Annotated in this window: 47 protein-coding genes and 1 pseudogene (2 of these 48 cut by a window edge); 17 read left to right on the top strand and 31 right to left on the bottom strand. The window is 62.6% G+C overall.

Features of this window, described 5'->3' with window-relative positions:
* Positions 1-12,171, bottom strand: part of the annotated coding region (locus BM416_RS23790) for a non-ribosomal peptide synthetase (protein ID WP_092489662.1) (this coding region is incomplete at its 3' end). 311 nt of the annotated region lie to the left of the window's left edge; 12,171 of its 12,482 annotated nt are in view.
* A 210-nt stretch (positions 12,172-12,381) separates the two neighbouring features.
* On the opposite strand from BM416_RS23790, the gene BM416_RS23785 reads away from it, so the two are divergent.
* Together BM416_RS23785 and BM416_RS23780 are read left to right on the top strand one after the other, a co-directional pair.
* Entirely contained in the window at positions 12,382-12,633 is a 252-nt protein-coding gene (locus tag BM416_RS23785) for a type II toxin-antitoxin system HicA family toxin (protein ID WP_027607491.1), read from the top strand.
* A complete protein-coding gene (locus tag BM416_RS23780; RefSeq protein ID WP_092489661.1) occupies positions 12,630-12,995 on the top strand; it encodes a type II toxin-antitoxin system HicB family antitoxin in 366 nt (121 codons plus the stop codon). Before BM416_RS23785 ends, BM416_RS23780 begins: the two co-directional genes overlap by 4 nt.
* A 23-nt stretch (positions 12,996-13,018) precedes the next feature.
* Here the strand turns inward: BM416_RS23780 and BM416_RS23775 are convergent, their stop codons facing one another.
* Positions 13,019-14,191 (bottom strand): MFS transporter, encoded by a 1,173-nt coding sequence (locus tag BM416_RS23775; protein WP_092489660.1) that lies wholly within the window; start codon positions 14,189-14,191, stop codon positions 13,019-13,021.
* 141 nt (positions 14,192-14,332) lie between these two features.
* On the opposite strand from BM416_RS23775, the gene BM416_RS23770 reads away from it, so the two are divergent.
* Positions 14,333-14,920, top strand: coding sequence for a TetR/AcrR family transcriptional regulator (locus BM416_RS23770; RefSeq protein WP_092489659.1), 588 nt, complete (start codon positions 14,333-14,335; stop codon positions 14,918-14,920).
* On the opposite strand, the gene BM416_RS23765 is transcribed toward BM416_RS23770, so the two are convergent.
* Positions 14,904-16,259: an MATE family efflux transporter gene (locus BM416_RS23765; protein ID WP_092489658.1), complete on the bottom strand. Its 1,356-nt coding sequence runs from the start codon at positions 16,257-16,259 to the stop codon at positions 14,904-14,906. The genes BM416_RS23770 and BM416_RS23765 overlap by 17 nt on opposite strands.
* A 121-nt stretch (positions 16,260-16,380) precedes the next feature.
* On the opposite strand from BM416_RS23765, the pseudogene BM416_RS23760 reads away from it, so the two are divergent.
* A pseudogene (locus BM416_RS23760) lies at positions 16,381-16,668 on the top strand (ABC transporter substrate-binding protein); the annotation flags it as partial.
* A gap of 31 nt (positions 16,669-16,699) precedes the next feature.
* On the opposite strand, the gene nadE reads toward BM416_RS23760, so the two are convergent.
* From nadE to BM416_RS23745, 3 genes are read right to left on the bottom strand one after another with little or no spacing between them, the layout of a single operon-like run.
* On the bottom strand, positions 16,700-17,506 hold the full coding sequence (gene nadE, locus BM416_RS23755) for an ammonia-dependent NAD(+) synthetase (RefSeq protein WP_092489657.1): 807 nt from the start codon (positions 17,504-17,506) through the stop codon (positions 16,700-16,702).
* 1 nt (position 17,507) lies between these two features.
* Complete coding sequence (gene pncB / locus BM416_RS23750; RefSeq protein ID WP_092489656.1) at positions 17,508-18,725, bottom strand: nicotinate phosphoribosyltransferase; 1,218 nt, start codon at positions 18,723-18,725, stop codon at positions 17,508-17,510.
* A gap of 11 nt (positions 18,726-18,736) precedes the next feature.
* The gene (locus BM416_RS23745; protein ID WP_092489655.1) at positions 18,737-19,384 is read right to left on the bottom strand and encodes a nicotinamidase; all 648 of its coding nucleotides are present in this window, start codon (positions 19,382-19,384) and stop codon (positions 18,737-18,739) included.
* Between the two features lie 146 nt (positions 19,385-19,530).
* On the opposite strand from BM416_RS23745, the gene BM416_RS23740 reads away from it, so the two are divergent.
* Positions 19,531-20,223: an NUDIX hydrolase gene (locus tag BM416_RS23740; protein WP_092489654.1), complete on the top strand. Its 693-nt coding sequence runs from the start codon at positions 19,531-19,533 to the stop codon at positions 20,221-20,223.
* Positions 20,224-20,361: 138 nt separating this feature from the next.
* Here the strand turns inward: BM416_RS23740 and BM416_RS23735 are convergent, their stop codons facing one another.
* Together BM416_RS23735 and BM416_RS23730 are read right to left on the bottom strand one after the other, a co-directional pair.
* Entirely contained in the window at positions 20,362-21,135 is a 774-nt protein-coding gene (locus BM416_RS23735; RefSeq protein WP_092489653.1) for an L-iditol 2-dehydrogenase, read from the bottom strand.
* Positions 21,136-21,156: 21 nt separating this feature from the next.
* Complete coding sequence (locus BM416_RS23730) at positions 21,157-22,467, bottom strand: ABC transporter substrate-binding protein (RefSeq protein ID WP_092489652.1); 1,311 nt, start codon at positions 22,465-22,467, stop codon at positions 21,157-21,159.
* Positions 22,468-22,678: 211 nt separating this feature from the next.
* On the opposite strand from BM416_RS23730, the gene BM416_RS23725 reads away from it, so the two are divergent.
* The 3 genes from BM416_RS23725 to BM416_RS23715 all read left to right on the top strand — a co-directional run bounded on the left by BM416_RS23725 (position 22,679) and on the right by BM416_RS23715 (position 25,763).
* The gene (locus tag BM416_RS23725) at positions 22,679-23,617 is read left to right on the top strand and encodes an AraC family transcriptional regulator (protein ID WP_092489651.1); all 939 of its coding nucleotides are present in this window, start codon (positions 22,679-22,681) and stop codon (positions 23,615-23,617) included.
* 155 nt (positions 23,618-23,772) lie between these two features.
* Positions 23,773-24,720 (top strand): nucleoside-specific channel-forming protein Tsx, encoded by a 948-nt coding sequence (locus tag BM416_RS23720; RefSeq protein ID WP_092489650.1) that lies wholly within the window; start codon positions 23,773-23,775, stop codon positions 24,718-24,720.
* 14 nt (positions 24,721-24,734) lie between these two features.
* Positions 24,735-25,763, top strand: coding sequence for a purine-nucleoside phosphorylase (locus BM416_RS23715; RefSeq protein ID WP_092489649.1), 1,029 nt, complete (start codon positions 24,735-24,737; stop codon positions 25,761-25,763).
* A gap of 16 nt (positions 25,764-25,779) precedes the next feature.
* On the opposite strand, the gene BM416_RS23710 is transcribed toward BM416_RS23715, so the two are convergent.
* From BM416_RS23710 to BM416_RS23700, 3 genes are all read right to left on the bottom strand, one after another.
* Positions 25,780-26,739 (bottom strand): quinone oxidoreductase family protein, encoded by a 960-nt coding sequence (locus BM416_RS23710; RefSeq protein ID WP_092489648.1) that lies wholly within the window; start codon positions 26,737-26,739, stop codon positions 25,780-25,782.
* 30 nt (positions 26,740-26,769) lie between these two features.
* Positions 26,770-26,943, bottom strand: coding sequence for a DUF1427 family protein (locus BM416_RS23705; protein WP_081744482.1), 174 nt, complete (start codon positions 26,941-26,943; stop codon positions 26,770-26,772).
* A 69-nt stretch (positions 26,944-27,012) separates the two neighbouring features.
* Positions 27,013-27,786 carry an AraC family transcriptional regulator gene (locus tag BM416_RS23700; RefSeq protein WP_092489647.1) on the bottom strand — a complete coding sequence of 258 codons (774 nt, stop codon included), beginning with the start codon at positions 27,784-27,786 and terminating at the stop codon, positions 27,013-27,015.
* Positions 27,787-27,902: 116 nt separating this feature from the next.
* Between BM416_RS23700 and BM416_RS23695 the strand changes: the two genes are divergently transcribed.
* Both BM416_RS23695 and BM416_RS23690 read left to right on the top strand, forming a co-directional pair.
* On the top strand, positions 27,903-28,145 hold the full coding sequence (locus BM416_RS23695; RefSeq protein WP_092489646.1) for a DUF6555 family protein: 243 nt from the start codon (positions 27,903-27,905) through the stop codon (positions 28,143-28,145).
* A 16-nt stretch (positions 28,146-28,161) separates the two neighbouring features.
* Complete coding sequence (locus BM416_RS23690; RefSeq protein ID WP_092489645.1) at positions 28,162-28,425, top strand: hypothetical protein; 264 nt, start codon at positions 28,162-28,164, stop codon at positions 28,423-28,425.
* Between the two features lie 44 nt (positions 28,426-28,469).
* Here BM416_RS23690 and BM416_RS23685 read toward each other — a convergent pair whose 3' ends face one another.
* From BM416_RS23685 to BM416_RS23675, 3 genes are all read right to left on the bottom strand, one after another.
* A complete protein-coding gene (locus tag BM416_RS23685) occupies positions 28,470-28,640 on the bottom strand; it encodes a metallothionein (protein ID WP_074846300.1) in 171 nt (56 codons plus the stop codon).
* A gap of 88 nt (positions 28,641-28,728) precedes the next feature.
* Positions 28,729-29,181, bottom strand: coding sequence for a DMT family transporter (locus BM416_RS23680; RefSeq protein ID WP_092489644.1), 453 nt, complete (start codon positions 29,179-29,181; stop codon positions 28,729-28,731).
* A gap of 4 nt (positions 29,182-29,185) precedes the next feature.
* Positions 29,186-29,674 carry a DMT family transporter gene (locus BM416_RS23675; protein WP_092489643.1) on the bottom strand — a complete coding sequence of 163 codons (489 nt, stop codon included), beginning with the start codon at positions 29,672-29,674 and terminating at the stop codon, positions 29,186-29,188.
* A gap of 117 nt (positions 29,675-29,791) precedes the next feature.
* Between BM416_RS23675 and BM416_RS23670 the strand changes: the two genes are divergently transcribed.
* From BM416_RS23670 to BM416_RS23660, 3 genes are all read left to right on the top strand, one after another.
* Positions 29,792-30,724, top strand: coding sequence for a LysR family transcriptional regulator (locus BM416_RS23670; protein WP_092489665.1), 933 nt, complete (start codon positions 29,792-29,794; stop codon positions 30,722-30,724).
* Between the two features lie 116 nt (positions 30,725-30,840).
* The gene (locus tag BM416_RS23665; RefSeq protein WP_175539094.1) at positions 30,841-31,200 is read left to right on the top strand and encodes a type II toxin-antitoxin system Phd/YefM family antitoxin; all 360 of its coding nucleotides are present in this window, start codon (positions 30,841-30,843) and stop codon (positions 31,198-31,200) included.
* Positions 31,197-31,574 carry a type II toxin-antitoxin system VapC family toxin gene (locus BM416_RS23660; protein ID WP_092489642.1) on the top strand — a complete coding sequence of 126 codons (378 nt, stop codon included), beginning with the start codon at positions 31,197-31,199 and terminating at the stop codon, positions 31,572-31,574. Before BM416_RS23665 ends, BM416_RS23660 begins: the two co-directional genes overlap by 4 nt.
* 21 nt (positions 31,575-31,595) lie before the next feature.
* Here the strand turns inward: BM416_RS23660 and BM416_RS23655 are convergent, their stop codons facing one another.
* The 3 genes from BM416_RS23655 to BM416_RS23645 all read right to left on the bottom strand — a co-directional run bounded on the left by BM416_RS23655 (position 31,596) and on the right by BM416_RS23645 (position 35,386).
* Positions 31,596-32,915, bottom strand: coding sequence for an Nramp family divalent metal transporter (locus BM416_RS23655; protein WP_065939789.1), 1,320 nt, complete (start codon positions 32,913-32,915; stop codon positions 31,596-31,598).
* Between the two features lie 41 nt (positions 32,916-32,956).
* Positions 32,957-34,510, bottom strand: a complete 1,554-nt coding sequence (locus tag BM416_RS23650; protein WP_092489641.1) for a DUF726 domain-containing protein — start codon at positions 34,508-34,510, stop codon at positions 32,957-32,959.
* Between the two features lie 93 nt (positions 34,511-34,603).
* Positions 34,604-35,386, bottom strand: a complete 783-nt coding sequence (locus BM416_RS23645) for an AraC family transcriptional regulator (RefSeq protein WP_092489640.1) — start codon at positions 35,384-35,386, stop codon at positions 34,604-34,606.
* A gap of 103 nt (positions 35,387-35,489) precedes the next feature.
* Here BM416_RS23645 and BM416_RS23640 point away from each other — a divergent pair, with 103 nt between their 5' ends.
* From BM416_RS23640 to BM416_RS23630, 3 genes are all read left to right on the top strand, one after another.
* Positions 35,490-36,347 carry an EamA family transporter gene (locus tag BM416_RS23640; RefSeq protein WP_092489639.1) on the top strand — a complete coding sequence of 286 codons (858 nt, stop codon included), beginning with the start codon at positions 35,490-35,492 and terminating at the stop codon, positions 36,345-36,347.
* Positions 36,348-36,473: 126 nt separating this feature from the next.
* Complete coding sequence (locus BM416_RS23635; RefSeq protein WP_092489638.1) at positions 36,474-38,282, top strand: monovalent cation:proton antiporter-2 (CPA2) family protein; 1,809 nt, start codon at positions 36,474-36,476, stop codon at positions 38,280-38,282.
* A gap of 72 nt (positions 38,283-38,354) precedes the next feature.
* Positions 38,355-38,909, top strand: coding sequence for a DcrB/PsbP domain-containing protein (locus BM416_RS23630; RefSeq protein WP_092489637.1), 555 nt, complete (start codon positions 38,355-38,357; stop codon positions 38,907-38,909).
* Positions 38,910-38,978: 69 nt separating this feature from the next.
* Here BM416_RS23630 and BM416_RS23625 read toward each other — a convergent pair whose 3' ends face one another.
* Genes BM416_RS23625 through BM416_RS23615 form a run of 3 tightly spaced genes read right to left on the bottom strand, consistent with a single transcriptional unit; the run spans position 38,979 to position 41,065 of the window.
* Positions 38,979-39,698: an alpha/beta hydrolase gene (locus BM416_RS23625; protein WP_092489636.1), complete on the bottom strand. Its 720-nt coding sequence runs from the start codon at positions 39,696-39,698 to the stop codon at positions 38,979-38,981.
* An 11-nt stretch (positions 39,699-39,709) separates the two neighbouring features.
* Positions 39,710-40,465: a precorrin-6A synthase (deacetylating) gene (gene cobF / locus BM416_RS23620; RefSeq protein ID WP_092489635.1), complete on the bottom strand. Its 756-nt coding sequence runs from the start codon at positions 40,463-40,465 to the stop codon at positions 39,710-39,712.
* Between the two features lie 45 nt (positions 40,466-40,510).
* Entirely contained in the window at positions 40,511-41,065 is a 555-nt protein-coding gene (locus BM416_RS23615; protein WP_092489634.1) for a histidine phosphatase family protein, read from the bottom strand.
* A gap of 302 nt (positions 41,066-41,367) precedes the next feature.
* Between BM416_RS23615 and BM416_RS23610 the strand changes: the two genes are divergently transcribed.
* Positions 41,368-45,948, top strand: coding sequence for a dermonecrotic toxin domain-containing protein (locus BM416_RS23610; protein ID WP_139237771.1), 4,581 nt, complete (start codon positions 41,368-41,370; stop codon positions 45,946-45,948).
* 26 nt (positions 45,949-45,974) lie between these two features.
* On the opposite strand, the gene BM416_RS23605 is transcribed toward BM416_RS23610, so the two are convergent.
* From BM416_RS23605 to BM416_RS23555, 11 genes are all read right to left on the bottom strand, one after another.
* Complete coding sequence (locus BM416_RS23605) at positions 45,975-46,955, bottom strand: LysR family transcriptional regulator (RefSeq protein WP_092489632.1); 981 nt, start codon at positions 46,953-46,955, stop codon at positions 45,975-45,977.
* Positions 46,956-47,006: 51 nt separating this feature from the next.
* Complete coding sequence (locus tag BM416_RS23600; protein WP_092489631.1) at positions 47,007-47,948, bottom strand: peptidylprolyl isomerase; 942 nt, start codon at positions 47,946-47,948, stop codon at positions 47,007-47,009.
* The gene (locus BM416_RS23595) at positions 47,945-48,406 is read right to left on the bottom strand and encodes a YbjN domain-containing protein (RefSeq protein ID WP_065924373.1); all 462 of its coding nucleotides are present in this window, start codon (positions 48,404-48,406) and stop codon (positions 47,945-47,947) included. The genes BM416_RS23600 and BM416_RS23595 overlap by 4 nt, the downstream gene beginning before the upstream one ends.
* Positions 48,407-48,426: 20 nt before the next feature.
* On the bottom strand, positions 48,427-49,053 hold the full coding sequence (locus BM416_RS23590; RefSeq protein WP_027607530.1) for a hypothetical protein: 627 nt from the start codon (positions 49,051-49,053) through the stop codon (positions 48,427-48,429).
* 18 nt (positions 49,054-49,071) lie between these two features.
* Complete coding sequence (locus BM416_RS23585; protein ID WP_092489630.1) at positions 49,072-50,772, bottom strand: putative porin; 1,701 nt, start codon at positions 50,770-50,772, stop codon at positions 49,072-49,074.
* 47 nt (positions 50,773-50,819) lie between these two features.
* A complete protein-coding gene (locus BM416_RS23580) occupies positions 50,820-51,524 on the bottom strand; it encodes an energy transducer TonB family protein (RefSeq protein WP_092489629.1) in 705 nt (234 codons plus the stop codon).
* 3 nt (positions 51,525-51,527) lie between these two features.
* Positions 51,528-51,953 carry an ExbD/TolR family protein gene (locus tag BM416_RS23575; RefSeq protein WP_010211136.1) on the bottom strand — a complete coding sequence of 142 codons (426 nt, stop codon included), beginning with the start codon at positions 51,951-51,953 and terminating at the stop codon, positions 51,528-51,530.
* An 11-nt stretch (positions 51,954-51,964) separates the two neighbouring features.
* Entirely contained in the window at positions 51,965-53,764 is a 1,800-nt protein-coding gene (locus BM416_RS23570) for a DUF2341 domain-containing protein (protein WP_092489628.1), read from the bottom strand.
* Between the two features lie 24 nt (positions 53,765-53,788).
* Positions 53,789-55,378: a ShlB/FhaC/HecB family hemolysin secretion/activation protein gene (locus BM416_RS23565; protein WP_092489627.1), complete on the bottom strand. Its 1,590-nt coding sequence runs from the start codon at positions 55,376-55,378 to the stop codon at positions 53,789-53,791.
* 59 nt (positions 55,379-55,437) lie between these two features.
* Positions 55,438-56,031 (bottom strand): transposase, encoded by a 594-nt coding sequence (locus BM416_RS23560; RefSeq protein WP_065926276.1) that lies wholly within the window; start codon positions 56,029-56,031, stop codon positions 55,438-55,440.
* 488 nt (positions 56,032-56,519) lie between these two features.
* A protein-coding gene (locus tag BM416_RS23555) for a filamentous hemagglutinin family protein (RefSeq protein WP_092489626.1) crosses the window boundary here: on the bottom strand, positions 56,520-57,671 show its 3' end. Its footprint extends 11,097 nt past the window's final position; the window shows 1,152 of its 12,249 coding nt (coding positions 11,098-12,249); its start codon lies off the right edge, out of view; it ends in the stop codon at positions 56,520-56,522.

The following is a 57,671-nucleotide window of genomic DNA, read 5'->3' as shown; positions in this document are numbered from 1 at the left end:
CAGCTGCAGGATGTGTCGTTGCTCATCCTGGCCCAGCAGGTTGAGTTGACTGATGGATTGCTGTTGATCGGCAACCATCGCCTGCAACAGGTTTTGCCAGTGGCCGGCCATGCGCTCAATAGTGGCTGGGGCAAACAGATCGGTGGCGTAGCTCAGGGAGGCACGCAGGGTCGCCTGGCTTTCCTCCACATCCAGTGCCAGGTCGAACTGGACCACGCCTTCATCCCAGCTCAGCACTTCGACGTCCAGTTCGGTGAGGCGTTGCAGGTGATTGGCTGCCGAGGTCACGCGATGGTTGAACATCACCTGGAACAGTGGGCTCAGGCTCATGCTGCGCTCGGGCTGCAGCGCTTCGACCAGTTGCTCGAACGGCAGGTCCTGGTGGGCCTGGGCTTCGAGGGAACGTTGGCGTACCTGTTGCAGCAGTTGCACAACGCTCATCTGCCCGTGGATATCGGCCTTGAGCACCTGGGTATTGACGAAGAAACCGATCAGCCCCTCGGTTTCCAGGCGATTGCGGTTGGCAATCGGCACCCCGACACGCACGTCTTCCTGGCCGCTGTAGCGGTGCAGCAACGCCTGGTAGGACGCCAGCAGCACCATCGGCAACGTCACTCCGACGCTCTGCGCCAGGCGATGCAAACCGGCCAGCAGCTGCGGTTGCAACTCGATGCCCAGGCGAGCGCCGCGATGGCTTTGCACGGCCGGGCGCAGGTAGTCGAAAGGCAATTCCAGCACAGGCTGCACACCGCCCAACTGCTCACGCCAGTAGGCCAGTTGACGGGCCTTCTCTCCCGCCTCCATCCATTGGCGCTGCCACACGGCATAGTCGGCGTACTGGATCGGCAAGGCCGGCAGGGCTGGCGTCTGCCCGTAGCTGAAGGCGGCGTACAGTTGCACCAGCTCCTCGACCATCAGTTGCATCGACCAGCCATCGGAGACGATATGGTGCTGCACCAGCACCAGCACATGTTCGTCCTCGGCCAGGCGCAGCAACCGGGCCCGCAGCAACGGCCCGCGCAGCAGGTCGAATGGCTGCGCAACGACGTCAGCCACCCGTGCCTTGAGGCCGGCTTCATCGGTGTCGACCAAATCGATTTCAATCAGGCCCGAGTCTTCAATCACTTGGACCGTACCGGCGGCGTCCTGGCGCAAATGGGTGCGCAGGCTTTCATGGCGTGCCAGCAAGGTGTCGAAGCTGCGTTGCAGCGCCGCCAGGTCCAACGGGCCTGTCAAACGCAGGGCGCTGGGGATGTGGTACGCGGCGCTTTCGGGGTCGAGTTGCCAGAGGAACCATTGGCGTTCCTGGGCATACGACAGCGGCAACGGCTGGCTGCGATCGGCCTTGAGCAGCGCCGGCGCGACCACGCCCTCCTCACCCAGGGCCACCACGAAGTCACCCAGCAACGGGTGTTCGAACAGGGTCTTGAGCGCCACTTCCAGCGCCAGTGCCTGGCGCACCCGCGAGACCACCCGCGTGGCCAGCAGCGAATGCCCGCCCAGCTCGAAGAAATGGTCGTCAAGGCCGACCTGGGGCACGCCCAGCACCTCGGCCCAGATCGCCGCGACCTGTTGTTCGCGCGGGGTGACGGCGGCCACATGGCTTTTCAGCAACAGGCGGGTATCGACCTTGGGCAAGGCCTTGCGGTCGAGCTTGCCGTTGGGGGTCAAGGGCAGGCTGTCGAGGAACATCAGGTGCGCCGGCACCATGTAGTCCGGCAGGCGCTCACGCAATGCCGCTGTGTAGGCTTGCGCCGGCTGTGCCGCAGACGTCACCAGGTAGGCGATCAAGCGGTCGTTGTCGGCCAGCACCACGGCTTCGCGAACGCCTTCATGCTCGCGCAGGCAGGCTTCGATTTCGCCCAGTTCGATACGGAAACCGCGTACCTTGACCTGATGGTCGACCCGGCCGATGTACTCCACCACGCCGTCGGCACGGTAGCGTGCCAGGTCGCCGGTGCGGTACAGGCGCTCGCCCGGCGCGCCGTACGGGTTGGGCACGAAACGTTCGGCGGTGAGGGCTGGCCGCGCGTGGTAGCCGCGTGCCAGGCCGACGCCGCCGATCAGCAGTTCACCGGCCGCACCCACCGGGCATGGACTGAGCCCGGCATTGAGGATGAACAACGCGGTATTGGCGATCGGGCGCCCGACCAAAGGTTGCGCCTCCTGCAGGCGATGGGCCGCCGACCAAATGGTGGTTTCGGTGGGACCATAGAGGTTCCATACCGGGCCTTGCAGGTCGAGCATGCGCTGGGCCAGATCGGCCGGCAGCGCTTCGCCGCCGCACAGGCACTTGATGCCGCGCAGCAGGTCGGCACGTGGGCTTTCCAGCAGCATGCGCCAGGTGGACGGCGTGGCTTGCAGTACGCTGGCGGATTGGGCGGTGACCAGGTCGATTATCGCCTCCGGGTCGAGCGCCAGTTCCTGACCGCTCAGCAGCACCGTGGCGCCGACTGTCAGCGGCACGTACAGCTCCAGGGCAAAGATGTCGAACGAGAACGTCGTCAGCGACAGCACCCGCGCCTGCGCGCCGATGTCCAGGGTGCCGGCCATGCCGCAGGTAAAGCTGCACAGCGCCTGGTGCGGCACCATCACGCCCTTGGGCTTGCCGGTGGAGCCGGAGGTGTAGATCACATAGGCCAGGTGTTGCGGCGTGACGCTGACCTGCGGGTTGTGTTCGTCACCGCCGGCGTCCTCGATCAACAGCACCTGCAGGCCTTGCGGTTGCACCAGGCGCCCAATCAGCGGCGACTGAGTCAGCAGCACCTGGGCGCGGCTGTCTTCGAGCATGAAGGCCAGGCGCTCCGCCGGGAATTGCGGGTCCAGCGGCACATAGGCGCCACCGGCCTTGAGGGTCGCAAGCAGGCCGACCACCATGTGCAGGGAACGCTCCACATGCACCGCCACCCGCACATCCGGGCCAACGCCCGCCGCGATCAGGCGATGGGCCAGGCGGTTGGCGCGGCGGTTGAGTTCGCTGTAGCTCACGGCCTCGCCATTAAATTGCAGCGCGATGGCGTGCGGCTGTGTCAGGGCTTGTGCTTCGAACAACTGGTGGACACAGCGCTCGCGTGGGTAGTCGACGCTCGTGTGGTTCCAGTCTTCGACCATCTGCTGCCATTGCGATGGGCTGAGCATCGCCAGTTCGTCCAGGGCCTGGGAGGCATCGTTGACCACTGCGCGCAGCAGGTTCTGCCAGTGCACGGCCAGGCGCTCCAGGGTGGCGGCGTCGAACAGGTCGGTGGCGTAGGTCAGGGATGCCCAAAGGCCGTCGACGGACTCCTCGGTTTCCAGGTTGAGGTCGAACTGGGTCGTGTGACCGGTCCAATCCACCGGCTGCAGAGCCAGGCCAGGCAGTTGCACCGGGCCGGCGCGCAGGTTGTCCTGGTGATTGAACATCACCTGGAACAACGGGTTATGGCTGAGGCTGCGTTCCGGTTGCAGCGCTTCTACCAGTTGTTCGAACGGCAAGTCCTGATGGGCCTGGGCTTCCAGGGCACGTTGCTTGACCTGGGCCAGTAACTGGTCAAAGGCCATCTGCCCGTGCAGGTCGGCCTTGAGCACCTGGGTGTTGACGAAGAAGCCAACCAGACGCTCGGTTTCCAGGCGATTGCGGTTGGCGATCGGCACCCCGACACGGATCTCGGCCTGGCCGCTGTAGCGGTGCAGCAACGTCTGGAACGACGCCAGCAGGAGCATGAACAAAGTCACTTCCTGGCGCTGGGCGAGTGCCTTGAGCTCGGCCACCAGGGCGTTGTCCAGGTGTACCCGCCGACGCGCACCGCGATGGCTTTGCACCGCCGGGCGCGGGTGGTCCAGGGGCAGTTCCAGCACCGCGTGTTCGGTGCCCAGGCGTGCACGCCAGTAATCGAGTTGGCGTTGTTTCTCCCCGGCCGCCATCCAATCGCGCTGCCACACGGCATAGTCGGCGTACTGGATCGGTAAGGCCGGCAACGGCGCCTGGCCTTGATACAGCGCCAGCAGTTCGTCGACCATCACTTGCATCGACCAGCCGTCGGAGATGATGTGGTGCTGGGTGATCACCAGCACATGGTGCGCGGCCGTGATCTCCAGCAGCATGACGCGCATCAGCGGACCGTTGAGCAGGTCGAACGGGCGTTGGATCTCTTGCGCGACCGCCTGCTCGATGGCCGAGTCTTGCACCTGCTGGCGTTGGATCACCATCGCCAGGTTGGGCTGGATGACCTGCCAGGTGTGCTCAGCCTCTTCCACGAAGGTAGTACGCAGCGGTTCATGACGCTGCACCAGGGTCTGGAACGCGTGCTCCAGTGCCGGGATATCCAGCTCACCGCGCAGGTGCAATGCGGTCGGTACGTGGTAGGCGGCGCTGCAGGGATCCAGTTGCCAAAGGAACCATTGGCGTTCCTGGGCGAAGGACAGTGCCAACGGCCGGTCGCGCCCCAGCGCCACCATCGGGCTGGCAGTGCCGGCCTGCACCCCTGCGCAGGCCGCCGCGAACGCTTCCAGCGTCGGCTGCTCGAACAACGCTCGCAACGGCACGTCCAGCTTGAGGTCGTGACGCACGCGGGAGATCACCTGAGTGGCCAGCAACGAATGGCCACCGCGTTCGAAGAAATGGTCATCGAGCCCCACCTGCTCTACGTGCAACACCGTTTGCCAGATCGCCGCCAATTGCATGTGCAGCGGGCTTTGCGGAGCGCGGTAGGCGTGTCGCGCCTGGCTCAGGTCCGGCAGCGGCAGTGCGCGGCGGTCAAGCTTGCCGTTGTTGTTCAACGGCAGGGCATCGAGCACCAGCCAATGCCCCGGCACCATGTAATCCGGCAAGGACTGGCGCAAGACCGCCGCCAGCGCCTGGGTATCCAGGGGTTGGCCGTGGGCCGCGACCACGTACGCGACCAACTGCGTACCGGTGGCACTCGGCTGCGCAACGACGGCAGCTTCGCGCACCCACGGCAGGGCTTGCAGGCTGGCCTCGATTTCGCCCATTTCGATACGGAACCCGCGGATCTTCACTTGATGGTCGATACGCCCCACGTACTCCAAGGCGCCCGCCTCGTTGTAACGGGCCAGGTCGCCACTGCGGTAGAGTCGCGCACCGGGAACCGTCGAAAACGGATCCGGGAGGAAGCGCTCGGCGGTCAACGCCGGGCGGTCGAAGTAACGCTGGGCCAGGCCGAACTCGGCACCAATGCACAGCTCGCCGACGCCATCGGTGGCCAACAGCTCGAAACCGCTGTCGAGTACATACAGCGAGCGACCATCGCTCGCCCGGCCAATCGGCACACCGAACGCATCACTGGCATCCGCCAGTTGGCACTCATGCACGCTGGAAACCACGGTGGCCTCGGTCGGCCCGTAGGTGTTGACCAGGCGCACGCCGTCCAGGCCGGCCGCGTGCCAGGCGCGCAGCCCTTCCACCGACATGGCCTCGCCGCCCACATGCACCTGGCGCAGGTTACCCAGGGCGCGACCATCGGCCGCGCACTCCTTGGCCAACAGGTACCAGTAGGCCGCCGGCAAGTCAGCCAGGGTCACGCCCTGCTCGACGATTTCCCGTGCCAGTTGCCCGGCATCCCACAGTTCATCGCCACGCATGATCAGCGCGGCGCCCACACACAGCGGCGGGTAGCACTGTTCGACAAAGCCGTCGAAACTGAAGGTCGCGAACTGCAGCACGCGGTCCTCTGCACACAGTTGGCTGTAGACCTCGGCGCTGTCGCAGAATTGGCCGAGGGCCGCATGGTCGATGGCCACGCCCTTGGGTTGGCCAGTGGAGCCCGAGGTGTAGATTACGTACGCCAGATCGGCAGCGGCAGCGTGGGTGAGTGGGTTGCTGGCAGGGTAGCCGGCCAGCTCGGTACCGGAGGCGGTGAAATCCACGCGGGCCAGCCCTTGCGGCAGCGGCAGGTCGGCCAGCAACCCGGCTTCGCTGAGCAGCAGGTCCAGGCGGCTGTCCGCCAGCATGTAGGCCAGGCGGTCGGCGGGATAGTTCGGGTCCAGGGGCACATAGGCCGCGCCGCTTTTGAGCACGGCCAGCAGGCTGACGATCAGTTGCGGGCCGCGCCGCGACGCCAGGCCCACGCGCTGGCCCGGGCCCGCGCCCAGTTCCAGCAGACGATGGGAGAGCCGGTTGGCATGGGCATTGAGCTGGGCATAGCTCAAGCGCGCTTCGCCAGCTTGTACCGCCAGCGCGTCCGGTGTGGCAGCAGCCTGGGCCGCAATGCGTTCGTGCACGCGCAGCTGGCGTTGGGCAGCGCCCGGCGACTGGCTCAGGGCAAGCACGTCGCGTTGTGCGGTGGCGTCAAGCAATTGCAGGTTGCCAAGGGGCGCCTGGGCATCCGCGAGCAACTGCACCAGCAGATGGTGCAGGTTGGCGCTCAAGCGTGCGACCTGTTCAGCGCTGAACCGCGCCCGGTCGTAACTGAACTCCAGGCGCAGGCTGTCCCCCAACTCAATGCCCAAGGTCAAAGGGTAATGGGTGCGTTCATGGTTGTGAATATGGCCAAACGCCAGGCCTGCGGGTGCGCCCTGCTTCAGGGCCTCGGCCACAGGGAAGTTTTCGAACACCAGCAAAGTGTCGAACAATGCGCCCTGCTGGCCGGCCCAGCCTTGTATGTCGTACAGCGGCACATGCTCGTGGTCACGCAGGCTGAGATTCAGGGTTTGCAACTCGTTGAGCCATTGGGCGGCCGGTTGGGCTGGCGAAGGCGTACTGACGATAGGCAGCGTGTTGATGAACAGGCCCAGTTGCTGCTCGATCCCGGGCAGCGGTGCCGAACGCCCGGCGACAGTCGCGCCAAAGGCCACGCAATCCTGGCCGGTGTAGCGCTGCAGCAACAGGCTCCACGCTCCTTGCAGCACGGTATTGAGAGTGATTTTCTGGCGACGGGCGAACTCGCCGAGGGCCTGTGTGAACTCGCCCTCAAGGATCAATTGATGCTCAGCCGTGCCCAGGCCATCGACCGGCGCGCGCAGCGCTTGCGCGAGCAAGGTGGGTGTTTGCAACGGCGCCAGGGCGGCTTTCCAGAACGTCTCACCCGACGCTTGCTGTTGCAGCCAGCCGAGGTAATCGCGGAACTGCCCCAGCGGCGCGGGCAAGACCTGGCCGGCATAGTGGGCGATGACTTCACCCAGCAACTGGGCGTTACTCCAACCGTCCATGAGGATGTGGTGGCTGGTGAAGATCAGATGCCAGGTGTTACCGGCGCCCCGCACCAGCATCAGGCGAAACAGCGGCGCGGCATTAAGCGCGAAGCCCTTCTCGCGTTCAGCCTCGGCAAGCGCATCGAAGTCGGCATCGATGTCTTCGATCACGTGCAACTGCACGTCGACCTGACGCTGGATGACTTGATGGGCACTGTCCAGGCCCAGCCAGTGGAAGCTGCTGCGCAGAATGTCATGGCGGTCCAGTGCCGCCTGCCAGGCGCGGCCGAACGCCAGCAGGTCGAGGCCGTCGATATCCACGCGCAACTGGTTGATGTACGCCTGGGCTTCTGGCGCGTAGAGGGTATGGAACAACATGCCCTGCTGCATCGGCGACAGCGGATAAAGGTCGGCAATCGCCGGCCCCGCCACGGGCAACGCGTCCAGTTGCTGTTGGGTCAAGCGCGCCAGTGGGAAGTCCGAAGGGGTAACCTGCCCTGCCGGGGTGGCTCGGCAATGCTCGATCAAGGCCTTGAGCTCTGCCGCGTAGTCATCCGCCAACTGCTGCACCGTCGCCACCTCGAACATCTCGCGGCTGAACCCCCATTGCAGCGCCAGCTCACCGCCGTACACCTGCCCTTCCACGGTCAACCAGTTGGCCAGCGGCGCCTCGGCATCCTGGGCCTGGCCGCTGCCCTGGGTAGACGGTACAAACAACGCTGATTCGTTGAACTGGCGGTCGAACTGGCCCAGGTAGTTGAAGGTAATGCGTGGCGCGGCCAGGTTCGCCAGGGCTTCGCGGGCCGCAGGCGGGCCGAGGTAGCGCAGCAGACCGTAGCCGATGCCTTTGGCGGGCACGGCACGCAGTTGCTCCTTGACCGCCTTGATCGCAGCCGACAGCTCGCCGTCGGCTTGCAGGCGTACCGGGAACAGGCTGGTGAACCAGCCCACGGTGCGGGTCAGGTCGACATTGTCGAACAGGTCTTCGCGACCATGGCCTTCCAGCTGGATCAGTGCGGCGGGCTGGCCACTCCAACGGCTGACCACCCGCGCCAGGGCCGTCAGCAGCAGGTCATTGACCTGGGTGCGGTAGGCCGCTGGCGCGTCCTGGAGCAGTTGACGGGTGTGCTCGGCGTCAAGGCGGATTTCGAGCTTGCTGCCCAAGCGGTTTTGCAGGCCGCCCTGGGGGTTGTCGCACGGCAAGTCCGCGTCGGCCGACTGCGCCTGCCAGTACGCCAACTGGTGGTCCAGCGTAAGGGCATGGGCTTGCAACTGTTCGGCCCACAGTTGGTAGGCGCTGGTCTTGGCCGGCAACGATAGCTGGCGGTAAGCCTGTTGCAGGTCTTCCAGAACGATGCGCCAGGAGACGCCATCGACCGCCAGGTGATGGATCACCAGCAGCAGGCGCTGACTGCCATCGGCCAAGCTCACCAACGCGGCACGCAGCAGCGGACCTTGCGCCAGGTCGAGGCTGCGCTGGGTTTCATCGCACAGCGCCGCCAGTTCATCGTCGCTGCTGGCTTGTGCTTGCCACAGGCCCGGCTCGGTGACCGGCGCGGCATAGGCTTGCTGCCAACCGTCGGCCTGTTGCACAAAACGCAGGCGCAAGGCGTCGTGATGGTTGATCACCTGGATCAGGGCGGCTTCCAAGCGTGCCGGTTCCAAGCGCTCGCGCGGGGTCAACAACAACGATTGGTTCCAGTGGTGACGCGCAGGGATCGCCTGGGCGAAAAAGCCTTGCTGCACCGGGGTGAGGATCACCTCGCCGCGGGCGGGCCCCTGGTCAATCACGGTAGCGGGCTCGAAGCCGGCTACCAACGCCAGGCTGCGCACACTCTGGTACTGGAACAGGTCGCGCGGACTGAGGCGAATCCCCGCATGGCGCGCACTGCTGACCACCTGGATGGAGATGATCGAATCGCCGCCCAGCTCGAAAAAGTTGTCGTCCAGCCCCACCAGCTCGACGCCGAGCACATCGCTCCAGATCGCCGCCAGGGCTTTTTGCAGGTCGTCTTGCGGCGCGATATAGGCCTGTTGTGGCGTTGCATCCGGTAACGGCAGGGCCTTGCGGTCGAGCTTGCCGTTGGCGGTCACCGGCAGCTTGGCCAGGGGCACCATATGGGTCGGCACCATGTATTCCGGCAGGCTGCCGAGCAGCCAGGCCTTGAGGTCGGTGGGCGTCTCGCCCTCCAGCACCAGGTAGGCCACCAGTTGTTTGCCGCCGTGCACCAGCGCCACCGCCTCACGCACCGCCGGGTGCTGCATCAGGCGTGTCTCGATTTCACCCAATTCGATGCGCAAGCCGCGCAGCTTGACCTGGTGGTCGAGACGGCCAAGGTAGTCGATCACACCGTCGTCACGCTGGCGCACGCGGTCGCCGGTACGGTACAGGCGCGCGCCGTCACCGAAGGGGCTGGGCACAAAACGTTCGGCGGTCAGCGCCGGACGGCGGTGGTAGCTGCGCGCCAGGCCGGTGCCGCCGAGGTACAGCTCGCCGGCCACGCCGGCAGGCACCGGGTTGAGCTGCGCGTCGAGCACGTAGGTGCCGAGGTTGGCGATCGGACGGCCGATGGGCACGGCGTCACGGCCTTCGTCGATGCAGGTCCAGTGGGTCACGTCGATGGCCGCTTCGGTCGGGCCGTAGAGGTTGAACAAACCGGCCTGGGGCAGCTTGGCGAACACCTGCAGTTGCGCGTCCAGGGGCAAGGCTTCGCCGCTGCACACGATACGCTTGAGGCTGGCGCAGCGCGGCACGCCCGGCTCATGGATAAATGCCTGGAGCATGGACGGCACGAAGTGCAAGGTGGTGATCCCGTGCTCGCCGATGGTCTCGATCAGGCGCGCCGGCTCGCGGTGTTCGCCAGGAGCGGCGACCACCAGGCGGGCGCCGGTCATCAGCGGCCAGAAGAACTCCCACACCGATACGTCAAAGCTGAACGGGGTTTTCTGCAGCACCGCGTCACTGGCATCCAGGCCGTAGGCCTGCTGCATCCAGCACAGGCGGTTGACCAGTGCGCGATGGGTGTTGCCGGCGCCCTTGGGTTTGCCGGTGGAACCGGAGGTGTAGATCACATAGGCCAGGTTCAGCGCGTGGATGTCGACGGCGGGCGCTGCGACGCTGTAACCGTCGAGCCAGCCGGGCGCCTGGTCAAGGAGCATCACCCGAATGCCTTCGACAGGCAGCAGTGGCAGCAGGCTATGCTGGCTGAGCAGCAGCTGGATGCCGCTGTCTTCGATCATGTAGGCCAGGCGTTCCTGGGGATATTCGGGATCGAGGGGGACGTAGGCGCCACCGGCCTTGAGCACGGCCAGCAGGCCGATGACCATCTCGATGGAACGCTCAACGCAGATACCCACCAGCGCATCAGGACCGACCCCGTGGTCGCGCAAGGCATGGGCCAGTTGGTTGGCACGGGCGTCGAGTTGCGCGTAGGTCAGCGTGGTCGCGCCGAACACCAGCGCCGGCGCATCCGGCCTGCGCTGGACCTGGTCCTCGATCAGGTGATGAATGCCACGTTCGGTGGGATACGCTTGTGCGGTCTGGTTCCAGGCGTGCACCAGCCTCTGTTGCTCATCGACGGCCAGCATCGGCAACTCGCCGATGCGCTGTTCGCCATCGGCCACCATGGCCTGCAACAGGCTGATCCAGTGACGCGCCATCCGCGCGATGGACGGCGCGTCGAACAAGTCATTGGCGTAGGTCAGCGCGGCGTGCAGGGTGCCGGACTTTTCATAGGTGTCGAGGGTCAGGTCGAACTGGGTGGTGCGACCTTGCCACTCCACCAGGGCCAATTCCAGGCCGGAGGCGGTGCTGACCGAGGCGATGTCGGCCACCACCGGCTGATGGTTGTACATCACCTGGAACAGCGGCGTATGGCTGAGGCTGCGCTCGACTTTCAGGGCTTCCACCAGGCGCTCGAAGGGCAATTCCTGGTGCGCCTGGGCGCCAAGGGCGTGCTCCTTGATACCTTGCAGCAACTCGGCGACCCGGGTTTGCCCGCTCAGCTCAGTACGCAGGACTTGCGTGTTGACGAAGAAGCCGATCAGCCCCTCGACTTCCGTACGGTTGCGGTTGGCGATCGGCACGCCGACGCGGATATCGCCCTGGCCGGTGTAGCGATGCAGCAACACATTGAAGGCGCCGAGCAGCAGCATGAACAGGGTGACGTTGTGCTGTTGCGCGCAGGTGCGCAACTGCGCGGCCAGCGCCGGCTCAATCGCGAAGGTGTGGCGGGTGCCCTGATAGCTGGGCATGGCCGGGCGCGGGCGGTCCGTTGGCAGTTCCAGCACCGGATGCTCATCGCCCAGGCGCGCCTGCCAGTATTCCAATTGACGGGCCTGTTCCCCGGCTTCCAGCCAGCGGCGCTGCCACAGGGCGTAGTCGCTGTACTGGATCGGCAGCGCCGGCAATGGCGGCGCTTCGTTGCGCTCATGGGCGTCGTAGAAACGAATGAACTCGTCGATCAACACGTTCATCGACCAGCCATCGGAGACGATATGGTGCAGGGTCAGCAGCAGTACGTGTTCCTCGACATCGAGCCTGAGCAGTTGCACGCGCAGCAGCGGGCCGTGTTCCAGGTCGAACGGCAGCAGCGATTGGCGGGTGGCCGCATCGTTGACGGCGTGTTCGCGTTCGGCCGCGGCCAACGCCGTCAGGTCCAGTTGCTCAATGGCCAGCGACGGCGCTACGGCCACCTGCATCAGGTGCTCATCGACCTGGCGCTGGAACACCGTGCGCAGGGTTTCGTGCCGGTCCACCAGGCTGGCAAACGCCCGCTCCATGGCGCCCAGGTTCAGCGCCCCCTTGAGGCGCACCGCGCCCGGCAGGTTGTAGGCGCCGCTGCTCGGGTCCAGTTGCCAGAGAAACCACATGCGCTGTTGCGCATAGGACAGCGCCTGGCGGTCCTCTGCCTCCACGCCGGCCGGAATCGGAAACCGCGAAAAATCCACCCCTTCTTTCTGCAGTGCCTGCAGGAACAGCTGGCGTTTTTCCAGGGGCAACCCGATAAACCGGCGAGCAAGTTTCAAGGAGTCTTCAGCATTCATTTGTTGGAGTCCGGAGCAATAGGCAGGAAGCACAAAGGCACGTCGTCCCTATAAAACGAACCGGACAGGGAAAAATTAGCGGGGGATGGGAGGCTTAGAGCGAGCTGTCATCAAGGGTTACATCAATCCTCGGGAAAGACCCACGAACCCCAGCTAGCATTGACGAATACCACTTTTTGCAACTACATTTAGTTACACGCAGGGAACGCCGTGTCCAAAAATGAAAAGCTGCTCGCCAAATTGCTCAACGAGCAGATGGCATTTACCTGGCCAGAGCTCGTCACGCTGCTGCGTCGTCTCGGCTACACACAGATTGAGGGGGCTGGAAGCCGGGTCAAGTTCGACATCGGCGATCCGAGCGCAATGATCACCTTGCACAAGCCTCATCCCGGCAACGAACTGAAACACTACATTCGGCGCCAAATCATCGAACAATTGAAATCAGGAGAACTGATTCAGTGAACAACCAACTGAAACACAATGGCTACATCGGCTCTATCGAAGCCAGCCTCGAAGACAATTGCCTGTTCGGCAAGATCCTGTTCATCAAGGCACTGGTGAGTTACGAAGGCAAAACCGTCGCGGAACTGGACGCCGCGTTTCGCGAGGCGGTGGACGACTACCTCGCTACCTGCCTGGCCCTTGGGCAAACACCGGAGAAGCCGTGCAAAGGCTCTTTCAACGTGCGGGTCGGCCACGACCTTCATCTTGCCGCCGCCCTTGAAGCGACACGTAAAAAGGTGACCCTGAATGACCTGACGCGCCAGGCGCTGAACGAATTCCTGCAACACCACCGAGGGGATTCCTGCCCCGTGACTGGCTGACGTTTGATTGTGGGTTGTGATGCTCAACCCAACCGCCGATACCCCAACACCGCTGACCCCATCACCACCGCCCCCGCCGCCAACGCCACCCAGAACCCGCTGGCGGCGCCAAAATGGTCGATCATCCAGCCGGAGCTGGCGGCACCGATGGCCACGCCGATGCTCAGGCCGGTGATCAGCCAGGTCATGCCTTCGGTCAGGCGGCTCGCGGGCACGCTCTTTTCCACGAGGGCCATGGACACGATCAGGGTCGGGGCAAAGAACAGTCCGGAAATGAAGATGGCCACTGCCAGGCCCGGAATGTGGGTGACCAGCAGCAACGGCAAGGTGGTCAACGCCGTGGCCGCGCCGCAGAACAGGAACTGCCGGGGCAGCGGCGCCTTGAGTTTTAGGGTGCCAAAGGCCAACCCCGCCAGGCACGAGCCGATGGCGTACACCGAGAGCACGATGCTTGCCGCCGCCGGCTGGCCCTGGTGCTGGGCAAAGGCCACGCTGACCACATCCACCACACCCACGATCACCCCCATGGCCAGCAGCAGGATCATCAGGATCAGCACCGACGGTGAGGCGATCAGCCAGCCCTTATGGTGAGCGTGGTGTTCATGTACCGGAGGTTCGGTCGCGCGTTGCAGCACAAACGTGGTAACCCCAACCGCCAGCAGCAACGCGGCCACCAGCGGACCGGCTTCGGGGAACAGCACCACGCTCAAGCCCACCGAAATCGGTGGGCCGATGATGAAGCACACCTCATCCAGCACCGATTCCAGGGCAAAGGCGGTTTGCAGCCTGGGCTGGCCCCGGTACAGCTCGGTCCAGCGCGCCCGCACCATGGCCGACATATTCGGCATGCAACCCGCCAGGGCAGCAAACAGGAACAGCGTCCAGGTCGGCGCCTGCAACCGCGTGCACAGCAACAGCAGCAACAGCGCCCCGCCGCCGATCAAGGCGGCAATCGGCAGCACCCGGCCCTGGCTGTACCGGTCCACCAACCGTGACACCTGCGGCGCGCAAAACGCCGTGGCCAGGGCGAACACCGCCGCCACCGAACCGGCCAGGCCATAGCCGCCGTGCACCTGGGAAAGCATGGTGATCAAGCCAATACCGGCCATGGACACCGGCATGCGTGCCAGCATGCCGGCCAATACGAAGGCCCGCGAGCCGGGAACCTGGAACAACTCGGCGTAAGGGTTTGCCATCCTGCTCAACCTCTTCCTGGTGCCCTGGAACTTGCTATCCGCAGTGATCAAGGCAAAATACATACGGTGCGTATGTGGCGAATCATGCGTAACATACGCGGCGTATGTCAATCTTTCACTTGCCCATTGTGAGTCCTGCCCATGAGCCGAGCCCGTGCCGAAATGATCGAAGACACCCGCACCCGGCTGCTTGCCAGCGCACGGCAGGCCTTCGCCACGCAAGGCTATGCCAACACATCGATGGACGATTTCACGGCCCACGCCGGTCTGACACGCGGCGCGCTGTACCATCACTTTGGTGACAAGAAGGGGCTGCTGGCCGCCGTGGTTGCTCAACTCGATCGTGAGATGGACGCATGTTTGCAGCGTATCTCAGACGAAGCCCAAGACCCATGGAGCGGTTTTTGCGAACGCTGCCGCGCTTATTTGCGCATGGCCCAGGACGGCGAAATCCAACGCGTTGTGCTGCAGGATGCGCCGGCTGTATTGGGCGATACCGGCTCCCAGCAACACTGTGTCGAGTCGTTGCGCCAACTGCTGGAAGCCCTGATGCAGGCGGGCATCGTCCCTGACGCACCGAGCCTGGCGCTGGCGCAGTTGATCAATGGCAGCCTGGTCAACACCGCCCTGTGGATCGCCCGGTCAGAACATCCGGAGGAGCGTCTGGAGCAAGGTTTGCAGGGCCTGGAACTCCTGCTGCGCGGCCTGAAACTCACACCAACCGCTTGATCTGCTTATGCCGCCACACCAGCCGGTAGTACGCGGCCTGCAACCCCAGCATCGCCAGGTACGTCACCGGGAACGCCATCCAGACGCCTTCCAGGCCGAAGTGCGCATTCAGCAGGTACGCCATCGGTAGCTCGACACACAGCACACAGAAGATCGAGATCGCCACGGGCATCAGCACCACGCCGCTGGCGCGCATGATCCCGCCGATCACGGCCTGGAAGCCGAACACGAGGATGCTCCACAGCATGATGTGCAGCAGGTGCTCGGCATTCACGCGTGCGGCGTCATCGGTGATGAACAACCCGAGCAACCAGTGCGACAACAGATAGCCCAGCACGATCAGGCCACCGGTCAGGCAGGTATTGATCAACAGTCCGGTACGCAGGATCGGCCCGATACGCTCCAGCCGCCCTGCCCCAATCGCCTGGGCCCCGAGGATCGAAGCAGTGATGGCAATCGACAGGGCCGGAAACTGCACGTAGTTGACGATCTGCGTCACCGCCCCATAGGCCGCCGTGGCCTGGGACCCATGGCCATTGACCAAGGCAAGGATGACCAACTCCGACAGCGACAACACCACCATCTGCAAGCCTGTAGGCAAGCCGATGCGCAGGACTTTGCCGAGGATGACGCGGTCCAGGCGCAAGGCCGCGAGCAGTTCGCGGTCCGGCGCCATCACATGGTTTTTATGGCGCAGGCGCAGGATCAGAAACAGCATCGCCGAGGCATTCCCCACCAGGCCTGCGTACACCGCGCTCTGGATACCCAGGGGCGGCAGGCCGATCCAGCCGCGAATCAGCGCCGGGGTCAACAGCAGGCCGACCAGGGTCGAGACCATCAGCGCCAGCAGCGGCGAGATCGTGTCGCTGACCCCACGCAACAGCTGGGTATAGAGGATAAATACCAGCAACAGCGGCATGATCAGCATCATCATCTGGGCATAGCCCACGGCATCATCGAGTACATCGGTCGGCGTACCCAAGGCCTGCAACGCCGGGCGCGCAAACAGGCTGCCCAGCACCGCTGCGATCAGGCCCACCAGTGCACCGAGGGTCAGGGTGGCACCGGTAATCGCCTTGACCATCCTGGTTTCCTGGGCACCCCACGCCTGGCCGATCAGCACCGAAGCGCCCGCCCCCAGGCCGATCACCAGGGCAATGAAGAAGAACACGATGGGGAACATCCCCGACACCGCCGCCAGCGCCTGGGTACCGAGCATCTGCCCAACATAAATACCGTTGAGGGTGCCGGAAAAGCTTTGCAGGAAATTGGACAGCACCATCGGTGCCAGAAAGAACAGGTAGACCTGCCACAGCGGGCGTTGCAAAGGGCTTTGCATGAAAAACGGGGCCTCGGAAAACTAAAGCGTCCGAGGGTTATACCGTAATTGGATCCTATCTTCCTGTGCTTTGCAGGATGGATGGGTCGCCAACACTCGCTGGTTCCGATGCCCACATTGGATCTTCAGCGTCACCCCGACTCAGGTCGCCACTCAAAAACGGCTCGGCGTGCCGATGGAATATGCACAGTCCAAGGAAGGCGCGGTGCTGCTCAACGTGGCCGCACGCGTGGTCGCACGCAATGACCAGCCGGAACGGGCGCAGAAACTCAACGCCTTGTTTCTGACCGCCAAAGCCCAGGCACCGGCATTGGAAGAAGGCGACCAGATTCCGTCGAGCCCGACTACGCCGACCACCGACAAGACCCGAGCACGGGTGGACGCGATGCACGGTTACTTGCAGACGGCGAGTTGATCATTCCCACGCTACGTGGGAACGATCATGGGGCGATGGGTAACGCACGTTTGTGGGCGGTCTTCAGGTAGGCGCGTTCCACGATGTCCCTCACCCGCTCACTCACCGGCTCACCCATCAGGTACGCATCGATCTCTTCGTACGTGCAGCCATAGGCCTGTTCATCCAGCTTGCCCGGCGCCAGCTCTTCGAGGTCGGCCGTGGGCTGCTTGTGCACCAGGTTCGCCGGGGCGCCGAGGGCACTGGCCAGCAGGCGCACCTGGGTCTTGGTCAGGCCCGACAGCGGGGCCAGGTCGCAGGCGCCGTCGCCGAATTTGGTGAAGAAGCCCATCAATGCTTCGGCGCCATGGTCGGTGCCGACCACCAGGCCGTTGTGCAGGTTGGCCACGGCGTACTGGGCGATCATGCGGGTGCGGGCCTTGACGTTGCCCTTGATGAAATCCACCTGGGCGGCGCTGGCTTCGGTGGCGCTGAGGCTGGCCATCAGGCCGTCGACGCTGGCGGCGATGTTCAGGGTGTCGATGTGGTCCGGGGTGATGAAATCCAGCGAGGCCTGGGCATCGCTCTCATCGGCCTGGGTCTTGTAGGGCAGGCGCATGGCGATAAAGCGCGCGGCGTAGTCCTCGGCCCGCAGTTGCTCCACCGCCAGTTGGCACAGGCGCCCAGCGGTGAGGGAGTCGACACCACCGCTGATGCCCAGTACCAGGGCCTTGCAGCCTGACTGGCGCAAGGTGGTCTTGATGAAGTCGAGGCGCCGTTGGATTTCCTGGGCTTCACCGCCCTTCACCAATGTGCGATCGATGTTGAGTTCCTGCGCGATACGTTCCTGCATGTCACACCTCCACGTTGCCGACATTGAATACCTTCGCTGCGTACTGCAAAAACGAGGGGTCTTCGCAGACGTTCTTCACCGGGTCATCGGAGAACTTCACCACCGGCTCGCCGTGTACGCGCACCAACTTCATGACGATGCTCAGCGGCTCGACGCCTTCCACATCGCAAGCCAGGCTGGTGCCCATGCCGAAACCGAACCTGGCCTTGCCACGGATGTGCCGCAGGATCGGCAGGCACTTTTCGAAGTTCAGGCCGTCGGAGAACATCAGGTCCTTGGTCATCGGGTCGATACCCAGCTGTTTGTAGCGGGCCAGCACCTTGTCGGCCCAGGCGATGGGATCACCGGAGTCCTGGCGCAGGCCGTCATAGAGCTTGGCGAAGTACAGGTCGAAATCCTTGAGGAAAAAATCGGTGCTGATGGTGTCGGTCAAGGCAATGCCCAGGCGGCCGCGGTATTCACGCACCCAGTTTTCCAGGCCGGCGTTCTGGCTTTCGCGCAACCGCCCCAGTTGCTGATGCACCATCATCCACTGGTGAGCCATGGTGCCGATCAGCGGCAGGTCGAATTCGTAGGCCAGGTGCGCATTGCTGGTGCCGACGAACTGGCCGGGGAAGTCGCGGCGCATGATGTCCACCACTTCGCGCTGGGCCTTGAACGACAGGCGCCGGCGCGTGGAGAAATCGGAGACGCGCAGGTCGGCCAACTCGTCGCGGCTGAGGTTTTTCTCCAGCCAGTCGAACTTCTGGTAGAGCTTGCGGGTGACGTCTTCCAGGGTCACGTCGGCGTATTTGGCGCGGTTGCGCAGCTCGCTGACCAGCGCCAGCACCGGTTGTTCGAACATGATGCAGTGCAGCATCGGCCCGACCACGCGGATGTTCAGTTGGCCGTCGACTTCGCTGACGTGGATGTAGCGCAGGTTGAAGCGGAACAGGCCGAGGAAGCGTTCGTAGTCGGGGGTCAGGTATTCGCGAAAGCGTGGGTTGAACAGAAAGCGCAGCTCGCCCTCACGCATTTGCAGGCCGGCCATTTTTTCAAGCTCGGCGCGCAGTTGGGGGATCAGGTGGCCGAGTTTTTCCTTGGCGCGCACGATGAAGTTGTATTCCACATCGACATTCGGGTGCTGGTGCAACACCGCCTGCATCATGGTGAAGGTGTAGTAGTCGGTGTCGAGCAAGCCCTGGATCACCGGGGCTTCGTAGTCGTAGGCACTTTCCATGGTGTATCTCCTTAACGCGTGGCCATCGCGGCCAGTTCTTCGCGGGTGCTGCTGATGACAGCACCGGCCTTGAGCAACTCATTGACGGCCTGTACGCCGCCCTCCTCGCTGATCCCCCGGCACGCCGGCAGGTGCAGGACCACCTCCAGGCCGGCCTTGAGCAGTTGCAGGGCGGTGGTCTTGACGCAGTAGTCCAGGGCCAGGCCGCCGACGATCACGCGGCTGACGCCCTGGGCCTTGAGGTACTCGATCACGCCGGTGGAGAGTTTGTCGTGCAGGTCGTGGTAGCAGGCGCCATAGGGGTGCAGGTCGGGTTCGACGCCCTTCCAGATGAAGTAGTCGTAGTCATAGGGCGTGGGCAACTCGTCGAGCAAGGTAAAGCCTTCGGTGCCCGGCACGCAGTGGCTGACCCAGGTCACATCGGCGTGGGCCAGGCCAGTGGGCTGGAGCATCTCGCTGTGCTGGGCGACCACCCAGGGTGCATGCGGGGTGTGGGCGTCCTTGCTGCCAGCGCGGTGGCCGGCGAGGCTGGCCATGTAGTTGAGTTCGGCACCGATCCGGTCACCGCCGGCCACCGGCAACTCGTTGGGGCACAGCGGCGTGAAGCTCTTCTGCGCGTCGACGTCGAATGAAGCAATGGCAGTTTTCGCAAGGGTCATGGCGGTTCTCCTGTGGCCTGGAAACAAAAGTACACGTCATGTACTTTCATTGCAAGAAACATTTGTTTATCTATCCTGACGCAGGTACATGACATATCTGTTCGATCCGTTAGACTGTGCCCCACCGCTGTTCGGAAGGACGTCACATGCCCCTTAGCCCCTACCTCCATACCGTCGACCTGTGCGTGCTGTGCTACTGCCGCGCTGCCGGGGAACTCAAGCTGCTGTTGAACAAGCGCGAAGCCGAACCCTTCGCCGGGCATTGGGCGCTGCCGGGGGTGGTGGTGAATGGCGGCGTGCAAGATCTGAGCCTCCAGGATGCGGTGGAACGCTTGCGCGCCAGCAGCAAGGTCGGCCTGGAGCTGGCCTGGAGCGAGCAAGTGGGCACGGTGGGCGATGCGTTTCGCGATCCGCGTTGCTGGTCGTCGTCCACGTACTACCTGGCGATCGTCGCGGATGAGGTGGCGCCGAGTGAGCATCAAGGCTGGTTCGCGCTGCAGGCGGTGGCTGATGGCAGCATCAAGTTGCCGTTCGATCACAACAGCATCGTCGCGGCCGTGCAGGAACGGCTGTTTTCCAAGTCGCTGTACAGCAACTTGCCGCTGATGTTCCTGGGCAATGAGTTCAGCGCGCCGGAGGCGACCACGATCTTTTCCCTGGTGCTGGAACGGCCGGTGCTCAAGACCAGTATTCGCCAGCGCCTGTTGAAGCTGACGGAGGCGGGATATTTGCGCGAGACGGGGCGCAAGAAACAGGGTGAAGGCGGCAGGCCCCAGGCGACGGTGGAGAACCTGAAGCCCGGGGCGGTTTACTTCTTTGATCGCAGTTTTGCCGACTAGGCACCCTTTTCAAGAACGATGACCTTCAAATGTGGGAGGGGGCTTGCTCCCGATAGCGGTGTGACAGTCAGCAAATAGAGTGACTGATCCACCGCCATCGGGGGCAAGCCCCCTCCCACATTTTGAGCGGTGTATGGCTTAGTTCATCCAATTACCGCCATCCACGTTATAGGTTTGCGCCACTACGTAGTCAGCCTCTTTGGACGCCAGGAAAATCGCCATCCCGGTCAAATCCTGCGCCGTCCCCATCCGCCCAAACGGCACCTCGGCCCCCACCCGCCGCTTCTTCTCGCCAGGTGCCAGCCCTTCATGCCTGGCGAACAGTGCATCCACCCCGTCCCAATGCTCGCCATCCACCACACCCGGGGCGATGGCGTTGACGTTGATGCCCTGCTTGATCAGGTTGAGCCCCGCCGATTGCGTAAGACTGATCACTGCCGCCTTGGTCGCGCAGTAGATCGCCACCAATGGCTCGCCACGCCGCCCGGCCTGGCTGGCCATGTTGATGATCTTGCCGCCATGGCCCTGGCGGATCATCTGCCGGGCGGCGGCTTGCAGGGTGAACAGCGTGCCGGCGACGTTGATCGAGAACAGCCGATCAAAGCTGTCGCGGGTGATGTCGACGATGGGCGCCAGGTCGAACAGCGCCGCGTTGTTGACCAGGATGTCGAGCTTGCCGACCTGGGCGACCACGGCGGCAATTGCGCTGTCGATGGAGGCCTGGTCGGTGACGTCCATCGCCACCGCGTAGGCCTGCGGGCCAAGTTCGGCGGCGGTGGCCTGGGCCCGCTGCAGGTTGATGTCGGCGATGGCGACGGTCGCGCCTTCAGCGATATAGGCCTGGGCAAACGCGCGGCCAATCCCGCGCGCCGAGCCGGTGATCAGCGCGCTCTTACCTTCGAGTCGTTTCATAAGGCATATGTCCTTTGAACATTATTTGGGATAGCCGGCGCGTTTCATTTCGCGCTCGGTGGTGGACTGCGCCTGGAGCAACGCCTGCTCGACCGACATGCCCCCCGTCAGCGCCGCCGAGAACAGCTTGCCGACGGACGTGCCGATGGCCTGGAACTCGGGAATGGTCACGTACTGGATGCCCACGTACGGCACGGGTTTGGCCGACGGATGCGCGGGGTCGGCGTGCCGCATCATCTCCAGGGTCACCTGGGCAAACGGTGCGGCCTGGAGGTACGCCGCGTTGTAGGTGGACTGGCGGGTGCCAGGCGGTACGTTGGTGATGCCTTCTTTATCGGCGACCAGCTGGATGTAGTCCTTGGACGTGGCCCAGGCGATAAAAGCCTTGGCGGCGTCCTTGTGCTTGGACGTGGCCGGGATGGCCAGCGACCAGGCGTACAGCCAGGAGGAGCCTTTGTCGGTGACTTCGGTGGGAGCCGCGGCGAAGCCTACGCTGTCGGCGACTTTGCTCTGGCTCTTGTCGGTGGTGAAGGAGCCGGCGACGCTGGCATCGACCCAGATCGCGCACTTGCCGCTATTGAAGAGCGCCAGGGTTTCGTTGAAGCCGTTGCTGGACACGCCGGGCGGGCCGTATTGCTTGAGGGTGTTGACGTAGAAGTTGGCGGCGGCGGTCCATTCGGGACTGGTCAGCTCAGGCTTCCACTGCTCATCGAACCAGCGCGCACCGAACGCGTTGGCCATGGTGCTCAGCAGCGCGATGTTCTCGCCCCAACCGGCCTTGCCGCGCAGGCACATGCCGTACTGGCCTTTGTCCTTGGCGGTGAGCTGGGCGGCGAATTCACCGAGCTGGGTCCAGGTCGGGTGCGCAGGCATGCTCAGGCCGGCCTGCTTGAACAGGTCGGTGCGGTAGTAGGTGACGGTACTTTCCCCGTAGAACGGCAAGGCATACAGGGTGTCGTTGACCGACAGGCCCTGGCGGACCGAGGGGAAGATATCGTCGGCGTCGTAATCGGCCGGCAGTTGGGTCAGCGGTTCCAGCCAGTGCTTGGCGCCCCACAGCGGGGTTTCGTAGGTGCCGATGGTGAGCACATCGAACTGGCCGCCCTGGGTGGCGATATCGGTGGTGAGGCGCTGGCGCAGCACGTTTTCTTCCAGCACCACCCAGTTGAGCTGGATGTCCGGGTGCTGCTGCTCGAACACCTTGGAGAGGCGTTGCATGCGGATCATGTCGCTGTTATTGACCGTGGCGATGGTCACGGTATCGGCAGCCTGGCTCGGCATGGCCAAGGCCAGGCCGGAAAGCAGGAACAACGCTTGCGGAATCTTGGACATAGCGGTTTCCACCTGTTGTTTTTGTTGTTGAGGGCCGATTACAGCAGCTTGGGCCGGGCCCTCACAAACGCCTGGGGCATGCCTGGCTGATACTTTTTTAACCGCTGCATAGGGCGCAAAAAAGTATCAGTGCCGGGCGAAACCGGGGGTAGCGCAGGGATTGCCAACCCGCGTATTTTTAGGCGATTCCACAACTAAAAGAGGCATGACCATGCCCATCAGCCGCGCCAAGCTGTTCGAACATCGCCCTGCCGAACTCGAAGTGATCCTGCCCGAGCCGCAGCACTGCTTTCGCTGGTTCGAACATGACTACCCTTACGATCTGGCACGCTGGAATCACCATCCCGAATTTGAAATCCACCTGATCCGCCAAGGCAGCGGCAAGTTGGTGGCGGGCGACTATATCGGTGCGTTCAGTGCCGGGCATATCGCGCTGATCGGCCCCGACCTGCCCCATGACTGGATCGGCGAACTGGCCCCCGGCGAACACTTGAGCGGTCGCGACGTGGTGCTGCAATTCGACGGCGCCGCCCTCCTCGCCCTGCGCAACACCCTGCCGGAACTCGGCGACTTGCAGCCCTTGTTCGAACAGGCCCGGCGCGGCCTGGAGTTCAGCGGCGACACCGCCGTGCAGGCCGCACGCTTGATGGAGGCCATCGGCAACGCTCACGGCCTGCAACGGCTGATCCTGTTCCTGCAACTGCTCGACTGCCTGAAAAACGCCCCGGCCCAGCAAGTAAAGGCCCTGGCCAGCCCCTGTTACGCCCCGACCCTGGACGCCCGCAGCGCCGAGCGCATCAACAAGGCCTTCGACTACCTGATGCGCGAACTCACCGGCGACCTGCGCCTGTCAGTGATCGCCCAGCAGCTGGACATGAGCGAACCGGGCTTCTCGCGCTTCTTCAAGCGCAACACCGGCCATGGATTTATCGACCTGATGCGCAAATTCCGCGTGCAACGTGCCTGCCGGTTGTTGCTGCAAAGCGAGATGTCGGTGGCGGATATCTGTTTTGAAGTGGGCTACGCCAACCTGTCCAACTTCAACCGGCACTTCCGGATCGAGATGCACCAGACACCCAGCGAATATCGCCGCGAAACGACGATGCACCTGTTGAACCCCTTCGAAAAAATGACACCCAGTCATTCCTGATCAAAAGGTCGATTAATTTATATTTTTTCCATGACATTCAAGCCATTGGGAAAAGTTGGTACAGCCTGTGCAACCGTTTGCGGTACGAACTTGACCGCCAAGTTCACCACGACCCGATGAATCGGGTTCAAACCGCGTACGAATAGGGACTTTCAATGCTCTCCACCTCAAGGCCCCGTGCCTGCTTTGGTGTTTCCTTGCTACTGGCCGCCGTAACGGGAGTACTCAGCCCGCCCATTTTGGCGCAGGAAAAACCCGTGGATGACTCAGCACAGGGCGAAACCCTGAGCCCTGAAGCCAGCCCGGCAAAAAAAGGCGTCTATCTGTCGGAATGGTTCAACCAGGACCTGACGCTGATCGGCAGCAAAGACATCAGCTTCGGCCCCAAGCCCCAGGATGATGTCTACCTGGAATACGAGTACTTCGGCCGCAAGGGGCCCTTCGAGTTGTACGGCTACATCGACGTGCCGAAGATCCTCGGTATCGGCAACAGTAACGACAAAGGTGCTTGGGACCATGGCTCGCCGGTGTTCATGGAGCACGAGCCGCGTATCTCCATCGACTACCTGGCCGGACGCAGCCTCGCCATCGGTCCGTTCAAGGAATGGTATGTAGCGTTCGACTGGATCTACGACCACGGCAGCAATAAGGCCAACCGCGCCAACACCCTGTACAGCGGCCTCGGTACGGACATCGACACCCACTCGCGAGTCAATTTGTCGGCGAACTTCTACGGGCGTTACCAGTGGGAAAACTACGGCGCCAGCAATGAGTATTCCTGGGATGGCTACCGCGCACAGATGAAATACATCGTGCCCATCGGCAAGTTCGACAACGGTGCGTCGCTGACCTATATCGGTTTCACCAACTACGATTTCGGCTCGGACCTGCACAAGGACAACCCGGCGCGCACCGCCAACGCCCTGGTGGCGACCAACGTGCTGCTGTATTCCTTCACCCACCTGCGCTTCACCCTGGTCGGTCGTTATTTTCATAACGGCGGCAACTGGGAAGATGGCAGTGAGTTGAACTTCGGCGAGGGTAACTTCCGCGCCCGCTCCGACGGCTGGGGTTATTACGCAGGCGTGGGCTACCAATTCTGATCAAGGAGTATTAGATGAATATATTTACCCGTCTTTCGCTGGCCGTCGGCCTTGCCCTGCTGCCCCATGTAGTGCTGGCTGATTCTGCTGCCCCCATCAAGCCCAAGGTGATGCTGATCACCATGTTCGCCCCCGAGGCGCAAACCTGGATCGACCGCCTGGAACTCAAGCAGGAAGTGCGCGTGCCGGGCCTGTCCGCCGAATACCCGGTGATCCGCTGCAACACCCGGGACGTATGCCTGCTGGTGACCGGCATGGGCCAGACCAACGCCGCCGCGTCCACCCTGGCCCTGGCGTTGTCGCCCAAGTTCGACCTGCGCCAGAGCTATTTCCTGATCGCCGGGATTGCCGGGATCAGCCCGAAACACGGCACCATCGGCACGGCCGCCTGGGCCCACTACCTGGTGGAGTTCGGCACCCAGTGGGAGCTTGATTCGCGGGATGCACCCAAGGATTGGCCGACCGGCTACCTTGGCATCAACACCAAGGGGCCCAACGAAAAGCCGCCGCTGGACTACAAGACCGAAGTGTTTGAACTGAACCCCAAGCTGCAGGCCAAGGCGTTCGCCCTGTCGCACACAGTCGAACTTACGGAAAGCAAAGAGTCCGCCGCCTGGCGCAAACACTACCCCGCCGCGCCCGCCAACCAGCCGCCGCAAGTCACCCGCTGCGACACCCTGGCGGGCAATACCTGGTTCTCCGGTACGCGCCTGAGCGAACGCGCCGAGGTGTGGACCAAGTTGCTCACGGATAACAAAGGCGAATACTGCACCACCCAACAGGAGGACAACTCCACCTACGAAGCCCTGCTGCGCGCCAGCCGTGAAGGGTTGGTGGACATCCAGCGCCTGGCCGTCGTACGTGCCGGTTCGGACTTCGACCGCCCATACCCCGGCTACAGCGAAGTCGACAACCTACTCAAATACGCCGACCAGGGCGGGTTCGTACCGGCGCTGGAAAACCTGTACCGCACGGGGAACCCGCTGGTGCAGGCGATCCTCAACAACTGGTCGGCCTGGGAAAAAGGCGTTCCAGAAGCCTAGTGCAGCCCAAAAAGTGTCAAGGCAGGAAGATGATTTTGTCCGCACTGCCTTGGTTCACCTCCCCATAGCACTGCACCCCATCGGCCAGCGCCACCTCGCGCAGGCCGCTGGGCAGCGGCAACAAGCCCTCGTCGAAAAAACGTCCGAACTGCTCCAGCATCACCGCGCACTGCTCACAGTTGTAGAGCAATGAATTGATCCCCACCACCGAGCCGCCCTTGCGATACAGGGCCAGGGCCGGCAGTTGTACGTGACCGTCCACCGGCGCGGCAATGATCGCGATGCGACCGAACGGCGCCAGGCCTGCCACGGCCCCCGGCAGCCAGAAACCGGTGGTATCGAAGATCACATCGGCGCCACCCTTGAACACCGCATTGACCTGCGCGCCCAGCGCTTCGGGCTTGCCCAACGCAATCGCGTCGTACCCTTGCGCCTGTAATACCTCGACCTGGTCAGCCTTGCGCACCGCCGCCAACACCTGGGCACCCAGAACCCTCCCCAAGGCTAATGCCGCGCTGCCCACCGCCCCATTGGCGCCGATCACCAGCAAGCGCGTGCCTTTATCCACGCCACTGCGCTGCAGCGCATCCCAGGCCGTGGTGTAGGGCACTCCCAGGCTGGCGGCCTGGGCAAAACTCAGATGGACAGGTTTATGCGCCACGCCTTTGGCCGACACGGTGAGGTATTGGGCGTGGGAACCGTCGGCGAAAAAGCCCAGGTCGCGACCGGTGCCCCAGACATCCTGCCCCACCAGCGCCTGCGGACCTTGCACCACCACGCCGGCGAAGTCGCGGCCAGGTATGCGCGGCACGGTGGTGTAGGGGAAACGCCCGAGTACGTTCTTCACGTCGCTGGGGTTGAGGCCCGCCGCCTTGATCCGTACCAGCACTTCATCGGCGGCCGGCACCGGCGTGGCGACGTCGACGAAGCTCAGGGCGCTGAGGTCGCCAGTGGCGGAAAATTGCAGTGCTTTCATTGCCAGTATCCATCGAAGGGAGAAAAGGAATCAGGACCACCAACCGCTGAGCAACTGCCGCCCCATGGGCCAGAGTTTTTCGCCGAGCAGCATGCCCATCAGCCCTACCAGCGCAATGGCGGGCGGTGCGGGCGAGCGGAAGTCCAGGGCGCCGTAGATCACGCCGACAAAAAGGCCAATGCCAAGGGAGATCAGGTAACTCATGGGGGCGACGCCTGTTGGGTTGATGGGCTTAGTGTAGGGAGCCCATCCCGGCAGCATCGGCCAAGGGCTTCAGGATTTCGGCCAACTCACGTACTGGGAAGGCGCCATCCCCAGTTCGCGCCGGAACATGTCGCTGAAACTGCTCGGCGAATAACCCAGGGAACGCGCGACAGCACTGACCGACTGGCCCTGGATCAGCTCGGCCACCGCCGCCAATTGCACCTGGCGGCGCCATTCGGCAAAGCCCATGCCCAGGTGGTGCTGGAACAGTCGCGCCAAGGTGCGCACGCTGGCACCGGCTGCTTCGGCATGCTGCTCGAAAGGGATGTCCAACGAAGGCGCGGCCATCACCGCCTGGCAGGCGCTGATCAACCGGCGGTCAGCTTCCACCGGCATGGCGATACGAATCTGCGAGCGCCGCGCCCGTCGCAACTCCAGCAGGGCCAGGCCGACCAAGGCGGCGTAATACCCCGCGTCACCGCTGTCGCCCTGTTCCACCAGCGTGACGATCAATTCACGCAGCAGCCCACCGACTTCAATCACCTGCACCTGGCTGTCCAATGTCGCCGCCAAGGCTGGGCGCAAGTAGATATTGCGCATCTGCAAATCCGACACTACCCGGATGCCGTGCTCCACGCCCGGCGGCAGCCAGACCGCACGCTGGGGCGGTACCACCAGGGCTTCACGAGGCGTCTCGACCCACATCACGCCGCTCATGGCATAGAGCAATTGGCCCCAGTCGTGGCGATGGGGCTCCACGTACAGGCCACGCGGGTAGGTGCGCGCCAAGGGTTGCACGGGGACGGCGTGATCACTGAGGTCAGGGGGTGCAGCCAGGGCCATGGGGAGCACATCTATCGGGAGTCAGCCGCCATGGTAAAGACCACCGCCGGACAATCCGAGTGAATTTTTACCGCCGAGGGCGATCACTTGCTTACACCACCAGGGTTGAGGGGCCAATGAATAACGCAAAACTGTTTGTGATCGACTACACCCTCCATGGCGAAGCCAAGTCATTCATTATTCGTCTGGAAAGGCTCGATGCCGCCGAAGCCTGGCATTGGGCAAGCTGTGACGCCGGCGTGGGCCGTATCGGCCGGTTTGCCCGCGAGCGGGTGAAGAAAACCAGCCAGGAACAGGCGGAGAAATTCGGCATCACCCAGGTGCAATGGCGGCGCTCGGATGCGCGCGCCCAGGCTTGATCAAGGAGAAATGAGCATGGATTCAATCAACGGCAGGGCGCGCATCGATTACACCCGGGACACGTTGTTCGGGCCATTGGCCAAGCATGTCGAGTGTCAGGTGAGCGTGCAGCATAAGCCCGGCTGGCTGGTGCTGAAGGTGTTCCAGCCGCTGCCGGACGATTTGCATGATGCGCAGACCCTGGTGCTGGCCCTCGAAGGTCGACGAACCAGCGGCGTGGTAAAAGACAGCCGGCGCTTGTCCGACCACAGCCTGCGCCTGGAGCTGGAACCCCAGTAAGCGATACGCAGGGAGCCCGCTATCGACGCTCCCTGCGAACGTATTCAGCCTTTAGCCGACTTGGCGCACTCGCACCCCGTCGCCGCCGCACAAGGCTCGCCATGGGCATGGTGCTCGGCACAGCCCTGGCAGCAATAGCCCTTACCGTCCTTCATTACCGCATCGACGCCCAGCACACACTTGCAATGCGGGCAGGCACAGGTTTGATCAGGCATGGCCAGACTCCTTCTTCATGGTCGTCCGGTGCGGCGGTTGCCGGCACCTTAAGCAGTGACTGCCAGGCCTCGGCGATGGTTCAAACCATCAGTCGGTGCGCGTATTGCTGCGGTACATGAACACCAAGGCCAGAGCCAGGCACACCATCGCCAGGATGCGGCTGCTCGACAGTTCGACAGCCGGGTTGCCCAGCCACCCGAAGTTATCGATCAGCATGCCCATGCCCAATTGCCCGGTGATCACGGCCACGGTTGCCACTGCAGTACCGACCACCGGCACGGCCCCGACCATCACCATCATGTACACCACGCCGAACAATGCACCGGTCAGTTGCCATTTGGGCACGTCCAGCAGGCTGAGGGCCTGGGCCGGTTCGAAGAAGAAAATCAGCAGCGCGGTGGTCAGCGCGCCCACCGCAAACGTCAGCAGACTGCTGCGCAACACGCCCACCGCCTGGCCGAGGCGACCATTGATTGCCGCCTGCACACTCAGCACCGCACCGGCAGCAATCACCAGCACCAATAACAGAATCAGATTCATCGCCTTACCCTCGTGCAATCAGAACAAGTGCCGCCACAATCAACGCCAGGGCTATCCAGCGCTCACCATTGACCCGTTTGCGTGCAGTGCCGAACCAGCCGAAATGGTCGATCAGCACGCTCTTGCCCACCTGGCCGGACAAAATCGCGATCATGGTCATGGCAATACCGATGTGCGGCGTGGCCAGGGTCAGCACCACCACATACATCGGCCCCAGGAACCCACCGATCAGTTGCCAGCGCGGCAACTCGGACAACGCCGGGCCCTTTTGCGGGCCGCTGAACAGCTGCAGCAAAAACAGAATCGCCGAGCCGACGCCGAAGATGCTCAAGGTTGCCCATAAATGCCCGACCTGCACGCCCAATGGCCCGAGCAACCCGGCCTCCACCGACAGGCCCATGCCCGCCAGGATCACCAGCGGCAACAACAGCAACCGTAAAAGGCTGTTTTTTGGCCTGGCTTGCGCCACACCCTCGATAGAACTGGCCTGCATACATCACCTACGCGTCAATAAAGGAAACATGGCGCGCATTATCCGGTGGCCTGCCTGTGCGATAAATGGGAGTATGCCGACAACACCTTTGCGCAATACGCACAAACCGGAGGCCTGATGCAGGGCTTGAATGAATTGAGTTTCAAGGCACTGCGCCTGTTCGTCGCGGTGCTGGACCACGGCAGCTTTTCCGAAGTGGCTCGCCGCGAAGGCCTGGCGCCCTCTTCCATCTCCCGGCAGATCCAGCTGATGGAACAGGCCCTCGGCCAGCAGTTGCTCTACCGCCACACCCGCGCGGTGAGCCCCACCGAAGCCGGGCGCCTGCTGGGGCGACACGCGCGCTTGCTGCTCGAACAGCTGGAAGCCGCCGGCCAGGCCCTGCAGGAACAGGAAAGCGAACCCAGCGGCCTGGTGCGCATCAATGCGCCGATGGTGTTCGGCCAGCGTCACCTGTCACCGTGGCTGGGAGAGTTGTGCCGGCGCTACCCGAAGCTGCAATTGGACATCCAGCAAACCGATACATACGTCGACCCGCTGCAAGACGGCACCGACCTGCTGTTCCGTATCGGCGTGCTCAACGACTCCAGCATGCAGGCACGCATCTTCGCCCCCCAGCGCTTTCGCCTTGCCGCCAGCCCCGCCTACCTGGCCCGCCAGGGCACGCCCCAGCACCCCGAGGAACTGCTCCATCACCAGTGCCTGGCCTACAAGGGCATCACCGGCCAGCAACGCTGGTTCTTCCGCAAAGGCCAGGGCGACTGGACGCCCTACAGCGTCAAGGGCCCGATCACCGGTAACCACGCCGACACCCTCACCCACGCCGCCGAACAAGGCCTGGGCCTGGTGGTGTTTCCGTCCTGGCTGATCGGCGAAGGCCTGCGTGCTGGCACCCTGCAAGCGGTACTGACGGAATACGAAGTGGCGACCACGCTGGAGCCGCAGCAGATCGCTGCGTTATGGCCGGGGAGCCGCAGGCTGTCGCTGAAGGTGCGCACGGTGATCGATTATTTTGTGGAGTGTTTTGGGACGGTACCGTATTGGGATCGATGAGCGGTTGAGGAATTTTCCGAGTAGTAAAAGTAGGCTCGGTCTGATTTAACGGGCCACTCTATTTTGGACAGGGTGCATTGGGGCAGACTTTGGCGATGTCTTTTTGGAGAGATGCCATGGTTTTCATGTACCCAAAGCCGTCGCGCGCTGAACGTGCGGCGGCAACCAGCGGTCGGCTCGTCTTGGATAGCTCACCCAGTTTTGGCTATATTTGGCCAAAATACGCGGAGCACCTCATGATTACCGTACCCTTGGGCGAAGCAAAAAATAACCTGTCAAAACTGGTGGATGACGCCGCCGCCGGCAAAATTATCACCATTGCCAAGCATGGACGTGCGATGGCACAACTCGTTCCTGTGGGGAAATCCAACGGTCAGCGAATTGGCGCGATGAAAGGAAAGCTCGTTGTCCCCGAGGACTTTGATGCGCCCCTGCCAGGCGAGCTGCTGGATGCGTTTGAGGGCAGCCATCCATGAGGGTGCTGCTGGATACCCATGTTCTGCTCTGGGCACTGAGTGACGACCCGAAGCTATCCAGCAAAGCCCGACGACTGATCGAGAATGCCGCAGAGATCTACGTCAGCGCGGCAACCTTCTGGGAAATGGCGATCAAGGTCGGCCTTGGAAAACTCGATGCAGACTTGGACGAAATCCGGGGATATTGCCTTGAAAGCGGTTTCGTCGAACTGCCCATCACCTCGGAACAGGCGATTGCCGTAAAGGATCTTGAGCCTCATCACAAAGACCCTTTTGATCGGTTTATCGTAGCGACAGCCATCAGTGAACCGATGAGGCTATTGACCGCCGACACGCAGATTGCCCAGTACACATCCTTGGCAATCCTGGTATAGCCCGCCCCCACGGCCTGGAACTCAGAACACCCACTGCCCGATCAACCACGCATTGGCGCCACTGATCAGCGCAAACAGAAACCACGCCAGCACCCGGGTGTGCAGGCGATTGACGAACGGCCCCATCAGCTGCTTGTCGCCGGTCATGCGGATCAACGGGTACAAGGCAAACGGCAGTTGCAGGCTGAGCACCACCTGGCTGAGGATCAGCAGCTTGCCAATGGCCTGGTCGCCCATCAGCCACACCCCGAGAAACGCCGGGATCAGCGCCAGCCCACGGGTGATCAGGCGGCGTTGCCAGCAGGGAATGCGCAGGTTGAGATACCCCTCCATGATCACTTGCCCGGCGATGGTGCCGGTAAAGGTCGAGCTTTGCCCGGACGCCAGCAAGGCGATGCCGAACAGGATGCTGGCAAAGGCGCCGCCCACCAGCGGGTCGAGCAAGCGGTAGGCATCCTGGATCTCCACCACCTCAGTGTGCCCGGTCTTGTAGAAGGCGGAGGCCGCGAGTATCAGGATGGCGGCGTTGACCAGCAGTGCCAGGGCCAGGGAGCCAATGGTGTCGATCCGGGCCAGCTTGATCGCATCCTGTTTGCTGGCGAGGTCTTTGCCGATCAGACGGGTTTGCACGACCGAGCTGTGCAGGTAGAGGTTATGGGGCATCACCGTGGCGCCGAGAATACCGATGGCCAGGTACAACGGCGCGGCATCGCTGATGGCCGACAGTGATGGGGTAAAGCCGCTGAGCACATCCGGCCAATACGGTTTGATCAGCACCAGTTCAATAAAGAAACACACGCCGATGGTCGCCACCAGCGCCAGCATGATCGCTTCCAGGCGGCGAAAACCACGGTTCTGCAGGGCCAGGACCAACAGCGTATCGAAGGCGGTGATGACAATGCCGGTGGTCAGGGAAACGCCCAGCAGCAGGTGAAACGCCAGGGCGCAGCCGAGCACTTCGGCGAGGTCGGTGGCGATGATGGAGATTTCCGCCAGCACCCACTGGGTGCGTGCGGAGCGTTTGCTGTAGCGCTCACGGCACAGTTGCGCCAAGTCCTTGCCGGTAGCGATACCCAAGCGCGAGCACAGGCACTGCACCGCCATCCCCGCCAGACTGGCCAGCAGCACCACGAACAACAGGCTGTAGCCGTAGCGCGACCCGGCTTCGATGGCAGTGGCCCAGTTGCCCGGGTCCATGTAGCCGATGGAGATCAGCAGGCCGGGCCCGGCGAACATCAGGATGCGTTTGAAGAACGACGCCTTGGGGTCAACGGCAACGGAGCCGGCCACTTCCGGCGGGCAGAATGGAGCGGTAGCGATTTTCGGCAGGCTGAATTTCACGCGGTATCCCAGGCAAACACACTCGACAGGGGCTCAGCTTATCAGTCGGACGCAACCGTGCGCATCACCGTCTCCCGAGGCAGGTCAAACGCCTCCACGACCTGCACCACCAGGTCCACCTCCTGGTTCAAGGCTTCACGCTCCATGCGCTGGCGAATCACCCCGATCACCAGCACGGCCAGGGTGGTGATCGAGTAAGCCGGGCCGGAAAACGCCCGTACACCGCTCACCAGCAGCATCGCCGCCGCCAACGCCTGGCCGACCACCGGGATCGCGGAGGCCGCACCACGACGCAGGATAAACCCGGTCAACCCGGCCAGCGCCGTGCCGCTCAACGCCGTAGTGGCTGTTCGGCCGACATCGAAGCGGCTGAACAGACCCTGCTCCTTTTGCGCGGCCGCCTTGAGTTCAGCATCGAATACCTGGCGGTCGGCGTGGCTGAGTTTGTCCTTGTACTGCTCGAGCAGTTTTTCCGCGACCTGGGCTTCGAGGTCAGCCAGTGCCACGGTTCCTAAGGGCTCGGCAAACTTGATTCCCAGTCGCTGCGCCACCTCTTCGGCAATCTGCCGATAGTTCACGCCATGGCCACGGGCCAGGTTCATAAAGCTGTCGCCGCCCATGCGCTGCAACTCGATGGCCAGCTTGAGCGGCTCGCGCACCGTGGCGTCGATCGACGCACTGCGCTTTTGCGCCATCAATTCGGCCAGGAACGCCAGCTCCTCCGGCCGCGCCTGCACCAGGGCCGCCAACAAGTCGGTGTCCTCTTCGGCAAAGCGTACCTCGCTGCTGCGCTGGTCGGCGCGGATCAGGCCGCGCCGCTCCTGCAACAGGTCGGTGTACTGCACCACGGTCTGCAACTGCGGCCAATAAGCGGCGTGATCGAAGGTGGCCAGGTGCACATTGGTAACCTTGGCCTTGAGTGCCGGCGTCACCGGGATCGCATACCGGCCGATGCACCGCTCGGTGTCCGGCTTCATGGCCAGGGCCCAGTCCTTGCTGGAGTGGCAATTGATCACCCGCCCCTTGAGCGGCGCACACACCTCATCCCAAGGGCTGGACGTACAGATCGCCCCGCCCATCAACAGCAGGTTGTCCAACGGCAGTTCCCGTGCGGTATCCGGGCTGGCCAGCAGGCTCTTGACCAGAATCCGCGCCCCCAGGGAATGCCCGATCAGGTTGATACGCCGCACCTCCAGCGCCTCGCCATGCAGGTAGCTGGCCAGCTCCGGCAGCAAGCTCCTGGCCACTTCGTCCACCCGCGCCTCGACGCTTTTGTAGTGGTCGAGAAAATAGGCAATCGCCTTGCCCACGCCGACGGTCGCGGCACCGATGCTGCCGCCCCCCAGCATCGCGGCGATCACCTCCTTGAAGGGCGCAAACAGGTTTTCCAGGAAATGCCCCGCCGGCCAGAACAGCATCAGGTTGGTCGAACCCTCGATACCCGCCAGCTGTTGCTTGAAATTGCCCAGCTGTTGCCGGTTAAAGAACGCCGAGTAACCGTGAACATAGAGATTGAGCACATCGCCCTGAGGCTCGCCGCACAATACGAACGTGGGCTTGCGGGTGCGGTGCATTTCATCCCACTGGTGCTGCATGGGCCGGTGACTCCTGGTGACGAGGGACGGCGATAATAACAAAGGGAGGCCCGTAGAACGGTGAATCCTGACCGGCGTGGCGGTCGCGAAGGATCAGAACTGCGCCGCAGCCTTTGATCTGGCCAGGTAGCGCGCCGGCGAATCCCCCAGGTTGCGCCGGAACACGGAGGTGAATGCACTGGAACTGCTGAACCCCAATTCGAACGCGACATCGGTGATGGACGTGCCATGGCTTAGCCGTGCGGTGGCTTCCAATAGGCACACCTGTTGGCGCCAGGACACGAACGTCATCCCCGTGCCCTCGTAGAAATGGCGGGTGAAGGTGCGCCGGCTCATGTTCGACCAATCAGCCATCTCGTCGAGGGTGATTCTCTGCGTGGGCGCATCCAGGAAGCGCTGACACGCTCGCGCCAGCCGCGGCTCGCACGGCAATGGCGCGCTGAGTGGCAGCTCGGGCATGGCTGCGATTTCATCAATCAACAGCGTCAGCACGCAGTGATGCCTCACGCTGGGTAATGCCGAGGAGTCGATAGCCAGCGCCGCCTCCAGTAAATGCCTGAGCAGGGGCGACACTTCAAACACCTGGCAGCGCTCCTGCAACCGCGCCCGCTTAGCGGCATCGGCGTCCAGGTAGGTATTGAGCATCACCACATCCCCGCGCATATGCATTTCATGGGGCACACCACCCGGCACCCAGATCGCCCGTTGCGGCGGTACCACCCAGTTGCCGAGATCGGTGAACATTTTCAGCGCGCCGGTGGAGGCATAGGCGAACTGCCCACGTGAGTGCGTGTGCCGCTCAAAGACGGTGCCGCAAGGGTATTCGCGCAGTGTTACCACGGCTTCAGGGCTGGCGGAGTCAAAGGTCAGAATCATGGCCCGATTCTGTCAAAAGATGACCTTACATAGCAAGCGGGCCAGCCAACCACCCCCTAACATCCACGCCCTTGGATAACTGTAATGACCAAGGGAACATTCCATGCTGAAAAAACATCTGGCGCTCGCCGTGCTCGTCACCTTGGTATGGGGGGTGAATTTCCCCATTACCAAACTGGGCCTGCGCTCGGTCGACCCCTTCGTCCTCACGGGCATCCGCTTTGCCCTCGCCGCCCTGCCGCTGGTGTTCTTCATCAAGCGCCCCGCCGTCAAATTCAGCTACGTGGCCGCCTACGGCGTCATCTTCGGGCTGGGCATGTGGGGCGTGATCAACTATGGCATCGAGATGGGTGTGAGCCCCGGCATCGCGTCATTGATCATTCAACTCAGCGTATTTTTCACCATGGGCTGGGGTTGCGTGTTGTTCAGGGAAAAACTCCGCGGGACGCAAATGGCAGGTGCATTTCTGGCCCTGATCGGCCTGGCAGCTATCATCTCCACCCAGGAAGGCAGCCACGCAGTGCTGGGCGTGATGCTGATCGTATTCAGCGCGCTGGCCTGGAGCGTGGGCAACGTCATCATCAAAAAGTCGGGGGTCACTGAGGTCTTCTCGTTCATGGTGTGGGCCAGCCTGTTTCCGCCGATCCCGTTATTTCTCATGGCTTGGCTGATGCATGGCAGCGCGCCGTTCGAAGGCTTGCAGTCGAGCCTCGACATCATGGCGATCCTGTCCATTCTGTTTCAGGTGTACCTGGCGACGCACTTTGCCTACTGGGGCTGGAACTCGCTGCTCAAGCGGTACCCGGTGTCCACGGTGGCGCCACTGTCGTTGTTGATTCCGGTGTTCGGGATCAGCAGTTCGATGCTGCTGATTGGCGAGCGCGTTCCCGCGCCAGACCTGATCTCGATTGCGATCATCATCGTCGGCCTGGCCGTGGGTTTGTACCGCAAGCCGGCGTGAACCGCCCGCCGCCAGACACACACTGGCGTGTTGTCCCCTCAAACGCAGCAAAAACACAATTTTCGAAATGTAAAAAGCGCTCTAATACCCTCCTGTCGATTGGTTTTAAAGATCCTGGAGTTCGTAATGCCCCATGAAGGCAATCTGTTACAAGCAGCCGTGGTGTTCCTGCTCGCCGCTGTGCTGACCGTGCCCCTGGCCAAGCGCCTGCAATTGGGCGCGGTGCTGGGCTATCTGTTTGCCGGTGTGATCATCGGCCCGTCGGTATTGGGCCTGATCGGTAACCCGCAAAGCGTCGCGCAGTTCTCCGAACTGGGCGTGGTGTTGCTGCTGTTTATCATCGGCCTGGAGCTGTCGCCCAAGCGTTTATGGGTGATGCGCAAAGCGGTGTTCGGCGTCGGCCTGGCCCAGGTGCTGCTCACCGGCCTGGTCATGGGCGCGGTGGCGTTGTGGCTGTTTGGCCAGTCGTGGAACAGCGCAATCGTGCTCGGCCTTGGCCTGGCGCTGTCGTCCACCGCGTTCGGCCTGCAAAGCCTGGCCGAGCGCAAGGAGCTGAACCAGCCCCACGGGCGCCTGGCGTTTGCGATCCTGCTGTTCCAGGACATCGCCGCGATCCCGTTGATTGCCATGGTGCCGCTGCTGGCCGGCAGCGATCATCCGACCACCGAGGCCCAGGGCCTGCAACACGTCCTGCAGATCCTCGGCAGTATTGCCGTGGTGATCATCGGCGGGCGCTACCTGCTGCGACCGGTGTTTCGCATCGTCGCCAAGACCGGCCTGCGCGAAGTGTCCACCGCCACCGCCTTGTTGGTGGTGATCGGCACCGCCTGGCTGATGGAACTGGTAGGTGTGTCCATGGCCCTCGGCGCCTTCCTCGCCGGCCTGCTGCTGGCGGACTCGGAGTACCGCCACGAACTGGAATCCCAGATCGAACCGTTCAAGGGCCTGTTGCTGGGGCTGTTCTTTATCAGCGTGGGCATGGGCGCGAACCTCAGCCTGCTGCTCAGTTCGCCGCTGGTGGTGATCGGCCTGACCCTGCTGTTGATCGGTTTGAAGCTGCCGTTGCTGTACGCCGTGGGGCGTATGGTGGGTGATCTCAACCGCGAAAGCGCCCTGCGCCTGGGTGTGGTGCTGGCGGCGGGCGGTGAGTTCGCCTTTGTGGTGTTCAAGATCGGCCGCGACCAGGGCCTGTTCGAACCGCACCTCTACGACGTGCTGGTGCTGACCATCACCCTGTCCATGGCCGTCACCCCGCTGTTGCTGCTGGTCTGCCCCAAGCTGTTCAAGCCCAAGGTCAAGCCGGTGGAAGTGCCCGAGGAATACCGCGCCATCGAAAGCGATGCGCCGCGCGTGGTGATCGCCGGCATGGGCCGAATGGGCCAGATCGTCGCGCGTATCCTGCGCGCGCAGAACATCTCCTTCATCGCCCTCGACACCTCGGTGGAAACCATCGAGTTGACCCGCAGTTTCGGCGGCATGCCGGTGTTCTACGGTGATCCGCAACGTCCGGAGATCCTGCACGCCGCCAAGGTCGACCAGGCGGAGTTCTTCGTGATCGCCATGGACGACCCGGAGATCAATATCAAGACCGCCGAACTGGTGCGCAACCTCTACCCGCACATGCAGATCATCGCCCGTGCGCGTAACCGCCAGCACGTGCACCGCCTGGTGGACCTCGACGCCTCGCCGGTTCGCGAGACCTTCTACTCCAGCCTTGAAATGAGCCGTCGCACCCTGGTGGGCCTTGGGTTGACCCAGGCCCAGGCCGATGCCCGCATCACCCGCTTCAAGCACCACGACCTGCAAGTGCTCGCCGCCCAGCACGCGGTATACGACGATGCGGCCAAGGTGATGCAAACCGCCCAGGAAGCCCGGGCGGAACTGGCGCGACTGTTTGAGATGGATCGGCTTGAGGAAGAGTCCGACAAGGTGTGAGGCTAAGGATGAACGATATTGCGAATTTTCTGACAGAATGTGCCGCAATTTCGTTCACCCCTGGAGCGCTTCATGGCCACGTTCACCAAGACCGCTATCCTGCTGGCCCTCGCGCTGACCGCCGGCAGCGTCTTCGCCGCCGCCAAGCCGGCCACGCAAACCATCTCCACCTTGGGCGGTAAGTTCAACTTCAATCTGCCCAAGGCCTACGCCGCCGACACCCTCCCGGCCGGCAAGGCCGAGGACGGCACCGCTGATACCCAAGGCACGATGTACGCCAACCAGACCACAAAAAGCGTGGTGATCGTCGCCGAAACCGTGCGCAACGACGGCGTAACCATCAAGGACAACGACCCGCAATTCCTCGATGGTGCCGTGGCCGGTTTCGTCAAGGACCAGCGTGCTGCCCTGCCCGACTTCAAGAAGCTGAGCGAGAAGAAACTGACCTTCAAGGGCCTCGGCCTGCGTCAGGTGGACAGCACCGCCACCCAGGGCGGCGGCAAGACCTTGAACTCCACGTTCCTCGGCGGCTCCGGCAACCACTTGCTGGTAATCCAGGCGATCTCGCGGGCCGATGATGCGAAGGGGCATGCAGAGCTGGTGAAGCAGATTACCGGCGGCAAATAACAAAGAGTCCTGACAACACCCATCAAAGGTGGGAGGGAGCTTGCCCCCTCCCACCTTTGTTCAACGCGCTCACTTCAAACTCGTTTCCAGCCAGGCCTTCAGATCCTGCACCTCCGCCTCACTGACCGTGTGGTTCATCCCCGGATAGCCATGAAACTCCGGCTTCAACCCAAGCCCCACCAACACCTCATTCGCCCGCGTCGCCGACGCATACGGCAGTGCCTGGTCCAGGGTGCCGTGGCCGATAAAGATCGCCAGTTTATTCAAGCGTTGATCCGGCTTGAGCTCAGCCTTGAGCACCGGCAGCACGCTGCCACTCAACGCTGCAATCCCGCGCACCAGCTGCGGGTCACGTAAAGCCACCTCATACGCCATGATCGCGCCCTGGCTGAACCCCACCAGGAACACCCGGTCAGGCTGGGTGTGATACTTCGCGGTGGCTTGGCCGACAAAATCCTTGATCAGTTGGGCGCTGCTGTGCAAATCGGCGGTCACACCATCGTAATCGCCGTCACCCGGGGTCTTGGTAAACCAGCGAAAGCCATTCGGTTGCACCGGCGTCGGCGCACGGGCCGAGAGGTAGGTCCAGGTGGACGGCAGTGCGTCCTTGATGCCGAACAGGTCTTCCTCATTGCTGCCGAAACCGTGCAGGAAAATCACCAGCGGCTCGTTGCGCGCATCGCCCTGGGTCTGTTCCAGGTAAGCCAGCGGCAAATCGGTGTGCAACTCGGAATCGGCGTGGGCAACGCCGGCCACCAGGGTCAGCGCGAGGGCAAGCAATTTGAGCATGGGACGTGACCTCAGGGTTTGCGCAGCAAGTAAGTGTCCATGATCCAGCCATTCTCCAGGCGCGCCGCCTTGCGCACCCGTTCGATCTGTTCCGCCACTTCACTGACCTTGCCGCTGATCAATATCTCATCCGGCGTGCCCAGGTAGGCGCCCCAGTAAATCTCCAGGTCCTGATCGGCCACCGTGCGGTAGGAGTCTTCTGCGTCGAGCATGACTACCAAGGTATCGGCCTCGCTGGCCTGCCCCGCCGCCAGGCGACGCCCGGTGGTGATCTCGATGGACTTGCCGATACGGTTCAACGCCACCTTATGCTGGGCCGCCAGGGCCTGCACACTGGTAATGCCGGGAATCACCTCGAATTCAAAGACGCAGCGGCCACTGGCCAGAATCGCCTGCAAGATGCGAATGGTGCTGTCGTACAGCGCTGGGTCGCCCCAGGCCAGGAAAGCGCCCACTTCATCGTCGGCCATTTCCTCGTTGATCATGCGTTCGAAGGTGGCCTGCTTGTCGCGGTTGAGGTCCTGCACGGCGGTGGTGTAGTCGATCTCACCGCGCACACGCTCGGGGCAGTCGGCCTCGACAAAGCGGTAGCCGGGTTCGGTGATATAGGTCTCGCAGATCTCACGGCGCAGGTCGATCAGCTTGTTCTTGCTCTGGCCCTTGTCCATCAGGAAAAACACGTCGGTGCGGTTCAGCGCCTTCACGGCCTGCATCGTGATGTAGTCAGGGTTGCCGGCGCCAATGCCGATGATCAGGATGCGTTTCATGGGTTGCTCTCATTGCGGGGCGTGGATTTTGCCATGTTCACGCACTCAGGCGTGAGTTTCCAGGCGCAGGCGCCACACCGTGTTGAAGCGCAGTTCGGTGGCAGACAGGGGCTCGACGTCGATCCGGTAGAACATCGACACCGGGCACTGCATGACATGCAGCAACGCGGCGCGGATGACAAAGGGATGGGTGATGGCCACGATGTGCCCGGATTGGGCCTCCAGGGTTTGCATCCACTGCGCCACCCGCCTGCACACCTGATCGACCGACTCGCCGCCATGGGGCGCGCTGGCGCTGTCAGCGAGCCAGGCCTGCAACTCGTCGCCGTGCAGGCGACCAATGTCCATACCTTTCCATCGTCCGAAATCGCCATCGCGCAGGGCATCTTCAATCACCGCGTCACTGCCGAACAGTTCTGCGGTCTGCCTGGCGCGTGCCTCGGGCGCACACACCAGTCGCGGGGTTTTCTTATAGCGCCCGGCCAGGGACAGCGCCGCGGCTTGCCAATCCATCGCGACGGACTCGTTATCGGGAAAACGCCCGTACTGTTGAGCAGGCGTGGTGGCGTGGCAAATGAGGGTCAAGCGGGTGGCCTGCATCACTGCTCGCTCTGCATCGGGGTAGGGCTCCGTATAGGCCAGAAACACATCGGCGGAACTACTGAGTTTAGACACACCACTCCCTACAAGCCACACGTCGCAGGCAACAAAGCGCGATTACGCTGTCGTCTTTTCCCTGACCACTACGAGAAAATCCTATGAGCATCATGTCCCGGCCGGTAGCCGTACAACCACAACCAGCTACAACCAGATCACCGGCGAGCGCTCAGGACAGCGAACCATCAGTACAGGGCAGGACCAAACGATCACTGACTCAAACTCAAACCGTCACACAGTGGCCTGTGAATCCACCGCCCAACCCCAGGGATCCACGCTTTCAAAGCATCCAGGAACAAAGCAAACAACTGGTGCAGAAGAGCGATAAGGAAATGGCGAGCCAGTATGGCGCCGCATTGATGCTGCTGGAAAGTCGCAAAAACTCTGTGATAAAAGCCGGTGACCAGCCTCCCACGATCACTGAAATTCCACCGTTTTCCACCTTCGGCCAGGCTTGGGCACTCTTCACACTGGCGCTCAAACAAGAGCCGTTTGCAAGCTATGCCAAGAACCACAACATCGATATTTCCAGCCTCAGGTGGTTCCCCCATGCGGATTCGATGGAATGCACTATCAATGGCAAGACTCAACTTTTCTCCCATGCTACGCCTGGCTGGCGAGAAGCCAGCGCCGCTGTCGCAGCCGCGGCAAAGGAGGTGGCTGCCGGTCGAGTTGAATCGTTCCAGTACACCGGCGAACACAGCGCCCCCATTGACGTAGTGGGTAACTTCTATGGCGAAGAGCCCGTGAACCGTCAGTTCGACCTGCTCGGTTCAATCCGCGCCCTCCAGGTCGGCAACTTCAAATCCCTGATGCCCCACAACGGTCCGCTGGCGCCGCAATTCATGCGCGTCAGGACGGCACAAGGCGAAGTCGAGAACGCCATCGCCACGGCGACCTATAACCACACCCGGGGTGTAGCTGACGCCAACCGCACGCCAACAATCTCGCAACGTGTCGAGGAGGCCGACCGGGAAATGGCGCGCAGAGTCAGCAGTTGGGTGACAACCAAGGCCACATACAGCGGCCCCAACACTCGTATATGGAACAACTTTAGCACCTACAACCTTCCTCAAGCTTCATCCTATGCACAGGCAATGGAAACCTATAAAGCGTCCCTCTCCAGCGACGCTTTTATGAAGTTCATGCAAAAACACAACATAGACCCCACAAGCGTGGAGATCAATTCATCGACTGGGGACTTAAGGTGCCGAAAAATGGATTCAAACGGCAACCATCGCTTGTCCACGTTCACCGCAGGCGAATCTGAAGAATGGGCAGCCCTTCAACCTGACATTTGGAAGGCAGCTCGCAACATAGCAGGTAGCACCTCCACATTCGTGCCGAACTACAAGCACACTGAATACACCTACCCCATCGTGTGGATCATGGATTTTTACGGAGTCCGCGAGCATTACGACTCAGCACAGTGGCTCGAACAAAGTGCACAACTGATTCGCAACGGTTTCCCTGCCCTGGACAAAGACAATCCTGCGAACGACGCACTCTCCCTTGCTGTGCGCGAACACCAACAGGCAGCCAAACAGCGCCTGGCGCATACAGAAGGACTTCCCCCACCAAGCTTCCCCGTTCCCATATCGCCGTTCAGACGCAACCTGGTCGACGCGGCCATACCCACGCCTGCCACGCCATCCGCACAACCCGCTCCATCCGCCCAGCCCGCAACGCCAGTGAGCGTCATCGGCCAGCGTCTGTTTGAGGGCGAGCCGGATTTTCAAACGGTGATAGCCGGATTGCTCAAGGATGCCATCAGCACGGCATCTCCCTCTCTGAACGTCGATGTCCAGCAGTTGGCCTTCGCCGCCCCGGACCCGCAGAATCCGGGCCTGTTCCTGGAAACGCCCCTTATGGAACTCGCCCTTAACCATATTGCCGGTGCCGATGCATCGGTGTTCAGCCATGACGGCAAGTTTGTCGACACGCGTGCGGATGCGCAGGCACTTACGGGCAATCCGCCGGGCACCGCGCTGAACATCGATAGATCGGCGCTGCAACTGGCTATCAGTCAGTTGCCAGGCAAGCTGAACGAAGCAGTGCAAGCAGCCAGGCTCGATTATTGGGGCAAGCCACCGTTCAATGAACCCGCCCCTGGTGTAGGTGCCGACGCGTCCATAAGTGTCACGCCCATTTTCGGCGGAGATCGCCGGCTGATGCTCAGTGAGCTGATGCGCAGCAACCTGCGCCTGGCCAGCATGAAACACCCTGGGTTGGATGACATGCAACGCGAAACACTCGACATGGTGACCAAGTATCCCCACGGCTCGACACGCCCAAAATTGGCGGATGGCTCCGAAGTGACCGTGTTCGCTTTCTCCAGCACCGACAATGCCCGCCCCGACACCCCGCAATACCTGACCCCCAACCTTGTCATAGAGCGTAAGCTTCCGGGACGTTCGCTCGTGCTGGTGTGCGAGCCGAGCGGCAAGGTGACCTCCTACAACTCGTTGAATGCAGCCAAACAGGCATGGGAGCAGAACCTCAAAACACAAAAGCCGAACGAAACATTCAGCAACGAGCTGGCCAAAGTGAACGTTGATGCGTTCTACATCCAGGCGAACATCGTGATTAATCGGCATGAAGCAGAAGCCGTGACCACCGAGCCAACATTGTTCAACACGCAGCAAGCGGCTCAAGCGCAGGACAAGCTGTCCGATTGGATAAAAAACACCTCCGATGCCAATCGCTTTATCCTTCACAACCTCGTCATGGAACTGGCGAGTTACATGCGGGAAAATAAAGAGCAAACGTATAACAGCAATATTCCGGACATCCGTACTTTTATCCAGAGCCAATTGGACGCGCGCTCACCCCGGCCCGTGCCCTATGACATCAAGGATGTGGAAGTGGTATTTCATACGCCCTATGGCGTGCCAACCAGCGGGTTCGGATCTATCCAGGTCACTAGGATGCCCCTCACCGACGCGTTCATGCAAAACACTGCAAAATTGCCACATGGTCGCATAGAGGTTCGTCACAAACCGACGGGGACACGGATATCCCCCCTGGAACAGGACGGAGCCCTGAGGGCACTGATTGAGCAAGTCGATATTGGCAAAAACTATCCCGAGCGGCTTAAACGCGAACTGCTCGACGATCCCGCCAAGAAGGCAGAGCGTCAATTACGCTTTGCGCAACACATCCCAATCGAACTGAAGATGCAAGCCTTGGAACAGACGGCCAAAGGCACCGAGGGTTTCGACAACGCCATGGGCTACCGGTACCTCGAGGCAATACTTGATCCCACGCCGGGGAAAAAGTATGTCAATGGCAAGGAGATCACGATACGTCCCTTGGCGTTCATACGCGAGCCGGGCGCCACGCCTGATGTCGTCGAAAACATGTTCCTGATCGAACCCAAGGACAGCACGTCTGGCCCAACTATTCTGTATCGCCCCACGGCGGAAAACGCTTTGCAACAGTTTCCTTCGCGTCAGGCGCTGATGCAGGCGCTGCACAAAACAGGGAAGCTTGAAGAGGACATTATTGCCGGGCTACCTGATGAAACGACCCGCGCGTTCTATGCCAGCGAGGACCACCCAGCAAGAAATACAGTACTTAACGGTAACTTCGTGATACCGAGCCAGCGTGCAGCCCCTACACTGGCCAACGACGGCGAAGCCATCGACAACCTTGCAGCGAAGCTGGAAACCGGGCAGTTGATGGACCACCTTTATGATTCCAACGCCAAAGCCGTGATAAAGCTGGCCGAGAAACAAACGGTCTCCACTGAGCAAAGTAATACAAAGCTCAACAAGCAGCTGTTTTGGCTGGGCCTCGAGACAGTCCTGCCCTTCCTTAGCGGGCGTGCGGCCTTTATCAGCCTGGCACTGCAGACTCAGGCCATCCTCAGCGATATTAAAACCTTGGCCAATGAAAAGGACGGCAGCAAGGAAGCCGCCGCTGCCGACCTGTTGACCAACTTCGCAATGTTGGTACTTCATCAGCATATTCGTGCTTCAAGTTCAAGATCTGCTGCACGTTCAAACTCAAGCAGTGCCGTCGGCATGCTGCCCGAAAATGGTGGGCGACCGCTACTAACTGACAATGCCGTCGTGTCAGGAGGCCGCATCGAACCACCAACGACGGTCGTTGAAAACAATCGTGTGCCCACCACCGAAGTAACAACCTCGACTGCAACAGATGGAACGCAATATCGCCCCATCATTGAAGCCTTCGAAAAAGACGGATTACTGATCAGAACCCTTCAGCTCAGAAACGCGCATCTGGAGTTTCATAACACCGGTGAGAACCTTGACAGCATTCGTGCGCAGGGCGAGGCCAATAGAGGACACGGCGGGCTGCGCAAATGGAGCCTGGCTCAAGCAGACTTGCTGCCCAACTACTACAAAATGGGTGACAACGCTGGAGCACTGCCGCGAAACATGGCCATCTTGGCGTTTCCGGAAAAACTCCAGGACAACATCACCGCCATACATGAAAAAGATGCCTTCTCTGGGAACATCCAGGCCGATACGCGTTACATGGGGCGGGAGAATGCCCACAAAGGCATGCAAGACTTATTGACGGAGCTTAAAACCCAACAAAGCGAGCATCCCGACAACCCACTTGAAAACAGCGAAATCCAGACCGTGGGCGTGCCACCCGATGCACTGGCCGGCCTGGTTTTCTATGGTTCAAACGGTCAGACCTGGGAGGCCGCCAAGCCACAGTTTCAGAAAGCCATTAACCGAGCAGGCCCTGAGTTCGATGGGAAGTCATACCCTGTCTTTACCTACAAGGTAGAGGGCGGAAAAACCAAGCTGGAATACCTCGAAACACTGAAGGTTGATACCAAGACCGGCTAGCAACACCCTTTGCCGGCCAACGCGCGTTAATCAAACCACTCCCGCCGCCCCTCGAACGTACCGACGATCAACTCGACGATCATCTGCACCGCCTCGGGGTGGCGCACCTGCGCATTCACCGCCAGCCACACCTGGCGCTGCATGCTGTCCTCGGCCAACAACCCCGGCAACGCCACCAACCCCCGGTCGAAGCTGCTCATGTAGTGCGGCAGCAAACCGATGCAGGCGCCGCAGCGGATCATCTCCAGCATCAGCGAATAGGCATGCACCTGCACCACCGCCGCCTGGCGTTGTTGCACCACCTGGTTCCACGGCTGCAGCGCCTCGACCTGGGCGTCCGGCTGCCATTGCACCAGCATGTAGTCAGCCAGGTCTTCCACGCTGTCCGGGCGCGTGGTCAGGCGTGAATAGCGCTTGGCGATATGCGGCAGGTACCGCAATCGCGCCAGCGCCCGCGGCGGTTCGGTGACGAAGCTCGGGCCGGGCACCGGGCCGTCGGTGTCCGCCAGCCACAGCACCACATCCACGTCCACCGCTTGCAGGGACAGGTGGCTGTCGAGGGAGATGATCTCCAGGCGCACGCTGGCATTGCGGCGCAGCAAGGCGATCAGGTCGCGGCCGAGGATGTCGTGCAGGATCGGCTCGGCCACCGCCAGGCGAATCAGCGGCTGTTCCAGTACCGGCAGGCGCCGTTCATGGGCCAGGGCGATCAGTTGGGCCTGCAACTGCTGGCCATCGCGGCTGAGTACCAGGCCGTTGCCCTGGTAGCTGAACAGCGCATGGTGCAGGTGTTCCTCCAGCTGGGCCAGGCGCTTGCGCAACAGGGTTGCCTTGATATTCAGGCTGCGCGCGGCCTGCATGAAACAGCCGCAGCGCGCACTCACCAGAAAGTAGCGGGCCACCTCCGGGTCGATCTCGCTGGCCAGGGCCAGCCAGGCACTGCGTGGCTCGGTAGGTGCACGGTAAGCAGTGGGCCCCTGTGGGGCAGACGGTTCGAGAAATGCCATGGGAGACTCCCTGTCTGGTTGGTCTGTGCATCCAATGCGGGTTGAGGCGTGTTACTCCAGCACTTTGTTCAACTCGGCGCCGTCGATACTCAAGGTCGCGGTGTTGAGCATGCCCTCCAGGTAGGCCTTGGCGATCTGTTCCTGGCGCTGGGCGCGCAGGGCCTGGGTCAGGCGTTCACGCAGCTCGTCCAGGGTGGCGGTGCGCGCCGGTTGCTGGCCGATGAGCTTGAGCACATGAAACCCGGCAGGACTCTGCACCACGTCCGAGACCGCTCCGACCTTGAGCCGAGACACCGCGCCGCGCACCTCCGGCACCAGTTGCTGCAACGGCTGCATCCCCGAATCGCCACCGCGCGCGGCGCTGTCGGGGTCCTGGGAAAACTGCGTGGCCAGGGCGGCAAAATCAGCCGGCGCGGCCTGGGCCTTGCGGCTCAGTTCCTGGGCCTGGCGCCGTACGGCATCGAGGTTTTGCGGGTCATTCACCGCGAGGAAAATCTGGCTCACCTGGTACAACGGCGGCGTCACCCATTGCGCCTTGCCGCTGTCGTAGGCCTGTTGCAGTTCGGCGGCGCTGGGGTAGTCGGCCGGTACCTGGCTGACCGAGAGCATGTAGTCGCGAAACACGATCTGCTCGGCGGCGGCGCGGGTCTGCTGCTCCACCTCCGGGCGCTGGCGCCAGCCCTGGGCATCGGCCTGTTCAAGCACGGCTTTTTGCGCCAGCCTCGAGCGAATCCAGGTTTCCAGGGCGCCACGGTTGCCGCGCAATTGCTCGCGGGATTCGGCCGGCAGGCTGGCCAGCACACTTTTCAGCTCCGCCAGGTCGATCTGCTGGTTGCCCAGGCGCGCCACCGCTGGCCCGCTCGGCGCGGGAGTGATCACCGGCGCCGTTTGCTGCGCCGCCACCGGGTCGCTGCCCGGTCGCAGGCTCAACGCCACGGCCACCACCAGCACCGCCAGCGCCCCCGCGCCGAGCATCAGGGTTGGCTTTTTCACAGCACCGCCGCCTCTTCACCCACCGCGGCGGCCTGCAACTGCGCGGCCTGCTGGCTGTACTCACGCAAGTAAACGATAAACTCCTGCAACAGGCGATCCCACAATTCCAGCTGGCTGCGCAGGTGCGTGACGCCAACCCCGGCCACCACCACGTCCATTTCCATCAACAGGAACTCACCCTGCACCGACAACCGCGCAAAGCGCCGCGAGGCGTTCCATACCGGGGCCAGGCCTTCGGGCAACTCGCCCTGTACCCGCAGCGCGCAGCTGTAGGTGAAGTCCACATAGCTGCCCTGCTCCGCCGCCGGGTTACCGAAGCGCACGGCAAAGCCGATGCCCTGGCTGGCGCTGAGCAATTGCACGATGCCGTTCTGTTCGCTCTGGTTAACCCGGTAGCCGGCGTCCTGCAACAGGTCGGTGAGGCTCTGGACGGTGACGCTGGTGATCAATTCGCTCATGGTGATCTCTTCCTTGTCTATCAGTGATTGGCGGCTGCCTGGGGCGCATCAAAACGGCTCTTGTACAGATCGTCGCCAAAACCCTGGGCCAGTTCCTCGAACTTGACCCGTGCGCTGCTGGCGAACGGTTGGCGAATGCTCATCACCTCGGCCACATCGATTTTTTCGTAGGCCGCGAGCAACTGCTGGGCCACGCCGTACATCTGTTGATTCTTGACTGAACATTGCTGCACTTGTGTGTCACGTTCGCTTAAGGCCGCCTGCAAACGCGCGCGCTCGGCTTCCTTGCCCTTGGCCAGCACCAGCAGTTCGTCATAGGCCTTCTTGAACTTGCCGATCTGCTCGTTGCTCGCCGCCACCTGGGCTTGCGCCTGGCTGTGCAGGCTCTGTTGCTGACCGGCCAGTTGCTCGGCGGTGCCACGGGCCTTTTCCAGCTCGGCCGTCAGTTGCTTGATTTGCGCCTGGGCCTGTTTGGCCTGGTTTTCGGCGGCCAGCCGTGCGGCACTGGCCTGGGCCTGTTCGCTTTGCAGCGCCTGCAATTGCTGGGTGGTGCTGCGCAGCTGCGTACGCAGGCGCTCCTCCATGCCTTCGGCCGAAGCGCCGGTGCTCACCAGCAGCAGTAACAGCGCGCAGATTCGTGTGTTCATGTGGCGTCTCCCTGCGCATCAAAAGCGCGTGTTGAGTTCCAGTTGCATCACATCGACTTCGAACGGCTGGCCATACACTTCGGAGGCGCTCAACCAACGCGCACTGGCGTAGATGTTCTTGTCGATACCGTAGTTGCCGCCGATGAAATAGCCCTTGGCGTTGGTGCCGCCCAGGTGGAACGACGAGTCGTTGAAGCCATCGGGCAAGGCGTCGGGCTGGATGTACTTGTAGCCGGCCAACACATTCCAGTCGCCGCGCTTGCGCATCTCCAGGGCGCTGCCGAGGGTGAACGAGACCATCAGCGCATTGCCGCCACTTTCAAACTGGCCATTGCTGTTGATGTTGTTGACGATCTCGCCTTCGCTGCGCTTGAGCATCTCGCCCTTGTCGTAGGCCAGGTTGTGAATGAAGTTGGCCTGGCTGCGCAGCTTGAAGTCGCTGGGCAGTTCGCTGTCCCAGACCAGGTTGAGGTCCAGCACATCGAACTTGGACGCCAGGCCTACGTACTGCGGGTCGGGTGTGCGCGCAGGATCCGCCGGGTTGGTGGTGTTGTTGCGCAGGTTGAACACGGTGTTGCCTTTCTGCATGAAGGCCACGCGCGTGCCGTCGGTGTCGCAACCCGCCGCGCCCTGCCAGGTGGAGCAAGGGCTGGAGCGCTCGCCTTCGATGTCCTGGAACTGGTAGTAAGCGGCCGCGAGCTTGAGGCGGTTGCTGCGGTTGATCTTCCAGTCCGCGCCGATCTGCCCGCCAAACAGCCATTTGGTGTCGCTGTCTTCCTTGTCGATACCATTGCTGCTGGCGGTGTCGGAGGTGTACTCCACCGGGAAGGCGCCGAGGGTACCGAACAGGCCCCACTCGCTGTTGAGGCTGTGGTTGAAGATCGCCGCCACGCCGTCGAAGTTGAGGTCGTTGGAATACATCATGTCGGTGGAATAGAACGGGTTGCCGATGCGCCCGGCGGTCAACGTCATGTAGTCGGTGGTTTTCCAGCTCAGGTAACCCTGGTCGAGCCAGATGTCCTTTTTGCCAAAGCCGCCGCCCAGGGTCTGGGTGGTGGACACTGGGTTATTGTCGGAGCCGGTGGCGATGCGAATGCCGGCGGTCCATTCCGGCGAGATCACCGCTTTCATGCCCAGGCGTGCACGCAGGCGGAACAGGTTCTCGCGGTCCTCGCGGGTGTTGAGCAGCGGTGGGAACTTGGTGTTGGAGTTTTTGTTGACGTCGTACGGGCCGGTGTCATTGAGTTTGGCAAAATCGGTGATGTTGTTGCTGTTATTGCCCGAGAAGTAGCGCGACTCGTCGCGTAGACGAATATCGCCATCAAAGCTGATGCGCGAGATCCAGTCGGGGAACGTATTGGGCTGCGCCCAGTTTTCCTGCTTGGCGGTGGACATGACTTCGGCTTTGACCTGGTCGCGGATCTGGTCGCGCACCGCCTGCGGCACGTACTGCACGCGCACATCCCCAGGCGCGGTCGCCGGGCCGCTGGCAACCACCGGCGCGGCGTTGGCCTGGCGGGCCTGCTGGGCTTCCTTTTCGGCCTGGGCGATCAGCCCATTGGCGGTGTCCTGGGTCAGCACGCCTTGCTGCACCAGCAGGCGGATCAGGTTGATGGTGACGTTTTCCGAGGGCGCAACCGGGGCGGCCGCCGCCTGCCCGACCAGGGTCGCGATGACCATGCCAACCGCCAGGGTCAGTCGATTCACGGGGGAAATCATGTGTACGCAACTCCTGTAAAAAACCGTAGGTAAGAGGTTTCGTGCAATCAATCCGGGCGCCGGCCCTTGAGGGACAGGCGCATGGGCAGCGTCAGCGACGCCGGAGGTTTCTGGGTGGCGCGGGGCGCACGGATCAGCGCGAGCATCTGCGCGTCGGTGTCGGCGTCCCCGCTGGACTTGGCCACCAGCGCCTTCGTCACCTGGCCGTCGGCGCCCAACCACAGGTCTATCTGTATCGAGAACGCCTTCTTGCGCAGCTCCGGGTCTTCGCGCATCAGCCGTTGATAGGTACCGGCCAGGTACTGCTTGTACGTGCCGGTCCCCAGCCCGCCGCCGCCACTGCCGGCCATGCCGCCGCCCTTGCCGGCGCCGATGTTGAAACCGTCGTTACCGGACTGCGCATCGCCGTCGATCTGCATCGGGTTGGCCAGGTCTTCATTCGGTGAAGGCGGTGCTTCCTCGGCCGGCTTGACCTCTTCGGGTTCGGGGCTGGGCACCGGTTCCGGGACTTTCTCTTCAACCTGGGGCTCGGGCTCCTTGGGTTTTTCCGGGGGTGGCGGCGGCGGGGGCGGCAACGGAATAATCGTCGGCACCTTCGGCGCTTCACGGCGTACGCCACTCATGTCATTGGCCCACTGCCAGAGAAACCAGGCCGCCACGGCGCCCAGCAACAGGCCGGCGCCCCACTTCAACGGGCGCAACGGCGGTTTGTTCTTCACCGGCAATGGCGCGATCGGGATCTGTGCGGTCATGACTCAGCCCTGGCTCGGTTTGCCGGTGACCAGGCCGACCTGGGACAGCTCCAGCCGGCGCAGCAGGTCGAGCACCTCGATGACTTTCTGGTACTGCACCATCGCATCGCCGCGCACGATCACCGGGAAGTCCGGGTTCAGCGCTTTCTCGATGCGCAGGCGTTCTTCCAGTTCGCCGAGGGTCACCGGGTACGCGTCGAGGAACACCTGGCCGCCGTCATTCACGGAGATGGCCTTGGTCTTGGCCTCCGACAGCGACACCGAGGCGCTGGCCTTGGGCAGGTGGATCTGGATCCCCGAGACCTGGGCGGTGGCGGTGAGGATAAACATCACCAGCACCACCATCAGCACGTCCACCAGGGGCGTGATGTTGATGCTGTCGACGGCGGCATCATCGTCATCGTCGTGGGAGGCATTTACGGAAGCCATGGCGATTCTCCTCAGGCCGGAACCGATGCGTGATGGTCGCGGCGGTGCGCGGTTTCACTGTGCTGGCTCTCGCCGTGCATCTCCGCCAGGCGGGTGATGAACTCGTCGACGAACACGCGCATGTCGGCGCTGACTTCCTTGTTGCGCGTGATCAGGCGGTTGTAGCCAAACAATGCGGGGATCGCGACGAACAGGCCCATGGCCGTGGCCAGCAACGCCGCCGCCATGCCCGGGGCGATGGCGTTGATGTTCACGTCGCCGGCCATGGCCGTGCCGAGGAACACCACCATGATTCCCAGCACCGTACCGAGCAGACCGATGTACGGGCCGCCGGCGATGGCGTTGGACAGGGTCGACAACTTGGAACTCAGGGCCTGGTTCTCACGGGTGCGCACGCCGTCCATGGAGCAGCGGATCGCTTCGATGGTCGCCGCCGACACCGACGAGGTGTCGGCGCCCTGGGCACGGCGGGTACGGATCTCCTTGACCGCCACCAGGTACAGGCGCCACAGCGAAGAGTGGGTCAGGCGCTCAGCCAACTGCGCGTCGTCGGCATACATCTCCAGGCGCGTGCCGATCTGGGCGAAGTGCTCGCGGAACACGTCGTTGGCACTGCTGAGGCGGCTGACCTGGCGGTTCTTGCGCAACATGATGACCCACGACTGGAACATCATCGCCACCAGCACCAGGATGATCACCCAGGCGTCCACCGGCACGGCGTTGAGCAAAAAGCCCAGGCTGCCGAAGCCGAAACCGGACTGTTCTTCATCCACGCCGTAGGCCACCAGTTTCGACTCGGCGCCCTGGGCGCTCGCATCGGCCAGCAACAGCGCAGCCGGGCGCGCCACCTTGGACAGGCGCAGCTCATCCATGGCCCCGGCGAACGGCAGGTGCGCGCTGCCGGCTTCCGGCAGGTCGGCGCCGACCGCCAGCTGCGTGTTGAACCCAGGCATGGCCACGGCGAGCGTGGCGCTTTCACGGCCATTCACATACAGCGTGACCTTGTCGCCCTCGGCGGTGAACGCCAGGTGCTGCCATTGGCCTGGGTTCAGCGGTTGGGTCGACACCGCGCGCTGGCCGTCGATCTCCACAAACGGCGAGCCCTGGTTCAGGCCCAGCAACAGGCTGTGGGCACCGTCACGTCGGGCCAGCACGATTTGCTCGCCACTGGCCTGATCCAGGCGCAGCCAGGCGCTGAACGTGAAGGCAGCGCCGGCGGCGTGTTGCAGCGACGGGCTGGCCGGCAACAGCAGCGGCTGGCCGGCGAACTGCAAGGCACGGCCGATCACGCCGTCGATGCTCGCGCCGGTGGCGTTCAACGCGGTGTTGGCGTAGGCCGTGGTGTCCCGTGGCGGCGTCGCGTTGGCGCCATCGAAGTGATAGAGCGCGGTGTAATTCGGATCGAACGTCAGCTGGCCATTGGCGGTGGCCGGGGCCTTCTGGTTACCGTAGTACATCCAGAAGTCCTGGCGCTGGCCGCCTTCGACCTTGGGCACATCGACCCAGATCAACGCCATGCCCATCAACGGGTCGAAGCTTTCGATCTGGTGATTGAACACAGTCTTGTCATCGGCACTCACAAAGCGCAGGTCGGCGCCGTCGTCCTTGACCCCGTCAAAGGTGAAGTTGCCGGTGTGCAGGCGCACCAGCAACGCGGTGCGGCCCAGGGCCTGGCTGATCGCGGCGCCCTGGGCGGTGGTGTCCACCGAAATCTGTTTGCGGTAGTGCCAATCGTCCTGCCACCAGGCATGGGCAGTGGCCGGGAGCGCGAAGCCCAGGCAGATCAACAGGCTCAGGAATAGGCGTTGCATGGGTGAAGTCTCCGGAAGAAAAAGTCAGAAAGTCGCCTGCACACTGAAGTGCAGTCGCGAGTCCTGTTTCTGGGTGTTCGGTCCATCGAGCAGCGGGTAACCCCAATCCAGGCTGCCGGACAACCACTTGCTCAAACTGGCGCGGGTGCCCAGGCCGACACTGGCCAGGCTGTATTCGTCTTCCTGCTCGGGCAGCGGGTCGTGCAGGCGCATGCGCGCGCCTTCGGCGAACGCATAGAAGCGCCACTCCTGCACATAACTGCCGAGGAACTTGGCCAGGGACGGCGTGCGCAGTTCCTGGGAGAGCAAATAGCCCTCGTCCCCGGTGCGCTCGGCCGCCAGGTAGCCGCGCACCGAGGTGGCGCCGCCGGCGGAATACTGCTCGTTGGACACCAGCGGCCCGGAGGCCAGCTGGAAAGCGCCCTTGGACGCCGACTGCCAATCGTTGGCGAAGGTGTAGGTGTAATTCAGGTCGCCCTTGAGCACGGCGAAACTGGCACTGGCCTTGTAGCGCTTGTAATCGAATTCTTCGGCGTCGCTGCCGTAGCCAAAGAATGCACGGGTGCCGACCACCAGGTTCAAGCCCAACCCCAGCTGGGATTGCTCGGTGTAGCGATAGCCGTTGTAGCCCAGGGTGAACGGTGCGTACTTGAGCGGCACCTGGTCGCTGCTGGCGCCGAACTTCATCTGCTCGTCAAAATCCTTGAAGTCCACACCGAACGAAAACGAATTGGCCCAGTTGCCCGCCGCCGGCAAACTGTAGATGGCAGATACGCCGTAGGAATGGCCCTTGCCCAACACGTTGCTGCCGCCGATGGTGGCGATGTTGCTGTCGGACTGGTAACCGGAGAACTGCAAGGTCCAGCGTTCGTTCAGCGGCGCACTGTAGGATCCCGACCAGACCTTGGCATTCTCGGTGTCCTGGGGCGCGGTGAAGTAGGTCAGGGAAATGCTGTGGCCCAGTTGCCAGAGGTTGTCGTAGCCCAGGGTGGCGACCGAGCGCAGCTTTTCGGTGTCGGCGCTGTAATCGTTGTTCAGGCCGAGGCTGGCGTGCCAGGGGTTCTGGTCTTCGACCTGCAGATCCACATCCATGGTGCCGGGGCGCTGGCCTTCGCGGACCAGTGGCGTGACCTGCCGACCGGCACTGCGGTTGAGCCCGGCCAGCTGGGTTTGCACCGTGGTGAAATCCGGTACCGCGCCTTCCTTGAGCCCCGGCACTTCCTCGCGGATCTCCACCGGCGAGTAATGCTTGGCGCCGACCACACGCACGCGGCCGACCTTGGTTTCGCTGACCTGCAGATAGACGATGCCGTCATCGACCTTCTGTTCCGGCAGCTCGACAAACACCGACTGGTAGCCACGCGCCTGGTAGATCTTCTGCAACGCATCGCGCGCGCCTTCGATATCGTCCAGGGTCTTTTGCGGGCCGAGAAACGGGTACACCGCCTCCTCGATCGTCGCCGCATCGAGCACGGTATTGCCGCGCACGAAGTACTCGTTGACGTCCACCTTGCGCGCCGGGGCCTCACCGCCCTCCTCGGCCCACACCGCTTGCGCCAGGACGCCCAGCGTCAGGCAGCACAACGCCAGCGTTGATTTGAACAGATGCTCCACACCGCCCCCTAACTGTCTAAGATTTTGCGCCGTCGCCGATTGCACGGCGTCTGGCCTGCTCAATTGCTGCTGGTCGAAAGATGGCTGTGCCGCGCCAGCCAGGTGTGCAGCAAGGCGAAGTTCAGGGAGAACTCCGGCATGTGCAGCAAGGCGCCACAGAACACTTCACCGATGATGGTCTGGATCAACTGCACGGCCTGCGGGTTGTTCAACAAGCTGGCGATGTCGCGCTGCAAAGCGTGGATGCTCCACACCTTCTGGTTCAGCTCCAGGCCGACGAACCAGCGGAACAGCAGGTTGTAGTTCAGTTGCTCGTGCAACTGCTGTTCGCTGGGCACCGAATACAGCAGTTGCAGGAGCAGGATCTGCACCACGGTCTGCGGCGCGATCGACATGCCCGGCGCGGCCTGGAGCAGGTCGCGATGCTGCTCGAGCACCTCGTCGATCTGCGGGCGCAACAACACCAGCGAATGCCCCGCCGGGATGTAGCTGGACACTTCCTTCAAGGCGCCCTGCCAGTCGTCCTGGGAGACGATCCACACCCACGGCGCGCCGTAGCGGTACACCGAAACCGGCTTCTTGCGCGCGGCCTCGACGATCTTCGACAGGCGCTGGTCGAGCTCCTGCATGCCAACTTTCGAGTAACGTTCCATAGTTCCCATTGCCCCACTCCTGGCGTCCCGCTGACGGCTGGGGAGGCGGCTCGTGGCGGCCTCCAGCGCGTTACATAGGCAAGACGGAAGTGGCGATGAGCTACCGAACTTTTGTCATGAAAGCTTCATTTGGGATTGTGAGGGGGGCAATTTTTCCGGGTCGGCATATGCGGCCCTGGAGCCGACCGGAGTTGGGTCTGGTGTACTGGGTAAATGTGTGAGGGGCGGTGCGACGATTCGACTTGCCCCCGATGAGGGAGTGTCAGTCACTTATTTTTTAACTGACCCGGCGCTATCGGGGGCAAGCCCCCTCCCACATTTCAGTCCCGGGGGCATCAGTTAGAAAATCGTCGCACCCACAGTTTTAACCGAGTCTCCCCCACCATACCGCTCAGCTAATAAGAAACTCGCCGCCCTTCTGCTTGCGCAAAAAAATGGGGCGATCATTGATCGCCCCGAACGGTACATCGAGAGGTCCTTCTGAAGTTCTACAAACTGATCTGCTTACGCTCCTCATCCGTCAACCGCGCCCGCGCCTGTTCACTCAGCGGCCCCGCGCCCAGCACCTGCACCGGGCTGTTGGGGTTGTAGCTGGAGTTTTTCTGCTGCGGCTCCGGCTCGCGCGGCAACGGCTCGGTGCCCAGGCTCAGCACCTCCACGGTCATGATCGACGGCCGGCCCTGTTTGGCCGCCGCCTGCTGGCTGCGCGCCGCGTCTTCTGCGGCCTGGGACGCCGCCGCCCCCGCCGCGCTGGCCGAGCTCATGGCCCCGGTATTGACGGTGGCCGACACCGGCACCCCGGACGACTTGCCCTGGGTCTGGATGTTCGCTGCGTTCACCACCCGCAGGGCGGCGATGTTGACGTTACCCGACACCCGAATGCCCGCCTCGCCCGCATCGATGGTGCCCATCGGCGCGATCAGGTCGATATCCCCCGCCGGCACTTCCGGGATCGGGTTCAGCGTGGCGATCCCCGCACCGGTGCTCGGCACCGACGGCGACAGGCTCACGTTGCCCCAGTTGTCATAGACGCGCTTGGGCGGCGTGTACACCACGGTGGTCTTGGAGCCGCGCCCGGCGTTGATGTCGCCCTCGCTGGTCCAGGCCATGATCGAGCCGCCGAAGGTGGTCATGATGCGGCTCTGGCCGAGCAGGATGCTGCCCTGGGAGTACAGCTGGATATCTCCAGCGCCCTGGGTGATCACCCCAGCCGTGGACGGCGGTGCGGCGCCTTCGATGCCGAACGTCTGGCGGCCACCCGGCGTGAGCATCTGGATCGAGCCACCGAAGTTGGTGTGCACGCCCGCGCCGCCGAACATCGTGATGTCGCCTTTGTAGGTGATCGGGTTGCCGGCCACGTCGGTCTCGGGGAACAACCGGGCAATCGCGGCACGACCACGCACATAGCTGCCCTGGCGCACACTGCCGTCCTGGTTGTACTCACGGCCGGCGGCCTTGAGTTCGGCAAAGTACACGTCGCGGGCGAAGATCCGTTGTTGTTCGGCGGGCAGTGCGGCGTAGTAGGTCCGGGCCTGTTCGCTGTCGCCGGCAAAGCCGAAGCGTTCGGTGAGCCAGGTAACCAGCTCGTTTTCGTAAGTTTTGGCCACCTTGGCGCCTTGCAGGGATTCACCCGGTTGCGC

It is taken from the genome of Pseudomonas sp. NFACC42-2 (genome assembly GCF_900116055.1).
GTDB classification, from domain to species: Bacteria; Pseudomonadota; Gammaproteobacteria; order Pseudomonadales; family Pseudomonadaceae; genus Aquipseudomonas; species Aquipseudomonas marginalis.
The sequence above is the reverse complement of the archived record's forward strand: the minus strand, read 5'-3'. Positions and strand labels throughout refer to the sequence as shown.

What these genes read in the sequence shown, in the direction of transcription:
- BM416_RS23730 (WP_092489652.1), bottom strand. Translation starts at nt 22,467, where the DNA reads ATGTCCAAGATTCCGCAAGCGTTGTTCCTGCTTTCCGGCCTGGCCTTG.
- BM416_RS23765 (WP_092489658.1), bottom strand. Translation starts at nt 16,259, where the DNA reads ATGCAAAGCCCTTTGCAACGCCCGCTGTGGCAGGTCTACCTGTTCTTT.
- BM416_RS23585 (WP_092489630.1), bottom strand. Translation starts at nt 50,772, where the DNA reads ATGATTTCCCCCGTGAATCGACTGACCCTGGCGGTTGGCATGGTCATC.
- BM416_RS23630 (WP_092489637.1), top strand. Translation starts at nt 38,355, where the DNA reads ATGGCCACGTTCACCAAGACCGCTATCCTGCTGGCCCTCGCGCTGACC.
- BM416_RS23695 (WP_092489646.1), top strand. Translation starts at nt 27,903, where the DNA reads ATGAATAACGCAAAACTGTTTGTGATCGACTACACCCTCCATGGCGAA.
- BM416_RS23670 (WP_092489665.1), top strand. Translation starts at nt 29,792, where the DNA reads ATGCAGGGCTTGAATGAATTGAGTTTCAAGGCACTGCGCCTGTTCGTC.
- BM416_RS23605 (WP_092489632.1), bottom strand. Translation starts at nt 46,955, where the DNA reads ATGGCATTTCTCGAACCGTCTGCCCCACAGGGGCCCACTGCTTACCGT.
- BM416_RS23710 (WP_092489648.1), bottom strand. Translation starts at nt 26,739, where the DNA reads ATGAAAGCACTGCAATTTTCCGCCACTGGCGACCTCAGCGCCCTGAGC.
- BM416_RS23590 (WP_027607530.1), bottom strand. Translation starts at nt 49,053, where the DNA reads ATGAACACACGAATCTGCGCGCTGTTACTGCTGCTGGTGAGCACCGGC.
- BM416_RS23770 (WP_092489659.1), top strand. Translation starts at nt 14,333, where the DNA reads ATGAGCCGAGCCCGTGCCGAAATGATCGAAGACACCCGCACCCGGCTG.
- BM416_RS23745 (WP_092489655.1), bottom strand. Translation starts at nt 19,384, where the DNA reads ATGACCCTTGCGAAAACTGCCATTGCTTCATTCGACGTCGACGCGCAG.
- cobF (WP_092489635.1), bottom strand. Translation starts at nt 40,465, where the DNA reads ATGAAACGCATCCTGATCATCGGCATTGGCGCCGGCAACCCTGACTAC.
- BM416_RS23645 (WP_092489640.1), bottom strand. Translation starts at nt 35,386, where the DNA reads ATGATTCTGACCTTTGACTCCGCCAGCCCTGAAGCCGTGGTAACACTG.
- BM416_RS23665 (WP_175539094.1), top strand. Translation starts at nt 30,841, where the DNA reads ATGGTTTTCATGTACCCAAAGCCGTCGCGCGCTGAACGTGCGGCGGCA.
- BM416_RS23575 (WP_010211136.1), bottom strand. Translation starts at nt 51,953, where the DNA reads ATGGCTTCCGTAAATGCCTCCCACGACGATGACGATGATGCCGCCGTC.
- BM416_RS23570 (WP_092489628.1), bottom strand. Translation starts at nt 53,764, where the DNA reads ATGCAACGCCTATTCCTGAGCCTGTTGATCTGCCTGGGCTTCGCGCTC.
- BM416_RS23675 (WP_092489643.1), bottom strand. Translation starts at nt 29,674, where the DNA reads ATGCAGGCCAGTTCTATCGAGGGTGTGGCGCAAGCCAGGCCAAAAAAC.
- BM416_RS23615 (WP_092489634.1), bottom strand. Translation starts at nt 41,065, where the DNA reads ATGCAGGCCACCCGCTTGACCCTCATTTGCCACGCCACCACGCCTGCT.
- BM416_RS23705 (WP_081744482.1), bottom strand. Translation starts at nt 26,943, where the DNA reads ATGAGTTACCTGATCTCCCTTGGCATTGGCCTTTTTGTCGGCGTGATC.
- BM416_RS23560 (WP_065926276.1), bottom strand. Translation starts at nt 56,031, where the DNA reads ATGGAACGTTACTCGAAAGTTGGCATGCAGGAGCTCGACCAGCGCCTG.
- BM416_RS23680 (WP_092489644.1), bottom strand. Translation starts at nt 29,181, where the DNA reads ATGAATCTGATTCTGTTATTGGTGCTGGTGATTGCTGCCGGTGCGGTG.
- BM416_RS23685 (WP_074846300.1), bottom strand. Translation starts at nt 28,640, where the DNA reads ATGCCTGATCAAACCTGTGCCTGCCCGCATTGCAAGTGTGTGCTGGGC.
- BM416_RS23650 (WP_092489641.1), bottom strand. Translation starts at nt 34,510, where the DNA reads ATGCAGCACCAGTGGGATGAAATGCACCGCACCCGCAAGCCCACGTTC.
- BM416_RS23625 (WP_092489636.1), bottom strand. Translation starts at nt 39,698, where the DNA reads ATGCTCAAATTGCTTGCCCTCGCGCTGACCCTGGTGGCCGGCGTTGCC.
- BM416_RS23735 (WP_092489653.1), bottom strand. Translation starts at nt 21,135, where the DNA reads ATGAAACGACTCGAAGGTAAGAGCGCGCTGATCACCGGCTCGGCGCGC.
- BM416_RS23740 (WP_092489654.1), top strand. Translation starts at nt 19,531, where the DNA reads ATGCCCCTTAGCCCCTACCTCCATACCGTCGACCTGTGCGTGCTGTGC.
- BM416_RS23580 (WP_092489629.1), bottom strand. Translation starts at nt 51,524, where the DNA reads ATGACCGCACAGATCCCGATCGCGCCATTGCCGGTGAAGAACAAACCG.
- BM416_RS23635 (WP_092489638.1), top strand. Translation starts at nt 36,474, where the DNA reads ATGCCCCATGAAGGCAATCTGTTACAAGCAGCCGTGGTGTTCCTGCTC.
- nadE (WP_092489657.1), bottom strand. Translation starts at nt 17,506, where the DNA reads ATGCAGGAACGTATCGCGCAGGAACTCAACATCGATCGCACATTGGTG.
- BM416_RS23715 (WP_092489649.1), top strand. Translation starts at nt 24,735, where the DNA reads ATGAATATATTTACCCGTCTTTCGCTGGCCGTCGGCCTTGCCCTGCTG.
- pncB (WP_092489656.1), bottom strand. Translation starts at nt 18,725, where the DNA reads ATGGAAAGTGCCTACGACTACGAAGCCCCGGTGATCCAGGGCTTGCTC.
- BM416_RS23640 (WP_092489639.1), top strand. Translation starts at nt 35,490, where the DNA reads ATGCTGAAAAAACATCTGGCGCTCGCCGTGCTCGTCACCTTGGTATGG.
- BM416_RS23660 (WP_092489642.1), top strand. Translation starts at nt 31,197, where the DNA reads ATGAGGGTGCTGCTGGATACCCATGTTCTGCTCTGGGCACTGAGTGAC.
- BM416_RS23690 (WP_092489645.1), top strand. Translation starts at nt 28,162, where the DNA reads ATGGATTCAATCAACGGCAGGGCGCGCATCGATTACACCCGGGACACG.
- BM416_RS23700 (WP_092489647.1), bottom strand. Translation starts at nt 27,786, where the DNA reads ATGGCCCTGGCTGCACCCCCTGACCTCAGTGATCACGCCGTCCCCGTG.
- BM416_RS23775 (WP_092489660.1), bottom strand. Translation starts at nt 14,191, where the DNA reads ATGGCAAACCCTTACGCCGAGTTGTTCCAGGTTCCCGGCTCGCGGGCC.
- BM416_RS23595 (WP_065924373.1), bottom strand. Translation starts at nt 48,406, where the DNA reads ATGAGCGAATTGATCACCAGCGTCACCGTCCAGAGCCTCACCGACCTG.
- BM416_RS23720 (WP_092489650.1), top strand. Translation starts at nt 23,773, where the DNA reads ATGCTCTCCACCTCAAGGCCCCGTGCCTGCTTTGGTGTTTCCTTGCTA.
- BM416_RS23725 (WP_092489651.1), top strand. Translation starts at nt 22,679, where the DNA reads ATGCCCATCAGCCGCGCCAAGCTGTTCGAACATCGCCCTGCCGAACTC.